Raw genomic sequence first — 48,353 nt, 5'->3', positions numbered from 1 at the left:
TTCTGCTGTAGAAGAAGTAGAAACCATTTCGTCAGGTTCTTTAGGCGTAGACATTGCATTGGGTGTAAATGGATATCCGAAAGGAAGAATTATCGAAATTTACGGACCAGAATCATCTGGTAAAACGACCCTAACCTTACACGCCATAGCAGAAGCACAAAAAGCAGGAGGAATTGCCGCATTTATTGATGCAGAACACGCCTTTGACCGTTTTTATGCGGAAAAATTAGGTATTGATATTGATAATTTAATTATTTCTCAACCTGATAACGGAGAACAAGCATTAGAAATTGCTGAAAGTTTAATTCGTTCAGGTGCTGTAGATATTGTAGTAATTGACTCGGTTGCCGCATTGACGCCAAAAAGTGAAATTGAAGGCGATATGGGTGATAGTAAAATGGGATTACACGCCCGTTTGATGTCGCAAGCGTTAAGAAAATTAACAGGAACCATTCATAAAACAAAATGTACCGTGTTTTTTATCAATCAGTTGAGAGATAAAATTGGGGTAATGTTTGGAAGTCCAGAAACTACAACCGGTGGAAACGCATTGAAGTTTTATGCTTCGATAAGAATTGATATCCGACGTTCTTCGCAAATTAAAGATGGCGACAATGTTATTGGAAACAGAACGAAAGTGAAAATTGTAAAAAACAAAGTAGCGCCGCCTTTTAGAACTGCGGAATTTGACATTATGTATGGCGAAGGGGTTTCTAAAGTTGGTGAAGTTTTAGACTTAGCTGTAGATTTTGAAATTATTAAGAAAAGTGGTTCTTGGTTTAGTTATGGTGAAACCAAATTAGGACAAGGAAGAGATTCTGTAAAACAATTAATAAAAGACAATCCAGAATTAATGGATGAGTTAGAAGTTAAAATTAAAGAATTACTAAAAGAACAAAACGCATAACACAAAAAATCATCCTTTTTAGGATGGTTTTTTGATTAAAACCAAATTGAAGATTCGGAATTTTTAAAAAGTTGTATTATGAAAAAACTAATAGCACTTATCTGTATTTTTGTACTATCTATCTCTTGTACACAAGAACCTGATGGGCCAAGAGTTCGTTTAGAATTAGTACCTGTGGAAACGGTAGTTTTGCCTACAACCTTTACTGCAAATACCGTAAATGAAATAGAAGTTACCTATTCAAGACCTTCTAGTTGTCACGGTTTTGAAGGTTTTTATTACACCCGAGACGGTTTTAATAGAACAATTGCCGTACTAAATTACGTGATAGAAGAACAAGGCTGTTTGCCATTGCTAAATCAATTACAAACGAAAATTTTAAGATTTAAGCCCGCTACAGCTGGTACGTACCTTTTAAAATTTTGGAAAGGTAAAGATGCCAATGGAGTTAATCTTTATGAAGAATTTTCAGTTGTAGTACAATAAAAAAAACGCCTAATTAGGCGTTTTTTTATGCTTATTATTTTTGAAGTTCGGTTAAAATGATGTCTCTAACTTGTTGTTTTAAGTGAAGTTTATCGTCCATCGTTTTTCCAATTGTTTCTATTGGTGGATGAATTTTGGCTCTCATTTTCCCTGGTGAACCGCTAAAAAACGTGTACGAAAATCGTTTTTTGTTATCATAAAAAGTTAACGGAATTATTGTGAGTTGGTGTTCAATTGCAATTCGGAAAGCACCATCTTTAAATTCATCTAAAAGTATACTTTCATCAGGCACACCGCCTTCAGGAAAAATACAAATACTCAAACCTTGTTGAATTCTGTTTTGTGCGCGTTCAAAAACAGCGAAACGACTTTTACTATTTTCTCGGTCAACCAAAATACAAACACGTTTGTAAATAAATCCAAAAATAGGAATGTTAACCAATTCTTTTTTCCCTACAAATACAAACGGATGATTTTTTACAGCTAACAACATCAACATAATATCCGTCATTGAAGTATGATTGGCTACCAACATATAACTTTTACCTGCTTCAAAATTTTCAGTGCCTTTTATAGAATATCTAAATCCCATTCCAATTAAAATAACTCGAGCCCAAAGTCGTGCAATTTTAAAAAACAACGGATATGTTTTTCCGCTTAAAATAGTAATTAATATCAGAGGAAATAACAGTATTATAGGCAGCAATACCAATAGGTAAAACCAGATACGGTATAGCAACCAAAACGGATATTTTAATAATTTCATTTCTCAGATAGTATTCGATTTTCAAAAGTAAACAATTTTAAAAAACTTATTCTTTTTACTTGCACCTTTTTACTTGGCTCTTTTTACTTAAAAACTTACATTTGCAAAAACAAGAATCAAAATGGCAAAAATCTTAACCGGAATTCAAAGCACAGGAACACCACACTTAGGTAATTTATTAGGCGCAATTTTACCTGCTATTCAAATGGCAAAAAATCCTGATAACGAATCTTTTCTTTTTATTGCCGATTTGCATTCGATTACGCAAATCAAAAATGGTGCAGAATTAAGACAAAACACCTATAGTGTAGCTGCTGCTTGGCTTGCTTGTGGTTTAGATACAAATCGTGTAGTTTTTTACCGCCAATCTGATGTGCCTCAAACGGCTGAACTTTCTTGGTATTTGAGCTGTTTTTTTCCGTTTCAGCGTTTAACATTAGCCCATTCGTTTAAAGATAAAGCCGACAGACTAGACGATGTTAATGCGGGATTATTTTCTTATCCGATGTTAATGGCTGCCGATATTTTATTGTATGATGCTAACTTTGTTCCTGTAGGGAAAGACCAATTGCAACATATTGAAATTACTCGTGATGTAGCTTCAAGATTTAATCACCAAATGGGTGAAACCTTTGTATTACCAGAAGCAAAAATAGATGAGCAAATTATGATTATTCCGGGAACAGATGGGCATAAAATGAGTAAATCAAGAAATAATTTCATCAATATTTTTGTAGACGATAAAACGCTTTTAAAACAAATAAAAAGCATTGAAACCGATAGTACACCTTTAGAAGAACCTAAAAATCCAGATACTTGTAATGTGTTTGGCTTATATAAATTATTAGCTTCGCCAGAACAAACTGCAGATTTAAAAGCCAAATATTTAGCTGGAAATTATGGTTTTGGACACGCCAAACAAGCGCTTTTTGATTTAATAACTGAAAAATTTAAAACCGAAAGAGAAAAATATAATTACTTCATAAACCACCCTGAAGAAGTAGATAAATTACTTTTTGAAGGAGCTAGAAAAGCAGGTAAAGTAGCGGATGGCGTATTAAAAAGAGTACGAGAAAAATTAGGGTTTTTATAAAATATGCCACACCGATTTTCACAAATTTCACAAATTAGTTTCGTGCTAATCTGTGAAATTTTTATTTAAACCTACACTGCTTCAAACAACTTCCCTGGCAAAGGTCTAATAACGCCTTTTAACTCCATATTTAATAATAAAGAAGAAATTTTAAAAATAGGGAAATCGCAATCTAATGCTATAATATCCATCAATTCATTTTCTTTATTTACTAAATAGTCATAAATTTTTTGTTCTTCCTCCGTCAAGGAAACAAACAGTTGTTTTTGGATGGGTTTACTTTCTTTTTTCGTATCAATATCCCAATTTAAAATATATACTAAATCGGCTACACTATTCAATAAATGGGCGCGCTGGGTTTTTATTAAATTGTTACATCCTTGGCTAAATTTATCGGTAATTCTTCCTGGAACAGCAAATACATCTCTGTTGTAATCATTCGCTATATTAGCTGTAATTAATGAGCCGCCTTTTTCGGCACTTTCAATTACAATAGTAGCTTCGCACATACCTGCTACAATTCTATTTCGTTTGATAAAGTTTTCTCTATCCGGATTTGAAGTACTCCAAAATTCGGTCATAAAACCGCCATTTTGCTCCATTTGAGAAATATACTTTTTATGTGATTTTGGATATATTTGATTCAAACCGTGAGCCAAAACTCCAATAGTTTGTAAATTATTTTGCATTGCCGCTTGATGTGCCACAATGTCAACTCCATAGGCAAAACCACTAACAATAATTGGGTTCAATGGTGCTAAATCTTCCAAAAGTGTATTGGTAAATGCGACTCCATAAGGGCTAATTTGACGGGTTCCTACGATATTAATTACTCTTTTATTTTGCAAATTAATAGCACCTGATTGAAATAAAACAGTTGGACCATCGGCACAATGTTTTAAGCGTTCTGGGTACGAATCGTCTTCAAATGTAGCATAAGAAATTTGTTCTTTTTCGATGAAACGAAGTTCGTTTTCCGCTAAATTAAAAATCTTTTTTTCTTGTAAATTTTTGTAGAGATAATCACCTATGCCGTCAATGGCAACAAATGCTTTTTTAGAGGTTTGGAATACCGCAGCAGCAGAACCGCATTGTTTAATTAGTTTTTTGGCAACAACATCACCAATTCCTTCCACTTTTAAGAGTGCGAGCGTGTGTAATAATTCGTTATGTAACATGGCGTATAATATATCCTACAAATATATTTATTTTTTTAGTAATTTTATAAAAAACCGCAAAACGAAGAAAATTTATTTTTAAATTGTTAATAAAAATTGTTAATAAAATTTTGTTTTTGGGCTTGAATACTTAATTTTGCATAGATGAAAATAGAAAAATACATTTCAGAATTGTTGTACAGATACCAATGCGTAGGCGTTCCGGGTTTTGGAGCGTTTTTATGCGAATGGCAATCTGCGCAAGTTATTGCGGCTCAAAATTCGTTTGTACCGCCGAAAAAAGTAATTTCTTTTAATTCTCATATAAAAAACAATGATGGTTTATTGGCCAATCATATCGCATTACAAGAAAAAATTAGTTACGAAAACGCAGTAAGTAAAATTCAAACTCAAGTTGTTTTTTGGTTAGAAAAATTAGAAAATAAAGAAAGTTTAGTATTAGAAAATATTGGTGAAATTTTTTCAAATTCAGAACATAATTTTGTTTTCAAGCCGAATACAGCAATTAATTATTTGACAGATTCTTTTGGTTTGGCTGGTTTTAATTCGCCAGAAATAGCAAGAGCAAATCAAATTCAATCAGAAGTTACTTCAGAAGTTGCGCATCAAATTGAAACGCCTGTTTCAGTTGATGCTACCTCGGAAGAAGAAACGCCAGTTATTCCATTAAATGGAAAAAATCGTACAAAAAACTGGATGAAATACGCTGCAGCTGTGGCCATTTTTGCCTCTGCAGGAACGTATGGTTACAAAATGTATTTTGACTACACGATTGAACAACAAACAAGTATCGTAGAAAAAACGGTGCAAGAAAAAATAAATCAAAAACTTCAAGAGGCTACGTTTGTGATTCCAAATCCAATAAACGCTGTTGATTTAACTTTAGAAGCATCACATACCGAAAAATACCACGTAGTTGCAGGTGCATTTAGAAGCAAACAAAATGCGATTAAAGCTATGAATGATTTAATATCAAAAGGTTTTGAAGCGCATTTATTGACGGAAAACAAATACGGTTTAATTCCTGTTGCTTTTGGTAGTTTTTCTAATTTAACTGAAGCTCAAAATTTAAAAATTCAAATAAAAGCAAAAGATAGCGTTGACGCTTGGTTGCTAATAGACTAATCCCAATTTGGGATTTTTTTATACCCTTTTTTTAAATCAGAGTTAGTATCTTTGTAAAAAAAATAATGCAAAACAAATATCCTTCAGATTCCGTTACAACATTAACCGATTTAGTGTTGCCTGGTGAAACCAATCCATTAAACAATTTATTTGGTGGCGAATTATTAGCGCGAATGGATAGAGCCGCAAGTATTACTGCGCGTCGTCATTCGAGAAGAATTTGCGTTACGGCTTCGGTAAATCACGTGGCGTTTAACAGAGCCATTCCGTTAGGAAGCGTGGTTACGGTAGAGTCGAAAGTATCGAGAACCTTCAATACTTCTATGGAAATTTTTATTGATGTTTGGATTGAGGATAGAGAATCTGGTATTAAAAATAAAGCCAACGAAGCCATTTATACGTTTGTAGCCGTTGACGAAACTGGAAGTCCAGTTCCTGTGCCACCCATTGAACCACAAACCGAATTAGAAATACAACGTTACGACGCCGCACTAAGAAGAAAACAGTTAAGCTTGGTACTTGCTGGAAAAATGAAACCCAGTGAAGCAACGGAGTTAAGAGCGTTGTTTATGGAATAATAAAGAAAGCCTACTTTATGAGTAGGCTTTATGTTTAATTACCATTTTCTAAAGCATATTCTGGATAAGTTTCTTTTAGATACGCTTCTGCTTTTTTAGGGATTTCTACAACCATAATGTATTCTATTAATATCAAAGAAACGAGAAGAAAACTAATGCCTAAAACACCAAGAGAATTCTCTAACACTTTTTCTGAATGCAGCATAATTTGAATTGGTAAATAAATCATTCCAACGATAGAAGAACGTCCCAAAATAATTTCTTTTAATAGCCATTTTTTGTGCGTTGCAGCATTTGCTTTTTTGTTTTTATATCCAAAATATATAATAAAAAAATAAAAGCTTAAAATAATAATTACAAAAGCAATAAGTACAACATCTGCTTTATATAATGAGATATTTAAAAAAAAGTAGGTTAACCCAACTAACGTAGTTGTTAAAATAACTTTAGGTATTGTAAAAAATGCCTTAAAATGATTCCAAATGATTCCGTTGTATTTTCTGTTTAAGGCCGCTTGGCGTTTTTCAACCACATCCATAAACCCAAAAACACCAAATTTTTTAAATTCTTTTTGTAAGATTTCTTCAAACGTTAATTTCGGATTCTCTTGCCATTGTTGCTCAATTGCATTGGCTAAGTGATCAACTAATTCCGTTTGTAAATCGTAATATTCCACGTAATGTTGGCGCGTGAATTGATATAAGCGGTCTATTTGTTCGGGGGTTAGTTTCATATCAATTTATATTTTTTAATAAACTGTTGGTGTTTTACGAAATAATAAGCAGAAAAAGGAAAATTAGCTAAGACTAAAAATCCAATAAAGTAAGCATAAGTAAACGAAATTTGGAAAATTATAAAGTAAAAAAACACCAACAAAACTGGGAAATGAAAATAATCAAAATGAAATCGAAAACTAGTTTTAACGCTTTTATTATTCATAATTCGTCGCAACAGAAAATAGAAAATGCCACAAAATCCGACACTATATTTGAATAGCAAAATATTTTCATTTGATTTAGAAAAAGTAAAAAAGAAACTAAAAATTAGCGCCGCTAACAAAACCAAAGCATAATGAAAGGCTACTTTATATTTTATTTTCTGAATTACAAAACTAGGAAATAACCGCTCGTTACTGATTAACCAATATTTTTTAACTTGTAATTCTTTTCTCCATAATTGACTTGCCATCAGAAATGCTTCTTCAAAAGACAATTTGTTTTGTTCCATTATGTCTTCGGTTGCAGTCGCTAAATGGTCTTTTAACTCCAATTTAAAATCTAAAAAATCGAGTTGGTGCTGTTCTAAAAAACGGTCAATATAGTCGAGTTGTGTGTTGGTTAGTTTCATAGTTTAAACTTTGGATAATTTCCTTTCGAATTGAAAATGATTTAACAAAAAATAAAACGAATAAATTGAATAAACAATATACCAAATATTTTGGAAAACATTGAAAAATAATCGATTCATAGTAAACTTTTGATTCATCGCAAAAATATAATACCAATCGAATTCTATACTAATTAATTGGATTGCCAAAATAAGAACTGAACACACACAATGAACATTAAACATATAACTGAAAATTGTTTTGGTTTCAGATTTGTAGACGAAATACCTTCCGATAAATAAAAATACAATTAACACAATTAAAAGTATTTCATATCCTTGTTCTAATTGGACTAAAAACTTATTTGATTTATTTTGCATTATTATCCAAACAGTTGTGAAAGTAATAAATACACTTAATAACAACCAATAGAAAGATTGCTTTTTTGATTCTTTAACCCATTTATCTATAAATAATTTGGGGCCATTTAACCAAAAAGGTGTCCAAAACGCGTTTGAAGCTGGTCGTAGCTGTGCTTCCCATTTATCAAAAGAATTAATTAGTGCTGTTTTAAAATCAACATCTTGGTTTATCATTACTTCTTCTATATCTGAAGCAATATGGTCCGTCAATTCTATTTTTATGTCGTCATAAACAACTCCGTTCAACACTAAAGTTTCATCTATTTTTGCTATTTGTTCTACTGTCAATTTCATCTTAATAACTCAATTTAGGATTTACAATAGTCTGCATATTTTTGATAAATTCTTCCAATTCAGACAAACGATTTACGGTTTCTGTGGTGCCTTTTTCGGTAAGTTTGTAATACTTTCTTAAGCGATTGTCTACTTTTTCTACCTCAACATCTAATAAACCATCGGCTTCTAATTTGTGCAAAGCAGGGTATAAGGCGCCTTCCGTAATGTTTAATTCACCTTTAGTGATTTCCTTTACTTTTTGCGTAATTTCATAACCATACATTCTGCCTTTTTCTTCTAAAAGCTTCATAATAATGGTATTCAAACTGCCTTTATATAATTGTGAGTTTTTCATTTTAGTTAAAATTTCAAATGCAAATATATACATAATTTTCTTATGCATAACATTCTTAAGTATATTTTTTTAGTTTCTTTTTTCTTTTCACTAACTTTTATATTCTTAATAAATAGTATTTTTGTAAAAAAATAAAAATGGATTTTTATAAATTAGCAATAAAAGAAATCAAACGAGAAACAAAAAATGCAGTTTCAATCGTTTTTAATATTCCACAAGAATTAAAATCAGCTTACCAATTTATAGCTGGGCAATATGTAACCTTAAAACTAACTTTAGACGGGAAAGAACTTCGTAGAGCGTATTCTATTTGTTCTTCGCCAAAAAGTGATGAAATGCGAATTGCAGTAAAAGAAGTAAAAAACGGTACTTTTTCGAAATTTGCCAACACAAAATTAGCTGTTGGCGATTTGTTAGAAGTCAGTATTCCTGAAGGAAAATTTACGTTTGAAGCCAAACAAGAACATCAAAGAAGCTATGCCGCTTTTGCAGCTGGTAGCGGAATTACGCCTGTTTTATCGATTGCAAAAAGTGTCTTAGAAGAAGAACCAAATAGTACTTTTGTTTTAATTTATGGCAACAAAGACGAATCAGAAACTATATTTCACGAGGAATTAAAGGCGCTTCAATTAAAAAATTTAGGTCGATTTTTTGTCCATTTTGTGTATAGTCAAGCCAATATTGCTGGCGAATTATCTGGTAGAATTGACAAAAATGTTGTAAATACTGTTTTAAAAACCAAACATTCCGATAAAACCTTTTCTAAGTTTTATTTGTGCGGACCAGAAGCAATGATACAAGTAGTTACGGCGACTTTAAAAGAAAACAATGTAGCTGAAAAAGACATTAAATTTGAATTATTTGGCACTTCAACTGCCTCAGAAAACAAAGTTGTGTCTGGAAATGAAGGTCACACAGCTATTTCAATTACAGTAGATGCTGATGAAGTTTCGTTTGAAATGAGTCAACAACAAACCATTTTAGAAGCAGCTTTAAAACAAGGTTTAGACGTGCCTTATTCTTGCCAAGGCGGTATTTGTAGCAGCTGTATTTGTCGTGTGACAGAAGGAAGCGCTACGATGAAGAAAAACCAAATTTTAACAGATAATGAAGTAGCTGAAGGATTGGTTTTAGCTTGTCAAGCCGTGCCAACAACCTCTGAAATTAAAATTGATTTTGATGATATTTAAATAGTCTAAAGTTTTAATGTCATAAAGTCTAAAGTCTTGTTATAGTAAAAATTTCAAACCCTTGAAAAACTTATACGAAATATTCAAAAAAAATAGCGACTTGTTGGGCGAACCAGAAGTTATCCAGTTGGTTGAATATTGCGAAAAATTACAAGATGAAATTGTTGCTTATAAATTTGATAGACAACAAGACAAACAACTTATTTTGTTAGATATTATTAGGGAAATTATAAAGGGTTGTAATGAAGTTGAAAAAGAGCAAATGGAACACGAACGTTTTGGTTATGAAGCACCAAATTATCAAGCAACTATTTCTAATTTAAAAAGTTATATTTTAGAAATTTGTAAAGACAATCAGGTTTATTTGTGAGTCTTTTAAACCATTAAGGAATTAAGAAAATTAAGCATAAAACTTAATGAACCTTAATTCCTTAATGGTTTAAAACAAAATTAATTTTTCCAACAACATTTTCCACAGAAATACTTCGCATTGCATTTTCATAGCCTGCTACTTTTTTATTTCCATATACCGAAGTAGGTAAAAATGGATATAGTTTTCTATCTGAAGTCAGACAAAAATCTGGTTGATGGAACGGTTGAAATCCTGCAAAAGGATGTGTAGCGCCCCAAAGTGTAATCACTTTTACGCCCAACATAGCGGCAATATGCGCATTTCCAGAATCCATAGATAACATTACATTTAAATTGGAAATTATGGCTAATTCTTCTTTTAAATTGGTTTTTCCGGCTAAAACAAGTACGTTTTCGTGATTGTTTTTTAGCTGATTTAGCTTCTTAATTTCTTCGCTACCTCCACCAAATAACAAAATTTTATTTGAAGCGATTTTTGCTAATTCATCAATTACTTGTTGCATTAAATCTAACGGATAGACTTTGCTTTCGTATTGAGCAAAAGGTGCTATCCCTATCCAATTTTCTTCTTTTTTACCCGTAATCTTTATTATATCGTCAGATAAAATAACTTTTTCTGGAAATGTAGGTGATTCTAAATGTAAAGGAAAACCTAATTTTTCAAACGTTTCGCAATGTCTTTCAAACATTGTTTTTGTTGGAGAAATGGTTTTGATAGCTAATTTTGTAAGGGCTTTTTTGTCTTGTCTGCCTTTATCGGTCGCCGCCACTTTTTTGCCATTCAAAGCAAATAGTGTTCTTATAATTTTTGATCGTAATACATTGTGTAAATCGGCAACGGCGTCAATATTTAATTTTCGTAAATCGGAAAACAAACGCAAAAGTCCTAAAAAACCTTTATGTCTTTCCTTTAAATCAATTGGAAAAAAAGTTGTGTTTTCAATATCATCGAAAAAAGGTTTGAAAAACGGACGAGAAACAACGGTAATTTTTACGTTGGGATATTGCAAAGAAAAAGCTCTCAGTACAGGAACTGTCATAGCAACATCGCCCATAGCTGAAAGCCGAATAACTAAAATGTGTGAAGACATTTATTTTTTATTTTGATACAAAACTGGGTTCAAATCAGCGTCATTGTACATTTTCATTTGTTTGTACACCTTCATAAATTTATCACCATTTTCAATATCTTCCACTAATTGACTAATAGAAATAAACATATCATTTTTTTGGTCTAACAATACATTTAATTTTTCTTGACATTTTGCTCGGTGCTCAGCAGTGGCTTCTTCGCGAGTAGCTTCTTCATTCATGTGGTAAATTTTCAAAGCTAAAATTGATAATCTATCAATTGCCCAAGCTGGACTTTCGGTATTAATTCTTGCATTTGGTTTCACTTGAACGTGTGCGTACTTTTGTAAAAAATAACCATCAATATATTCTACCATATCTGTTCTGACTTGGTTAGAAGCATCAATTTTTCTTTTTAAATCTAACGCTGCAACGGGATCAATATTTGGGTCGCGCACAATATCTTCATAATGCCATTGCACCGTATCTACCCAGTTTTTAGCATACAATAAATGTTCAACCGAACCTTTTTCGTATGGATTAACTACTGGTTGATACACATCATCAATAATATGATACTTTTTTATAGCTTGTTCAAAAATAGGAAAAGCAAATTCTGCAAACATAGTTTCTAATTTAATTTACAAAAATAAGGATTTTTTGTACTTTTAACCATAAATTACAAAATATCTCATATGAACATTCATTATATTTCCGAAGAAAACAGTGTTTTAAATCATTTTTTAGGACAACTTAGAGAAGTAACCATTCAGAAAGACAGTATGCGTTTCAGAAGAAATATGGAACGTATTGGCGAAATCATGGCGTATGAGATTAGTAAAAAACTAATATATAGTGACATCGCTATTACTACTCCGTTAGGTATTAAAAACACTACAAAAATTGCTGAAGAAGTAGTATTGTGTTCCATTTTAAGAGCTGGTTTGATACTTCATCAAGGGTTTTTAAATTATTTTGATGCTGCAGAAAATGGTTTTGTTTCTGCTTACAGAAATCATTATAATTCGGATGAAAATTTCGATATTTTAGTAGAATACCAAGCCTTGCCAAACATAAATGATAAAACGTTAATTTTAGTAGACCCGATGTTAGCAACTGGGCAGTCATTAGTGGCGGTTTTAAACAAAATTTTAACCACGCATCAGCCAAAAGAAATCCATATTGCTGTAGTTATTGCTGCTCCTGAAGGAATTAAATATATAACAGAAAATCTTCCGAAAAACTGCCATTTATGGGTAGCTTCATTAGATGAAAAATTAAATGAAAAAAACTATATTGTTCCTGGTTTAGGTGATGCCGGCGATTTGGCCTATGGAACTAAATTATAATTGAACAAAAAAGAAAAACAAACCTACGCCTAACAACAAATATAAAGAGACTTCTTTATAAATAGAGTTTTCCATTTTTTCAAACATATTTGCCCCTAAAATGGCTAAAGGCGCAAAAGTATAGATTAGTAACTCATTAGATTTATTTGCTGAAAAAACATAAATACCCACAGCTAAAAGAAAAGCAAAATATACTTGTTTGTAAGATGACTGCATATTTAAAGGTTTGTTTTGATAGTCGATTGTTTGAGAAGCAAAAAACAATACGCCAATAGAGACAAATAAAGACAATGCCATATTTTGATACACGGATTTAAAATCAAAAAAATTAAAACTTACCTGAAAAACAGCCTTATTAATAGAATAGTTCCCAAATAAAAATAAGCTAGTAGCTATATATAAAATCCAAACACAGAGGAATGACACGAATGGTAAAATCCAGTTTTTAAACTCTTTTCCAGAGTGAAAAATAATTGAAATAAATACTAAAACAATATACAAAATACTCCAAAAGTGAAAAATAGCAGAAAGGAAAATCCAGAAAGAAGCATCAAATATTTTTTCTTTTGATGAACTTAATGTTTTTAATGAAATCAACCTTCTTAAAGCTAATAGCAAAAACACATTTGATAACACAATTTTGATGTTATTAAGTATCGATGGAAATAATAATATAAAGACGAGAAACAAAAGAATTGCATAATTATCGTTTTGTGTTAAGGTGTTTTTAAGTGAAATGAAATTCACTAAAAAAAATGACAACAAAAGCAATAGAAAAACAATAATTTTGGAAAACAGATCACCTGAAGGGAAATCTTCATTTGAAATCTGAAATTGGTACAAAAAAAAGCAAGAAAACAACATTATTAATACTAATGCGTAATTTATTGGTCGAGTTTTACTAAAAAGACTTGCAATCATAAAGATATTTTATATTTTTGTAGTGTAAATATAATAATAAAAAAATGAAAGCATTTTTCGAAGCAATACAATTTTTATTTGTTGAAGTACTTTTTGTACCAATGGACTTTTTAAGAAGTTTAGAATTAACAAATTGGTGGGGAGCAAATATTATCAATTGGATATTTATTTGTATTTGTTGTTATTGGACATACTATTGGACAAAACAATTGCAGATTTTTAAAAAATCTGGAGAAGATGAACAAGACACCACTGCACATTCTTTCTTAACAAAATAAAAGAAAAAAGTTCGATTATAAATCGAACCCTATATCTTTTCTATAATTCATCTTATCAAACTTTAGTTTTTCTATGGTTTGATAAGATTTTTTTGTGGCCTCTATAAATAAATTCCCGAATGAAGTTACAGCCAATACTCTTCCGCCATTAGATACAATTTTTCCGTTTTCTTCTTTAGTTCCTGCGTGAAAAATTAAAGAATCTGTTTTATCATCTAAACCGAAAATTTCTTTCCCTTTTTCAAATTCTTCAGGATAACCGCCCGAAACAACAACAACAGTCGCCGCCGTTCTTTCATCTAAACTCAAATCAAAATCTGCTAATTTTTCAGTAGCTACTGCTTCAAACAAAGCTACTAAGTCACTTTTAATTCTTGGAATAACGACTTCTGTTTCTGGATCACCCATTCTAACGTTATACTCTATCACAAAAGGATTGTCGCCTACTTTTATCAAACCAATAAACACAAAGCCTTTGTATTCAATATTGTCGTTTTTTAAACCATGAATAGTAGGAATCACAATTTGCGATTCAATTTTTTGCATTAAAGCAGCGTCTGCAAATGGAACTGGAGAAATAGCACCCATTCCGCCTGTGTTCAGTCCGGTGTCTCCTTCACCAATTCTTTTGTAATCTTTTGCGGTAGGTAAAATTTTATAATTTTTTCCGTCAGTTAACACAAAACAACTTAACTCAATTCCGTCTAAAAACTCTTCAATTACCACTTTTGCACTTGCTGAACCAAATTTTGCATCGACAAGCATTGCCTTTAATTCGTTTTTAGCTTCTTGTAAATCATTTAGGATTACTACGCCTTTTCCGGCAGCTAACCCGTCTGCTTTTAAAACATATGGAGGGGATAATGTTTCTAGAAAAGCGTATCCTTTTTCAACTGTTTCAGAAGTAAAACTTTCATACTTTGCCGTTGGAATATTATTTTTAACTAAAAATTCTTTGGCAAATTCTTTACTCCCTTCTAATTGCGCACCTAATTTACTAGGTCCAATTACTGGAATATGTGAAATTTTTGTGTCGGTTTTAAAGAAATCATATATGCCATTTACTAAAGGATCTTCTGGTCCTACTACAACCATTTTTATAGTATTTTCCAAAACAAATTGTTTGATTGTTTCAAAATCGTTTGGATTTACAGCAATATTTGTAGCTATTTTTGCGGTTCCTGCATTTCCGGGCGCAACAAATAGTTGGGTACATAATGCACTTTGCGTCATTTTCCAAGCAAAAGCGTGTTCTCTTCCGCCAGATCCTAAAAGTAAAATATTCATATTTGTATATGTTGTTTTTGTTTGTGCAAAAATAGTCTCTTTTAATTAAAAAACGAGAAGGATTTTAATAAGAAGTATATTATCCAAATAATTTTTATGGAATTGAAATGAAAGTTTTTTTAATAGGCTTTTTCTTCGCCTTTTATGACGTTAACTACTGTCTTGTATATTATTTTTAAATCTAACAAAATAGACCAATTCTCTAAATAAAAAATATCAAATTTAACTCTGTTTACAATATCTTTATCGGATTCTACTTCTCCTCTGCAGCCATTTATTTGTGCTAACCCTGTAATTCCGGGTTTAATAAAGTGTCTAACCATAAACTTATCAACGCTTTTTGCGTACATTTCTGTATGACTAACCATATGTGGTCTTGGTCCCACAACCGACATATCGCCTAATACTACGTTAAAAAATTGTGGCAACTCATCAAGACTAAACTTTCGTAATATTTTTCCGAATTTAGTAACTCTTGGGTCGTTTTTTTGAACTTGCTCTAAATCAGCTTTTGAATTTAATCGCATAGATCTAAATTTATAACAATAAAACTCCTTATAATTTAATCCATTTCTTCTTTGTTTAAAGAAAATTGGTCCTTTTGATTCTATCTTTATTAATACAGCTATTAAAGGGGTTAGCCATAACAATAGCAATAAAATTACAAGTAATGAAAATACAACATCAAATAAACGTTTGATTCTTTTATTAATCACTTTATCTAACGGAATGGTTCTTAAAGAAATAACGGGCAAATAACCGTAATATTCTACAGCTAAGTTGCGTAACATTCTGTTTTTACTATCTGGCAATAATTTTATGGTTTTGAGATTGTTGTCTGCAAAATGTATTAGACTGTCTAAATCTGTAGTGTTGAGCGTATTTAACGAACCATAAATTTCATCCACATTATTTTTGGCTACAAACTCATAACACGCTTTAATTTCTTCTTTTTTATTTATTTTTAAATTAAAAACACGCATTAAATTATAACCATAATTTGGGTTTGTAGTAAAAAATAATTTTAACTCTTCTACGTCTTTACCATATCCTAAAATGATCACATTTCTTAAATTTCCACCATATAATAATCGGTATTTTTTTAGCAGAAAAAATATTGAGAACTTAATAAATCCAACTGAAATGAAACAAAAAATAATATAATTCCATACTTCATCTGGAGTTACATATTTATATTTATAACCAACGTATGCGAACGTAATTAAGCTAATAAAAATAAACTGCTTTAGAAGCTTTCCTAAAATTGTAATTTCTTTAGTGAACCTATATACTTCGTAATACGCTGAATAATATGAGATAACTATCCAAGAAAGCGATAAAATAGTATGATAACCAAAATTACTCATAGCGGAACGAAGACAAACTAAAATTAAAAGATTAATAATTAATAAATCTATAAAAGTAATTAGCGGTCTAATAAATCCTGAATATCTTCCTGTTTTTGGCTTCAAACTAATAAATGTATTTTGAGAAATCTTTGTGTTCTTCTTTTGCTAATTCTTCAGGTGAAAGTGATTTGAAATACTCATAAGTTAATTTCATGCCTTCTTCTCTTTTTACTTTAGCTGTCCATCCTAAAATTTCTTTGGCCTTAATAATATCTGGTTGTCGTTGCATTGGGTCGTTTACAGGTAAGTCTTTATAAATGACCTTTTGTTTGGTTCCTGTTAATTTAATTATTTCTTCAGCAAAATCAGAAATAGTAATTTCATCTGGATTTCCAATGTTTACAGGTAAATGATAATCGGAAAGTAATAATCTATAAATGCCTTCTACTTGATCCGAAACGTAACAAAAAGAACGTGTTTGACTTCCGTCACCAAAAACCGTTAGATCTTCTCCTCTTAGCGCTTGACCTATAAATGCAGGTATAACTCGTCCGTCATTTAATCGCATTCTTGGTCCGTAAGTGTTAAAAATTCGGACAATTCTAGTTTCCACGCCGTGAAACGTGTGATACGCCATTGTAATTGATTCTTGAAACCGTTTGGCTTCATCATATACACCGCGTGGACCAATTGTATTTACGTTTCCGTAATATTCCTCTGTTTGCGGATGTACTAATGGATCACCATATATTTCGGAAGTGGAAGCAATTAATATTCGTGCTTTTTTAACTCTAGCCAAGCCTAATAAATTATGAGTTCCTAAAGAGCCTACTTTTAAGGTTTGAATTGGAATTTTTAAATAATCAATTGGACTTGCTGGAGAAGCGAAGTGCAAAATATAATCTAAATTCCCGGGAACATGCACAAATTTAGTAATATCATGATGATAAAACTCAAAGTTTTTTTCTTTAAATAAATGTTCTATATTTTTTAAATCGCCCGTAATTAAATTATCCATTCCCATAACAAAATAGCCTTCTGCTAAAAAGCGATCGCATAAATGTGAACCTAAAAATCCCGCAGCTCCAGTAATTAATATTCTTTTCATTAAATTTTAGATTTTTAAGGTAGTTTTTGTTTCCTTTATTTGAAACAAACAATATAAAGATATGAAAAACAACACTCCTTTTTGTCTCCATAAGAATGACTCTGTCAAAAATAAGCTTATCATTAGAACTGCAAAAGAAATATGTATAAAATTTTTATGTTTTAGTGCGAATTTTAAATTTAAAAATAAGATAATCACCAACAGCGTAAAACCTATACAACCAAGTTCGGCAAAATTTTGGACATATTGATTATGAAAATTAAACGATCCGTATCCTGGATAAAGCTCATATTTTTTCTCTTTTTCTAAAAGTTTGCCTTGTGAGGCATTTAAACCCAATCCTTTCCAAAACAAAGGTTCTTCACTAAAAATTTCTAAAAACATTCGGAATTGATATACCCTGAAAGCAGTGCCTGGAAAATAATCCTTATGTGAAAATTTCTCATTATTCCATGCTTCATTTATGCTTATATAATTTATGCCTTCATCCGCTTCATTATAAACGCTATGACTTACGCTGGTTTTGGTGTTGGATTGAAATTCGACTAAAAATCTATTTTTTATTTTACTAAAACTTAGTATAGCTACTAAAATTAGAGTTAAAATAGCTAAATTTCTCAAACGCATTTTGCTCGACGATTTTGAAAAATAAAAAAAGTGAATTCCGATTAAGAACACGAATACAATAATTATGTTTTTAGAAGACAGTAAAAAAATAAATCCAAATAGAATTGAAGCGCAAATGACATCAAATTTCTTTTTAATTTCTAGATTTAAAAAGTAAAAAAAAGCGAGAGCCATATAAACAGATACATGTATTGCATTTAATAATTTAGGCACCAAACCAAAATCATTATCATATTCGCCATGATAGAAAAACGACCTTTGATCTCCTGAAATCATATATCTAATCAATGCTCTTAAAAGAAAAAAACCGGCATAAAACACCATAGCATAGCTATAATATTTTATTAATTTATAAATTTGACTTTTATAAAAGGGACGCATAATTAAAAATGCTGCCGGAATTAATAACAAAAAGATTTCTTTAAAAATAGCGGGTATTGTAGCTGCTTTATCAATTGACCAAAAATAGGAACTTGCCATCCAAATAAATAGTACTATTGGAAATAATAATGTGCGATTTAGTGTAATTTTGTTTGTTCTATTAAAAAACAAAACAGAAAAAATAAAAATCGCAGTAGTAACATTATTAATTGCCATTATAGTTGGCAATGTAATTAGGATAAGTAAAAAGGGTAAAAAAGATTTATTTAACTTTTGCTCCTGTAGCATTTCTTGCCAGGCATTTGCTAAAAAACTGTAAATATTCTTCATTTATTTTATTCCAATTAAAGTTGTTTGCAATGGCTTCAGAGTTGTTTTTTACAAACTGCAAGTTATCAATTTTTTTAATTGTTTCAAGTATTTTTTTAACTTCTAATGAGTTTTCAAAATAAAACGCATTTTCTTTCAAAACCCCATAATTGAAATGATTACGATGTGCAGCGATTAATCCTTGTGATGCCATTGCTTCCAATAAAGAAGGATTCGTTCCACCCACTGTGTGGCCATGAAAATATAAATTGGAGAAATATCTTAAATTATTTAGATCCGTAAGGTTGTAAATTGCGCCTAAAAATTTTATTTTTTTGCAAGTTGAAAATTTATTTTTTAAATAATCACCATATTTTGTTTTGTGATTTCCAATGACTAATATTGGTTTTTCATCTTTACTTAACATCACGCCTTCCAAAACCATATTTAAATTATTTTCTGGTTCGAAACGCGCCATAATCATGTTAAAATTATATTTTTCAACTTTATAATTATTTAAAAATTCTTCGTTTGGTGTATCAAAATTATCTGCGCCATAAGCAATGTATTCACTTTCCTTGTTGTGCGTTTTTAAAAGATACTCTTGAATGCCTAAAGAATCTGAAATTAAATAATCGCTTTTTGTAGCGGCCCTTCTTTCGGCAATCTTTAAAAGTTTTTTAATAGGTTTATTATATTTAGTCCGTTTCCATTCTAAGCCATCCATATTTGTAATAACAATGCTATTTTTTGGGTGTAAATCGTACCAAAAAGCGCTACTTGTATAACCTAATTGTAGAATAATATCAAAATTTCTTTTTCGAGAATCAAGAATACAATTTAAATCATAAATAAATTGACCCGCTGTTCCGATTACATATTCTGGATCGTAACATTTGATAAGATTCACTTTTTCAAATGTATTTTCTTTGTAAGTATGATTATGAGGTGTATATACAAAAACAGAGTGTTCAGCTTGTGCGGCATAAATAGAAAAGAATTCGGCAAATTGCTCAAATCCTCCATAATTATTTGGTATGCCTCGGGTACCTAATATTCCTATTTTCATTTTTTTCGTATAACAAAACAAAAATAATAGAATAATATGAATGTTTTGAAATTATTTTAGCTTATTAGACAATTATCCTAAAACTTTTACGTTATTAATTATTACTTTTGCTAATCTTAAAAAAGAAAAGAATGATTGATTTTGATTTTTTAGAAAAAAACAAAGAGTCTTTAAGGATAAAATATTTAACCGCCCAACCTTTTCCGTATTTAATTATTGATAATTTTTGTGAGGAAGAAAAACTAACAAAAGCGTATTATTCAATTCCTGAATTAGAAAATAAAAGTAGAGATTATGCTTTTGCTAATAACAAATTTGAAAAATCAAATTATAAAGTTTTATCTCCGGAATTAGAAGAATTGTATTATGATTTGTCTTCTGATAGATTTAACGAATTATTATCTTTCATTACGGCTAAAAAAATATTTGTAGATCCAAAAAACCATGGCGGCGGCTTACACCAAGGAAAGAAAAATAGTTTTTTAGACATGCATTTGGATTTTAATTATCATCCATTGCAAAAAAACTGGTATCGAGAACTAAACTTGCTGTTATACTTAAATAAAGATTGGAAACCAGAATATAAAGGTGGTTTACGTATTAAAGATTTACGTACAAACGAAGAAACCGAATTGGATGTGCCATTTAATAGAATGATAATTCAGCAATGTGCGCCATATACTTTACACGGATACGATATGACCAATTTCCCAGAAGGTAAATTCAGAACGTCAATTGCAACTTATGCTTACCAGATTCATAATAAAATATTAGAAACGCCTCGGACTACAGATTGGTTTCCGAAAGAAGACGCCTCAATTATGAAAAAAGTGTTAGCAAAAAACTTTAATTTTTTAGTGCTTACCAAAAACAAGTTTTTTGGAAGTGGTACTGCTAAAAATCAGTAATGAGTTTTTTCACTGTTTCTGCAGATTTTTCCCAGCTGTAATTTTCTTTTATTTGATTTGAAATTTCACTAAATTCTTGTGTGAAATCAGTATCTAAAATAGATTTAAGTTTTTCATTAAATTCTATTTCATTGTTTGGATCAAATTCAAATTTTTTCAGAAAAGTAAAATCCATCATTGCTGTTTGATTGGAACAAATTGTTGGAATGCCTGAAGCTATTGCTTCTAATGGCGGAATACCAAAACCCTCTGCAAATGATGGGTAAACAGACGCACTTGCTCCTCTTAGTAGTAGCAGCATGGTTTTAAAATCTGTTTTGTCCATTCTAATAATTTTACTTTTAATTTTTGTGTCTAGTTTGTTATAAATTTCAAAATATTCTTGATTATTTGATGTAGTATCACCAATAAATAACAATTGATAATTATCGTATAACTTTAAATCAGAAAAGGACTTTAATATTAATTGGTGATTTTTTCTTGGCTCCCATCTGCTAATAAAAATAATGTAATTTGAAAGTTTATATTTCTCTAAAACAATTTTTTTAACTTCATTTTTGTCATAAGGTTCAAAAAACACTTTATCAACTGCATTTGGCGTGATGTGATAATTATAAATGTTAAAATGTTGGGCTATTTGATTTTTCGAATATTCTGAGACTGTAAGCCTTATTTTTGAAGTTTTTGCACCTTTTTTATAAAGAAACGTGTTTTTAATTCTGCTTAAAAAAGAAAAATATTTTGGATAATCGATAAACAACACATCGTGAGTTGTTACAATGTATTTGCAAAATTTTATTGGTGGAACAATGTATTGGAAATGCGCAAAGTCAATTTTGTTTTTTATAATCAAATAAGGAATGTTAAGCAATAATCTTAAAAATTTATTTTTAAAAGTGTATTTTAAAAACTTAATGTTTTTTTTTGTGCCAAAAACTGATTCTAAATTCTCAATATCACTTGCTGCAAAATAAAATAGGATGTTTTCATCTTTTACAAGCTCTAGATATAAACCTTGTATGTGAGTTCTAGTCCCTTGAAAACCGATATCGAAAACGTGGCAATCAACAAAAATTTTTATTTTAGTATTGTCCAATTATATATGTTTTTTGTGTAAATATTCTCTATATCCTAATAACAATCCAATTAAAATTGATTTACTGTCTAATTTGAGGAAGAATCCCATAAAAACCCAACTAGACATAAGCAGAAATATTCCAGAACCTAAAAGCAGCTTATTTAAGTTACTAATTTGTATGTTGTTTGTAATTGTTTTTTTAGCTATAAAATAAATTGACAGCAAATAAATAATAATTCCAAGCAAACCAGATTTTAATAATATGGTAGAAAAGGCATTATGCAAAAATGGATAATAACGCACTTTTGTTCCATCATTTGTTACCATAACTCTTCCAATATCTACTGTAGAACCTAAGCCTTTTCCGGAAATAACAGCTTGTGTTCCACCGTAAAATACTTGATTTACTGTTTTAATATTCTCAAATGATCTGAAATTGTCATTAAAATCTTTCCAATCTTCTTTGTTTATCTTTGTTTTAAAGGTCTCAATCGGTATTATTTTTACTTTATATAAAAATTCTTCTGTAAAAGTTCCTTTTCTTTTTGGGTTGGAATTATAAATCAATGTATAACCAACAAGTGTTAGTAAGATAGTAAAGCCAATTACTTTAATTGATTTTACATTTAAATTGAAAAAACCTTTAACCGCTAAAATTAAAATAAGTAATTGAATAAAATTTGTTCTAGATAAGTAGCAGAAAATTGATGCGGCTACAATTCCTAAATAAAGAAACCTCTTTTTTTTAGGGATGTCGATATTAAATTTAGTCGCAAACAAAATAAACACAAAAACATAAGGTTCAAAATCGTTAAAATAACCCGAATAGTGTCTAATTTCTGAAACGGATAATGTTTTATGAGCAAAGATTGAATATAAAATTATTATCAAATGAATAACCGAAAGGAAAACACCACAATTAACTGCATAATTTAACGCATTACTTCCATATTTTTTTGCAAAATTATATCCAAGAACTAAACCAATAATAGGTTTTAACAAATAAGTGACATCTCTAATTTTATTGAATATTGCATTATTGTAAAAAAATAATTCCGTAAAAAAACTAATTAACAATATTGCTAAATAACAACTAATGATATAAATAAAATTCTTTGAAAAACTAGTTCTTAATGTTATTAAAGCTGTAAAAGACCATACTACAAAAGTAAGCTCGTAATTATTAAATAATAATACTACTAAACATAAAATGAATAATAAATAAACTGTTTTAAACTTCATAAATGTCGTTTTTATCAGATAAAATTCTGTGCTTTAAAGTTAAAAAGAGTAATAGTATTAAGGTTAAGAATTCTACAAAAATAAACGAATAAAAAACACCAAACAAACTATAGTTTTTATAAACTAAAGAAATGATCACTAAGTTTAAAATTGACATAAAAATAATAATTCGTGAAAATGTTTTTTCATAATGCAATGCTAATAATAATTGTTTTAAAGCATAAACTATAAAAAACAATACTGGATAAATTAATGCCGTTTGCAATAAATTAGTCAAGTATTCTTTATTAGAGATATTATAATAATCTATTATTTCATAACTAAATACAAATAAAATAAATAGTAAAAACGATACAAATACAAAATTAATTGTGTTAAATAATTTCCAACTACTTATCCCTTCTTTTTTAGCGATGTCAAATTCAAAGCAAATTTTAGGATAGATGAAATTAAAACTTAAAAGTATGTAGGTTTTAAATATCGAGATAATTTGATCTACAATTCTAAATTGACCAACTTGAATACTTGTTCCAAAATAATTTATTAATAGAATTGGGGAATACAATTGCATCCAAATAAATATTTGCGAAAAAACATAAGTTTTGTTTGCATACATATAATTATATAATTCGGAAGGTTGAATTGGTACTAAAACAAATTGATATTGTTTGTATAAAACATAAAAAAAAATAATTCCTGCAATAAAAATACTTAAGCCAAAGGCAAAATTTATGAATATGTAGTCTGATTTTTGATTTAAAAAATAAAATATAAGAATGATGTAAATACTTTTAGAAAGAATACTAAAACAGGAAAACAGATTGAACTTTTCTAATCCTTGAAAAATCCACAACGGATTGACTATTTGCGCCATAAAAATAGAAAAACTAAAATAATATAGTTCTTTGTCTTTATGAAAAAATTCTATTTGATTTATAAGTATATAAAATACTATACTTAGAAATAGGATAAAAAAACTTTTAATGTAAACAACTCTTGAAATAATGTAATTTCTCTTTTCTACATTATCTCTATTTATGGAGATATCTTTTACACCTAAAATATCACAGCCAAAATCAATAAAAACGATAATAAAAAAAGCAATAGACATTCCTATTGCTGATTTTCCAAAGTTTTCCTCTCCACATTTTAATATGATAAACGGAATTACAATAAATGGTGCTATCACATTAAAACCCTGTCCAATGCCATATTGAATTAGTTTTTTAATTTGAGCATTTGCCAATACTGTTTTTAAAATATTCACCTATTGATTATAAAATTAATATTTTGCTTGTTTTTAACATTAAAAAGTTTCTACTAATGTCATTTCCAATAAAAAAAGCCATAAATTATTTACTAACCTATGGCCTTTTAAATTAAAATAAAATATGTCCTATTTTGTTAATTTAACTATTTCGCTTTCTAATAAATCATTTGAAAACACCATAGGGTCATAATATCCAGTTTCAGTTGTAATAGGTAAAATTTTAGACCCCGCAACATCATATTTTGCCAAACCTGCATCTGGAGCAAAATAATTAAAAAATGCTGCACCTTTTGCTTCAAAGTTTTTATTATTGTATGACATCTTAAAATTATTAATAACAATTTCTTTTGTTTCTTTATTGTTTCCTACATCAATTCTTAAATTCGTTGGAAAAACATCTACTGGTAAATTAAAAACCAAATCTTGAGGTTTGTCACTTCCTTTAAATGCTACATTGATGGCGTTTGCCTCTTCAAAAGGTTTTGTGTCATCATTTACTTCTTTGTAAAAAACTTGAAACCCATCATCATTTTTTGCAGTAACATTTAAAGTTACAGTGAAAAATTTTGATTCACTTTTTTCTTTCTCTTCCTTACAAGATACTAATGAAGTTATGATAAGTAATCCCGCTATTATTTTGCTCGATTTCATAAAAAAATTATTTAAAGTTTTTAGCAAATATAAATATATATTTGTGTTTTTTCAAAGTTTTTTCTATAGTTTTTTGAAACTTAAATTATAAATAACCACATTTCTATCCTTGTTGTTTCTGGCTAAATCATTATCAAAAGTAATAGAAAAAACGGATTTTTCTTCTTTGTTCATAAATTTTATAACTTTTTTAGATAGTTCCTTTTTCTCACTAAGAAAAATTTGAGAAATAGGTGTTTCGTTTTGTTTTATAATTATATGCGCATTAACGTTTTTTATTGGCTTTTCTGGAAGACTATTTGCTTCCAAAATCAATTCATATTCGCCTTTTTCTAATGTTACCTCTTTTGATTTAATTGTTTTGTTCTCAAATATGTATAAATTCCCAGATGGATCAAAATTATCTACATCAAAATCGTTTAAATAAATTTTATCTACAGCTTCTTTTGTTTCGCCTTTCAAAGAATAATGTTTCGCCCAACAATCGTATTTATCTATTTGATAGTCGATTACATAGTGCTCATTTAAGAAATCAATATCTTCTTGGTTTAAACTGAATGGTTTAAAATTTCCATCCATATACCAAAACGATTCTTTTTTAATTGCATTCGCTTTTAGCTTACTTATGTAGTCTTCAAATGATATTTCCCATCCTAAATTTGCACTGTTTGAATTGACATAAAGTCCATTTAAAACATATCCAAATGTTCCAATAATTTTTTCTTTTTTATCATTTCGCTTGATGATTTCTTGCGATACTGCACGCCATTCTGATTTTGTTACGGTAGCATAGTATTTTTTGCTAAAAACTAAATTATACAATGAAAACAAAATTATTAGTACAACTAAAAAATAACTTATTTTTTTACTTTTAATTGAACTTAAAACATAAGCTAAAGCTATAATAAAAATTGGCAGTGACCCAATAAAATATCTGCTTTGAATAATGGAAACTTGTAAATATGATTTAGCTATAATTAAACCAATATTCATTGTTATCCAAATGATTATGAATAAATGAAGGTACTTGTTTTTTGGTTTGTTTTTGTCGTCTTTGTTTATAAAGAACAATACGAAAAAGGCAACAACACCTATTATGTATAAGTAAAACAAGAAATTATCTTTTCCAAGAATTTCAAAAAAAGTAAATTTTATACTTTCAAAAGTAGGGTCTGCAACCCAAAAAGAGGAGATTTTACTTACTCTAAAAATTATAGATAATGCAGGAAAAATAACAAATAATGAAGAAACTCCTGAAATTAAATATAGTTTCAATAATTTAATTTTTTCTGTTTTATTAGTGTCTATAAAAAAATAAATCAACATAAAAAGAGCAATTGTAAAAATATTCAATATTCCTAAAGGATGAGCGCTAGGGATTAATCCTATTGTAATACCTAAAATAATTGCGTTTGTTATGTTCCGGTTTTTGATAAATTTTATTAATCTATAGCTAGCTAATAAGATAAAAAATAATAATAATGAATACGATCTTGCTTCTTGTGAATAGTAAATATGAAAAAAATTAACCGCCATTAATATAGTTGCTATATAGGCTGTTTTTTTGTTAATTAATTCCTTTACAAATAAATAAATAAAGTAAACTGATGCCACTCCAAAGAATGCTGAAAAAAACCTCAAGACGTAAATTGAATGGCCAAAAATATATGTCAAGAATTTTAATGGATAGTAATATACTTCTGAAAAAGCGTCTCTTGTTGCGATTAATTCATTGGTTTTTGACAATGGAATTGTCGGGTCAGATAATTGCATTGTAGTAATCTCATCTAACCAAGGGCTTTGAAAATCTAAATTATAAAATCTTAAAATTGCTGCTAAAGTTACTATTCCAATTAAAATTAAATTTAACTTTATTTTTTTAAAATTTTTATTAAAGTTAACATTTACATTGATATTAATATCCATTATTCTAAAATATGATTAATTACTGTTTGTACGTCTAGCTCGTAAAACAAAGGGAGTCTTAATAAAGTATCTGTAAAATTGTCTGTGTTTTGTAAAACTCTTCCATCGTGTTTCTCTAAATAATAAGGACTAGAATGTAAACTGATATAATGAAAAACGGCGAAAATATTGTTTTGTTTTAAAGCATCTAATATTTCTGTTCTTTGTTGTATGTTTTGGCAGGTTAAATAAAACATATGCCCGTTATTGGTCGCGAAATCAGGTATAATTGGTAATTGGATTGAGTTTTTTATCGTCCAATCTTTCAATTTATTGTAATAGTTATTCCAAATTTCTATGCGTTTGGTTTGAATGTCCTCTAAGTTTTCTAATTGTGCCCATAAAAAGGCTGCAATTATCTCTGATGGTAAATACGAACTTCCAATATCAACCCATCCATATTTATCAACTTCTCCTCTAAAAAACGCAGAACGATTGGTTCCTTTTTCCCAAATAATTTCTGCACGTTCAATAAATTGGTCGTCGTTTATGGCTAACATGCCACCTTCTCCAGAAATAATATTTTTCGTTTCATGAAAAGAAAATGCTGCTAAATGTCCAATTGAACCTAAGGCTTTTTTAATTCCATCTTTTCCTGTATAATAACTATCAATGGCTTGTGCGGCGTCTTCCACTACAAATAAATTATACTTTTTTGCCAATTCCATAATCACGTCCATATCACAAGCAATTCCTGCATAATGCACTGGAACAATAGCTTTAGTTTTTGCAGTAATTAACGCTTCCAATGTTCCACAATCCATATTAGGATGATTGGGTAAACTATCTGCAAAAACAATTTTTGCGCCTCGTAAAACAAAGGCATTCGCTGTTGAAACAAACGTGTAAGATGGCATAATTACCTCATCACCTGGTTGAATATTAATTAATATTGCCGCCATTTCTAAAGCGTCTGTACATGATGTGGTTAGCAAACATTTTTTGAAACCATATTTGTTTTCGAAAAAACTATGACACTTTTTTGTAAAAATTCCATTACCTGATAATTTATGAGAGCTTACTGCCTCGTAAATATAGTGTGTTTCTTTACCTGTAAGATAGGGTTTGTTAAACGGAATGTTTATGTTTTTACTCATATCGATAATACTTATTTTAAAATAAGTGGTTGTTTTAAAAATTTCATCGGATTACCAATTACCGAACAATTGTCTGGTATGTCTTTTGTTACAACTGTACCCACACCAATAATAACATTTTCTCCAATTTTTACTCCATTTGATATAATGGAACCTGAACCAATAAAAGTATAATTACCAATATTTACATTTCCAGAAACAATTACACCAGGCGAAATATAACAACATTTACCAATTTTTGTATCATGAGAAATGGTAACACTATTATTAATTAAACTTCCTTTTCCAATTTCAACATTTTTGTCTACATTACACATTGGATAAATAAAAACTGCTGTTTCAACAACTGCGGTGTTATTAACAAATGAGGTTTTATGAATGAAATTTGGTGTTTTTTTATTTAATTCTTGTAATTTATTTAAAATATTTTCTTTTGTTTTCAGATGTTTATATCCTAAAGCGACATAAAAATTATTTGAATTCGATTCTGAATATTGATTAAACAAATTAGCTTTTATGTTTTCTTGATTCGATTGGTAAACATCATCAAAAACATTCAGAACAAGATTTTCTTGGTTTAAAAAAGAATAAAATTGTTCACCTAAATCGCTAAAACCAATTATAGAAATTTCTTTCATTATTTTGTAGCTATAAAACCAATATATTTAAACAAGTTTCTAGAAACCGGTAATGCTTTTGTTAAGTAATCGTGCATAATTTCCGCTTGCTCAAATCTTTTTGCTTTCTCGGTATTTTCGTCATTAATTAATTGAGCTTGGCCAATAAACCAATGGTAAATGAATTCCACTTTTTTAAAACCCGCTTCCATTAATAAGCCTCTTAATTCTTCTTCTACTAAACCGCCTTTAATATGTTTTTGGTGCTCAGCTGTTTGAAAAACATTTTTATCAATACCAAATTGTGCTTCAATTTCAGCATCTTTAGATAAAACTGCATTGATTTCTCTTTGAAGTATTGGGTCGTACTGCTTGGTAGTGTCCACTTTTTTGACATCGTTCCAAAAATAATAATTTGGACTTAAATCGGCATAAAAAACACCACCTTCTTTTAAGGCATTAAAAGTATTTGAAAATGTTGGTCTCATATCATATAAATGATCTAAAAACGTATAAGCTGTTGCTAAATCAAAATGTTTTTGAGGTAATTCTACTGTTCCTGTATCGGAATTAATTAGCGTAATTGAAGCATTTCCAGATTTGTCAACTTTATCCATCATTGCTTGCGTAACATCAACTCCAACAATTTCTGAAGCATATTTTTTTACGATATTAATCATAAAACCTGTACCACATCCTAAGTCTAAAACTTTTGAAAAAGAATTTTCTTTATGTAATTTTTGAATAATATCATCTACTCTTTTTATACTTTCTGGCCTAAAATGAGGTTCAATAGTATTGTAGTCATTTGCCATTGCAGAATGAACTGTAATATTTGCTGAAATTGCGTCTTTAATGTTATTTTCCATTTTTATATTGTTTTTTATTCTTGATTTGATTTGTAAAGTCTTTTATCTTCTGGTTGAAAAAATTCTTCAAGATTACTAGCTAATCTTGTGTCAAAACCAATTATTCGTCTCGCTTGACTATTTAATTGATCTGTTATTTCTGTTGGAATAAATCGTACCCAATCCATTCTTTGTTTCATATATGGTCTGCAAACATTCATTGTAAGTGCGTGCCTAAATTCATTTGTTCTGTTTTCTCCGGCTCTGTGCCATAGGCGTGCATTAAAAATGATAACACTTCCTTTTTTACAAGTTAATCTGGTATGGTTTTTTTCGAAAAGCTCTGGGCTTGGCGTTTTTTCTGTATTGTGCGAGCCTGGTAAAATGTATGTTGCTCCGTTTTCTAAAGTAAAATCATTTAATGCCCAAATTATTCCTAAGTTGGTTGGATAATTTGTTATCCAGCGTGGGCTATCAACATGTATTCTGCTTCCGAAATTATTACCATTTGGTGGTAATGACGAAGAAGTATAAGCATACATAATCCAATTGTCTCCTAATATCGAAGCTATTATTTGTTGTATTCTTGGATCTTCTAATGTTTTTGCGAAGGTAATATCTCTATTTAAAAGATCATGCATTAAGTATCTATCTAAAATACTTCTTTCCGAATTATCGTAAGGAACAAATTCATCAATTGTTTTTTCTAATTTATCTTTTAAATAATCACAGGCTTCTTCATTTAAAAAATCCTCAAAAACATCATATCCTCTGGATTCCATATGAAAAACATGCTCTTGAATTCTTAAATCATCAAAAATTTTATTTTTATTAAATTCCATAAATTATTTAAAATTATAGGTTTCATTTATTATATACAAAGGTCTATTTTGAACTTCTTTTAAAATTCTTCCTATGTACATTGCTGCAAATCCTATCACCATTATTTGAATTCCTCCTAAAAAGGTAATTAACGAAACCGTAGAGGTATAACCTGGTTGATAATCTGTAATAAAAGTTTTAGAAATCAATAAAAAGAACGTCAATCCAAAACCAATTAAAGCTACAAATATTCCTATTCCAACAATCAGTTTTAATGGAAAATCTGAAAAAGAAACAATTGTATCTAATGCCATTAAAATTCTTTTCTTAAAATTGTAAGAAGATTTACCTATTTTTCTTTCGGTATGCAGAATTGGTGTAAAACCATGTTTAAAACCCAACCAGGTTTCTAAACCTGGTAAATATCTCGATTTTTCAGTTAAACTATTATAAGCATTAACAAACTTCCTATTCATTACTCTGGATGTTGTAACATTACTTGGCGTATTGTTTTGAGTAAGATAATTTAGTATTATTGAAAATAGTTTTGATGTTATTTTGTTTAAAAAACTTGTTTTTCTTTCTTCAAATGTTCCAAATACGATATCAAAATTATTTTTAATTAAGTAATCTATTAAAATTGGTAATTGGGATGGTGGTTCTTGTTGATCGACATTTAACATTCCAACAAAATTTCCTGTTGCGTTTTCGTAGCCACAACTTAATGCAATGTGCTGACCAAAATTTTTACTTAAGTCTATTACTTTAACAAACTTAAATATTTTAGCGTTTTCAATTAAAAGATTGATTGAATTATCTTTACTGCCATCATTTACAAAAATTAATTCTACATCATTTTCAATTTCTTCTTTTTCAATATAATTCTGAAAAGCCTTTTCAAACTCTTCACAAAAAGATTGAACTAAATATCCATCATTATATATTGGAACTATGAAAGAAAACTGCATACTTAATAATTGTTTTTACAAATATAAATAAATTTACATGCAAACTTTATTTTTAGCTTGATAAATTAAATAACCCGACCTGTCGTTGCTATTTGTGATGTTTTTTAATGCTGTGTTTTGAATTTCTTTTTGAATATCAAAATTATTTTCTTGGCTAAAATAAGGTAAAATTTGTTCCGTTTCTTTACATAAGAAATAAACTCCAGAAAAATTATTAGTTTTTAAAACTGGAAGCTTATATTTCCCTAAGGCAATATTAATTACGCCTTCTAAAAAATCATATCCTGTAGATAATTCTACTAAATGAGAACCAATAAAATCGCCACCCATTCTGGCTCCAACTTCAATAATATATACTTCTCCAGTTGATGTAATTTTAAATTCAGAATGTCCAGCACCAAAATTAATATCTAATGCATTTAAACATTTAATGGTTTCTGCTTTTATTTTATTCTGAATTTCTTTTGGTAAACCCGATGGCTGATGATGTGCTAATTCTACGAAATGTGGCGCTCCTGTTGTTACTTTGTCAGTAATAGCTAAAATGGTGTGTTCGCCTTTCCAAGAAATAGTTTCTACACTCACTTCATCTCCTTCAATATATTCTTCAACAATTGCTTTTTTAGAAAATGATTCTGTAATAGCATAATTTATAGCTTCGGATAATTCGTTTTCAAACATCACTTTTTTTACACCTCTACTACCTGATCTATCTACTGGTTTTACTATAAGCGGAAAATTGAAGCCTTTAGTATTTACTTTACTATTATCTGCTTCAATAAACTTAGGAATGGAACAATTACCTTTTTTAAAAGCTTTTCTCATATCCCATTTGTTTGTAGAAACTAATGAAGAAACAAAACTATTTGAGATTAAATTCATTTTTTCCGCCACATAACAGATAGTTGGTACGGCCATATCTGTAGCAATTGTGGTAATTCCATCAATATTAATTTGAATGCATTCTTTTAAAATGGCTTCTTTTTCTAAAATTGAAATTGGATAAAAATAATCAGCAATTTCTTTACATACAGCCCCTTCAGGCCAAGCAAAACAATGTGTTTCTATACCCATTTCTTTAGCTTTTTTTACTAAAGGAAGCTGTAAGTAGCTAGCGCCAATAATTGCTAATTTTTTCAAATTCTTTTTAAACTGTCTTGCCAACTCTTAATTTCAACACTAAAAACTTGCTTTATCTTACTTTTATCCAAAACACTATATGCCGGTCTTTTTGCAGGTGTGGGATAAGCGGTTGTTGGAATAGGTTGTAAATTTATAGAAATGTTATGTACTTTAAATATTTCTTTGGCAAAATCGTACCAAGAACATTGTCCTTCGTTACTGAAATTGTAAATTCCATAACAATCGAAAGTCGAAAGTCGAAAGTCGAAAGTGATGATGTTTAATATACATTCTGCTAAATCCACAGCGTTTGTTGGTGTGCCAATTTGGTCTGAAACTACAGATAAACTTTCTCTTTCCGATGCCAATCGCAACATAGTTTTCATAAAATTATTTGCAAATTGCGAATAAACCCAAGATGTTCTAATGATAAAATGCTTCTCCAAAGTGTTTTGTATGGCTTGTTCGCCTTGTAATTTGGTTACTCCATAAACACCTGTTGGATTTGGAATGGCTTCTTCTGAATAAGGTTGAGTTGCTAATCCGTCGAAAACAAAATCGGTTGAAACGTGTAATAAAGTTGTATTATTTAATTTACAAACGGCAGCTAAATTTTGCGCACCTGTAACATTTATAGCGTATGCTTTTTCTTGTTCAGATTCTGCTTTGTCAACAGCCGTATAAGCAGCGGCATTAATACAAAATTGTGGTTTATATTTTTCGAAAATGGTTTCGCAATTATTTTTATCAGTAATGTTTAATTCTGATGAAGAACAAAATACAAAATCGATTGAAGGATAATTTCCAACAACCGACTGAATAGCTTGTCCTAATTGTCCGTTCGCACCTGTTACTAAAACTACCATACTTTTTTTGCGTGGTCTAAAGTGGGCAAAATTTGGTCTTTTTCTGAAATAATCAGTTGTTCAATTGGAAAATTCCAATCGATATTTACTGTGGTGTCGTTAAATAACAAACCTCCTTCTGAGTCTTTGTTGTAGAAATTATCGCATTTGTAAAAAAAAGTCGCAGTTTCGCTTAACACTAAAAATCCATGGGCAAAACCTCTTGGAATAAAGAATTGTTTTTGGTTTTCTGCCGATAAAAAAACCGCTTCATATTTTCCGAAAGTTTCAGAATTAGGTCTTAAATCTACTGCCACATCTAATACTTCACCTTGTAAAACACGAACTAATTTAGCTTGCGAATGGTCTCCGGTTTGATAATGTAATCCTCTTAAAACTCCTTTTGAAGAAAATGACTGATTGTCTTGTACAAAAGTTACTTTTTGACCCACGCCTTCGCTGAATGTTTTCTCATTGAAACTTTCCATAAAGTAACCGCGTTCGTCTTTTATTATATTTGGCTCAAGGACATAACATCCTTTTAATTTGGTTTCTATAAATTTCATTAATTCAATTCGTCAATTTGACAATATGGCAATGTGCCAATTAATTTTATATAATACTCATTAAATGCGTTCCGTAACCACTTTTTAATAAGGGTTCTGCTAATTTTTTCAATTGGTCGGCATTGATAAATCCCATTTTATATGCAGCTTCTTCGATGGCTCCAATTTTTAATCCTTGGCGCTCTTCAATGACTTGAACGAATTGCCCTGCTTGCATCAAGGACTGAAATGTTCCTGTGTCTAACCAAGCAGTTCCTCTATCCAAAATACTAACTTTTAATTTTCCTTGTTCTAAATAGGCTTTGTTGATATCAGTGATTTCTAATTCACCTCGGTGACTTGGCTGAATGTTCGCTGCAATTTCTATTACGGTATTATCGTAAAAATAAATTCCAGGAACAGCATAGTTTGATTTAGGTTCTGTAGGTTTTTCTTCTATAGAAAGTACTTTGCCAGTTGTGTCAAATTCTACTACTCCATAACGTTCAGGATCTTGTACGTGATAGGCGTAAACAATTCCGCCGTCTGGATTGTTATTAGCTTGAAGTAATTCGGCCAATCCAGTTCCGTAAAATATATTGTCGCCTAAAACTAAGGCTACTTTATCGTTACCTACAAATTCTTTTCCAATTATAAATGCTTCTGCTAAACCATTTGGGTGTTCTTGTACAGCATATTCAAAACGACAGCCTAATTGACTTCCGTCTCCTAATAAATGTTGAAATAAAGGCAAATCGTGAGGTGTAGAAATAATTAATATTTCATTGATTCCTGCCCACATCAAAGTTGATAATGGATAGTAAATCATAGGTTTGTCATAAATTGGCATCAATTGTTTACTTACCGCTAATGTTAACGGATGTAAACGCGTTCCTGAGCCTCCTGCTAATATAATTCCTTTCATAAATTTAAAAGTAAAAAGTAAAAAGTAAAAAGTAAAAAGTTGAATGACTCAACTAAATCTTAAAACTTAAAACTTGTTAATATACCATTCAATTGTTTTTTTAATTCCTGTTTCAAAATTTTCATCTGCTTTCCAGCCTAGTTCTGTTTCGATTTTGGTTGCGTCGATAGCATATCGTAAATCGTGACCAGGACGGTCTTTTACAAATGTAATTTGATCTTGATATTTTCCTGTTGCTTTTGGTTTTAATTGGTTTAAAATGTTACAAACGGTATCTACAATTTGTAAATTATTACGTTCATTTCTTCCTCCAATATTATACGTTTCTCCTGATTTACCGGTTTTAAAAGCCAGTTCAATTCCTTTGCAATGGTCTAAAACATATAACCAATCGCGTACGTTTTTTCCGTCTCCGTAAATTGGAATGTTTTCTCCAGCCAATGCTTTACGAATAATTGTAGGAATTAACTTTTCGTTATGTTGTTTTGGACCGTAATTATTGGAACAATTTGAAGTAACCACATTCATTCCATAGGTGTGAAAATAGCTACGAACTATCATATCTGAACCCGCTTTTGAAGCAGAATAAGGGCTATTTGGCGCATAAGGCGTGGTTTCTTCAAACAAGCCTGTTTCGCCTAATGTTCCATATACCTCATCAGTAGAAACGTGGTGAAAACGCGCGTTTACAAAGTCTGGATTGTATTGATTTGGCGCAGACATCCAAAGTTTTCTAGCGGTATCTAACAGGTTAAATGTTCCTAAAACATTGGTTTTAATAAACGCTTCAGGACCAGAAATAGAATTATCTACATGGCTTTCTGCGGCGAAATGAATTACATCATGAAAATGATATTTATCAAATAATTTTTTTATGAATTCTCCATCTACAATATCACCTTTAACAAAGGTATAACGTTCGTGATTTTCAACTTCTGATACGTTTTCTAAATTTCCCGCATAGGTTAATGCGTCTAAATTTACCAAATGATAATCAGGATTATTCTCTATAAAATAAGGGACAAAATTTGCTCCAATAAATCCAGCTCCGCCAGTTACTAAAATGTGTTTCATTATGCTTTAATTCTTTGTTTTTGCTGTTTATATACTTTTGAAAACCAATACCCTAATAAATAAAATAATACAAGTAATAACGGTAAAATAAACTTCATTTTATTGTTTGCGCCGCTTGTATTCATTTGGTTTAATAAAATATCTTGGTCTTTAATGATTTTTTCAAATTCTAATCTATTTGCAGCTAGCCTTTGATTTTCTATAATTAAATCGTCCTTTTTTTTAATTAAATCACTTAAACCCGTGTTTTCAGAAATAGAAACGCCAACGCTGGTTTTATTTTGACTTAAACTTAAAAGAATTTGATCAATCTGAGAAATTATTTTAATGTTAGCTACTAATTTTTCTTCTAAATTTTTTTGGTGAATTTTATGAAGTTTAGCAAAGTATTCCGACTGTTGTAAAAAATTCAATATGGGATCTATTAAGTCTTTTTGCTGAAAAGCAATAGCGGTTTTAATGTTTATACTGTGTAAATAATAGTTTTTACTGGTTGTTTGGTCTTGTATAATTTTATCTACATCACCATCTTCAGCCATTAATTTAACCAATTCAAAATTATTTTTTTGGCTTTCCGAATTTATAAAATTATAGATTCCGTTTATGGGCTGAATTTCAATAGAAATAAAATCTTTTATATTATTTATTCCAATTTTAGTAAAAAAAGCCTCGTCTTTTTCTTTTAATTTTAAAGTAATTAAATCAATTTTATCGTACAAATACTCGTTACTACCAAAATTAGGAATCACCACAATATCATTTGTATAGTTAGGTTCTTTATCTAAATAAAAACCTAAACCGCCCCCAATTACTAATAAAACAAATACAATTAAAAATTTCTTTTGTATAAAAAACAACAAATCGAAACATCTGTTTACCGCTTTTTGAAACCCTTTTGAAATGCTTTTTCCAATTTGGCTTAAATCAATTTCCTGCTCTTGAGAATTTGTACTCATATTTTTAGTTTACGTTAAAAATTTGTTCTAATATTTTAATGGTAATTAAATACGTTGGTTTTACACCAGTGGTTCCTAATCCTCCAGAAGCTAATGTGCTTCCTGTTTCTAAAGGGTTGTCTGAGGCATAATACGCATATCTTACTTTTACATTGGTGTTTATGCTTTTTCTAATTCTTGAAGCAGATTGAATGGCTTTTTGATAATACGAACCTTCCATTTCTAAACCAATGGCTTCCCAGGTTGATTCGTGGAAAAATTTTAGTAAATCTCTATTTTGTAAAGACGTTCCTAAAACCGTTATCATAGGTCCTGAAAAAACAGGTATTCCATTTCCTTCGAACATTTCTTTTGTAAGTTCGTTTTCGAAATGATAATTATCTGCAGTTCCTTCATTCACGTGTGCGTTTGGAATCATAATGTCGCCTTTTCCACCTTCTAAAATTCCGGCTTTACCCATTATAGAAACCGATTCCACATTTAATAACGTCTTGGTTTTATCAACTTTATACGGCTTTAAAAGCTCATCAATGGTTTCGTACGCTTGTTCTCCAAAAGCATAATCCATTACAATAAGTACTGGTTTTTCCTTTATTGTTGCTGATGGAAAAGCTGTTTTTTTCCAATCGAATTTCGCAGTGTCAAAAATCTGCACATCAATATTTGTCCCTGAAGTATCTGGCAGCGAAATCATTCCGTTTTGTAACGCAACATCTTCCACTTTTTTACGTAACTCTTTGTGAGAAGACGAACTTAAGTCTTCATAAATTTGAAACGCTTCTTTTCCTTTATATTTTGTTGCTAAAACCGCAGGTGCAAAAACAGAATTCATTACACTGTGCATATTCGCACTAATTATATGAATCGGTCTTTCTAATAAATTGTTTTTGCTAAGTGTTTCTTTAATGTTGTTTGCCCAAATTTCTCCGTAAATATGATGCCCTAATCGTTCTCTTAAAATCGGACTAAAAGTAATCGTGCGTTTGTTATTGTCTACAATTTCTTCAATTGCAATTTTCCCTAACCAATATACAATTTGTAAAAAACGTTCAGGCGCTTCAGTTGTGGCAAACCCATCATAAATATCTTGCACTTCCGCAAAGGTTCTTCCTAAAACATTAGACAAGTGCGACATCGCAATTTCTCTATCTATAGGTGTTAGTTTTTTAGTTTGAAGGGCGAATTGTTCCAGTTTTTGCCAATCGCGAGATACCAAACCTTCGTCGTCAATTAAAACTCTATCTTTAATTTTATGCGATTCGATAAAAATAAACGTCAAATGCGTTAAAATATCATAAATATCCGAACGACCACGTGTAATTTCAATGTTCATTTGTTCCTCGTCAATACGATAACAATTTCTTCTTCTTTTTGGTGGAACAATGGCTTTAAAGTGCGAATTCGCATACCCTTCGTCCGACGTTAAATTGATATAACGACATTGCTCGATACCTACTGGCAAACGCTCAATCACGTATAATAATCCATTTAACTCTACTTTTTCTTCTGCAATGGAACCATAAATTTCTGGTCGTAAGGATAATAAAGCTTCACGTAAGGTTTCTCCTGAAACACCCATTGGTTTGTAAAAACCTCTGTTAAATAAGTGTCGCATAGTAATGTACAATCGTTCGATAGCTGCCGACGATTCTTGCGCCCGAGAACGCGAAATGTTTTTAATGTCTCTCATTAATTTCTATTTTATAACCAACAAAGGTAATAAATTTATTCTTTAGTCCGTTTTCGTTCGCTTTTTGTGTATAGAAAGTTAATAATTTCTTCATTTACAACGTTAAAAAATCAGCAATTTTTCTGTCGTTGCTTAATCTTGGTAATTTATTTTGTCCGCCTAATTTTCCGATGGATTTCATATAGTTTTGAAAACCATTTTTTGCCACTTTCGTAATCACAAGTGTTCGCAACACATTACCTTTTATTAAATCGTCGTAATACACATTTTGTTGGCGCATTTCTGCATCAATTTTTAATGCAAAAGTTTCCAAATCTTCTGGTTCCGAATCAAATTCTATTAACCATTCGTGATACGGTAAACCGCTTTTCGGATTAATTTGTGGCGCAACTGTAAACTCATTTACGCTTATATTTGTTCCCGAAATGGCGTTTTGCAAAGCGGTTTCCACTTCTTTGCCAATCACGTGTTCGCCAAAAGCAGAAATGTAATGTTTAATTCTTCCGGTAACAATAATTCGATAGGGTTTTGTAGAAGTAAACGCAACAGTATCGCCAATATTGTATGCCCAAAGTCCGGCGTTGGTAGAAATAATTAAAACATAATTTACGCCAATTTCTACTTCGCTTATTGTGAGACGTTTAGGGTTTTCGGTAAAAAATTCATCATCTTTAATAAATTCATAGAAAATTCCCGAATTCAGAAGTAATAACATTCCTTTTTCGGTTTGCGAATCTTGATAGGCAAAAAAGCCTTCAGATGCAGGAAATAATTCAATTGAATCTACTTTTCTGCCTATTAATTGTTGAAATTTAGCACGATACGGTTCATAATTCACCCCGCCATAAATGAATAAATTAAAATTTTTAAACAACTCGCCAACAGGTAAATTCGATTTTGTTTTTAATTTTTCGAAATACATTTGTACCCAACTTGGAATACCAGAAATAACCGTCATATTTTGATGAATGGTTTCTTCTACAATCGCATCTACTTTAGTTTCCCAATCTTCAATACAATTGGTTTTCCAACTTGGTAATCGGTTTTTTTGTAAATATTTTGGGACGAAATGCGCTACAATACCTGAAAGTCTACCTAATTTAATTCCGTTTTTTTCATCCATTTCTGGACTTCCTTGTAAAAAAATCATTTTTCCGTCAACAAAATCGGCTTTTCCGGTTTCGTGAATGTAACTTAAAATCGCATTTTTTGCCGCTTTAATATGAAATGGCATTGATTCTTTTGTTAGTGGAATGTATTTCGCACCTGAAGTTGTTCCTGAAGTTTTGGCAAAATACAACGGTTTTCCTTTCCATAAAACATTCGATTCACCAGCAACAACTTTATCAACGTATGATTTCAATTGTTCATAATCTCGAACAGGAACTTGTTTCGCAAAATCTTCAAATGATTTAATGGTTAAAAAGTTATGCTCTTTTCCAAATTGCGTGTTTTTCGCTTCACGCAATAAGGATTGAAATACCTTTTCTTGTGATGCAACAGGTTCGTTCGCCCATTTTTGCGTTTGAAAATGAGAATATTTAGCGAGTATTTTAGCTGCAAATGCTTTTATTGACATACTTGTCGGTTTTGTTTTTTAGTCTTTTTTTGAGACAAATCAACTGATTTTATACAAATATAATACAATTAGCGAATGTGCCAATTAGTAAATCTTGAGATTCGGGACAAGTTGTGCCAATAAAAAAGAATAATTTTATTTGTGTTTTATTTTTTTATGTACCTTTGTGGTATAAATTTAAAATTTAAACAAAATGAATTCTTTATATATAACTTTAGGAGCCATTGGTGGAACAGAGTGGATTATTATTATTGCTGTTGTTGTCTTATTTTTTGGAGGTAAAAAAATTCCAGAATTAATGAAAGGACTTGGTGGCGGTATCAAGGAATTTAAAAAAGCGGCTAAAGGTGAAGATGAAACTCCAGTAGTTAAAAAAGAAGAAGAAACAAAAGAATAAATTTTTAAAAATTCCAATATAAAAATTCCAAATTCCAAATTTAAAAACTTGGGATTTGGAATTTTTTATTTTAGGTTATTTCTTGAATTATAGTAAAAAGTTTACGCTTTAGTAAAATATTTTTTAATAAAACTCGTTTAATTAATTGTTAAACCCATTGAAATTACAACTGTTTCCTTATTTTTGTTGGAAAGAACCGTGGTTTTTTTGTATGCCCTAAAAAAATATTATGTTAAAATGTAATTGTTTACGTGTTGCTTTCCTATTTTTTTCTATTTCTTCCTTTTCTCAAAAAGGAACCCTTTCTGGGCGAGTAAATGATTTAGAAAAAAATCCTGTTGAAAATGCAGTAATTGCTTTAATAACGCCAAAAGATTCTATTTTGTATCGATTTACAAGGTCTGATAAAGAAGGTAAGTTTTTAATTAAAAACATCAAATCAGGAAAATATATTTTAAGCATTTCAAACAGTCTATTTGCTGATTATGTAGATGAAGTAGAAATAAAAGAAAATGAAAATAACCTAGAAACAATTGGGTTATTTAGCAAAAGTAAATTAATAGAAGAAGTAATTATTAAAGGCGGTTCAATACGAATTAAAGGTGACACAACTAGCTATAGAGCAAGTGATTATAAAGTTGATGTAAACGCAAATGTGGAAGAATTACTAAAAAAACTTCCTGGCATTCAAGTTGATAAAAATGGAGAAATCAAAGCAATGGGCGAATCGGTTAAAAAAGTTCTAGTGGATGGTGAAGAATTTTTTGGTGACGACCCAGGAATGGCAACAAAAAATCTTCGTGCCGATGCGGTTAAAACAGTACAAGTATTTGATAAAAAAAGTGATCAAGCAGAATTTACAGGAATAGACGATGGGAAAAGTCAAAAAACAATAAATCTGAAACTTAAAGAAGATAAAAAGAAAGGCCGTTTTGGAAAAATAGACAACTCTGCTGGACCATTAGAAGACCAAGACCCAAGGTATAACAGTAATTTGATGTTAAGTGCGTTTAAAGGAAAAAGGAAAATTTCGGCTTTTTTATTAAATGGAAATACGGGTCAGGACGGTTTAGATTGGGAGGATAGCGATAAATTTGGTGGTGAAAACAGCGATGTTACGATGAATATGGATGATGATGGAAATGTAAGTTACCAATGGATTGGAGGCAATAATGATGACGAACCTCAAGTGGATACACAAAATGGTTTTATAAAAAACACGAATGCTGGATTGCATTACAACAACAAATGGAACGACAAACAAACCTTAAATTTATCGCCAAAATTTAATAATCAAAACTACACTAATAACAATAAAAGATATAATAAATCACAAATTGGTGTAACACAACTAAATGAAAACACTTCGACCGCTACAAACGTCACAAGAAACAATTATAAATTCAATGCGTCTTATGATATAAAATTAGATTCGTTAAATACGATTAAAATAAATACAAAAACAAATTTTTATGCTACTACAAGTAATGAATTTACCGATGGCACAACTACTGATGAAATTGGCGTTTTAAAAAATAAAAGTCAGAAAAATCTAGATACAAAATCGGATAAACAATCATTAATGGCTTCCGTTTTATTCAAACATAAATTTGCTAAATTACGTCGTACTTTTTCAATGAACTTGTCTTGGAGTAGTTTAAATAATGAGTCTGATAATTATTTAAAATCTGATAATGAAAGTTTTATTTCGGGTATTTCTTCCTCTATTATAAGTCTTAATCAAAATAAAATTGGCAAAAAAACAACTCAAAACACGAATGTAAATCTTGTTTATACTGAGCCGATTGCTAAAAATTGGGCGTTACAACTTGGTTATCAAATTGCTTACAACACGGGAAAAAACAATCAATTAACGTATGATTTTTCAACTTTATCGAACCAATATGATTTACTGAATAGTGGACTGTCAAATCAATTTGAACAAACTATTGTAGTTAACAAACCCAATTTAATAATGAGTTATAACTCCAAAAAAATAAATTATAGTTTTGGTAGTGGATTTGGATTTACCTTTTTTGATTTGATTGACCAAACCTTCAATAAAGAGTACAAGCGAAACTATACCAATCTTTTTCCATCGGCAAGTTTTTCTTACAAATATAAAAACAATGGTAATTTAAGAATAAATTATAATGGCTCAACATCGCAACCAACGATTGACCAATTACAACCCTTGCGAAACAATCAAGATTTTTTTAATCAAATTATTGGAAATCCTGACTTGAAGCAATCTTTTACAAATAGTATAAATATTTCTCATAATAATTATAATATCTTGAGCGAATCTCATATGTATCAAGGCGTTAATTTTAGAACTACGTCGAATTTAATTACTTATAACAGAGATATTGATATTGACAACGCAAAAACTACCTCTAAAGCAATCAATACCAACGGTAATTTTTCTGGTAATTTTTATATGGGATATGGTTTCAAAATAAAAAAGTTTGATTTGGATGCCGGAATTAATCCTTCAATTAGTTATAATAAATCGATGATAAGTATTAATAATGTTCTGAACAATTCAAAGAATATAAATTCAAATTTTTCGTTTTATTTTTCTAAATCAGAAGAAAAAAGTTATGAATTTTACATCAATAATCAATTTTCAAATAATAGAAATAGTACGTCACTTAACAACGAAGTAAACTCATTTAATACCTATAATTTAAGTATAGATGCAAGCTATTATTTAAGTAAAAATTGGAAAATTAGCACAGATTATAACTTATATACTCGACAAAAAACGGATGATTTTCAGAGTAATCTTACAAATCAAATTTGGAACGCAAGAGTACAACGCACTTTTAAAAACGATGAATTTACTGCCTACTTTTTGGTTAGAGATATTCTTAATCAAAACATTGGAATTGAACGATATAACTATGGCAATGTAATTGGAGAAGAACAGAATGATAGACTTAAACGCTATGCTATGATTGGTTTTATCTGGAATTTTAAAAATAAACAATAATTAAAACATAAAAGCGATGAAATCAGTATATTTAGTAGCAACAATGTTGTTTTTTAGCTTTTGCTCAACAGCACAGCAATTTGTTGACAAAGCCGAAATTGAGTTTGAGGTAAATACTAATGTCAAGAAAAATATGAGTAATAATAGTTGGGATGAAATGATGAAAGAAAGTCTTTCAGAACTTAAAACATCTTATTGGACATACAGTTTTACAGACAATAAAAGTTTATTCAAATTTAATCGCTGGAGCGAAAAAACAAGAATTCCAAAAAATGAAAAAGACCAAGACGAAGAAAAAAGTTGGTATTATGATTTTAATACAAACTCTATGAGTTCACAAAAACAAGTGGTTGGTTCAACTATTGTAATTTCAGATAGTATTGCGCCTATTGAATGGAGAATTACTAACGAAAACCGTGAAATTGCAGGTTATAATTGCCGTAAAGCGGTTGGAAAAATTTTTGGTGATGTGTATATTTTTGCGTTTTATACCGATGATATCACCATTAGTGGCGGACCTTGTTCAATAAATGGATTACCTGGAATGATTTTAGGTCTTACAATACCAAGATTATATACTTCTTACATAGCAACCAAAGTAAACTTAACCGTTACAAATCCAACTGAAATAAAACCTATAACCGCTAAAAAAATGTTTTCTAATTTAGAATTTAGGACACTTATTGAAGACAAAACAAAAGATTGGTGGAGCTACGGGAACGATGAAGAAGAGAAAAAAAGAGAAAAAAATGTTTTCCTTTGGAATGCATTTCTCTAATACTTACAATACCATCGTCAACTGAATGCGCTTTCTTGCATCATCTACCTCAACCACTTTTACTTGCACGTGTTGGTGTAATTTTACCACTTCGTTTACATCGGATACAAATCCTGCTTTTAATTGCGAAATATGCACCAAACCACTTTCTTTGGTTCCGATATCCACAAAACAACCAAAAGCGGTAATATTATTTACTATTCCTGGTAAAATCATTCCTTTTTTTAAATCTTTTATCGTGCGAACATTCGGGTCAAACTCGAAAACTTTAGCGGCTTTTCTTGGGTCTAATCCAGGTTTTTCCAACTCTTTTAAAGCGTCTTTTAGTGTTAAAATTCCAATTTCAGATGTAATATAATTTTCTGGTTGGATTTGTGCTATTTTTTCTTTGTTGGCAATCAAGTCTGTTGTTTTAACACCTAAATCCTTAGCCATTTTTTCAACAATTGCATACGCTTCTGGGTGCACTGCCGAATTATCTAATGGATTTTTTCCGTCTTTAATACGAATAAATGCTGCGGCTTGTTGGTACGCTTTTTCGCCCAAACGGGGTACTTTTTTTAGTTGCTTTCTGTCTTCAAAAGGGCCGTTTTCTGTGCGAAATGCCACAATGTTTTCAGCCATTTTTTCGCCAATTCCAGAAACATAACTCAACAACGATTTACTAGCTGTATTTACGTTAATGCCTACCGAGTTTACACAACTCATTACTACAGTATCTAATTGCTCTTTTAATTTATTTTGATCTACATCGTGCTGGTATTGTCCAACTCCAATAGATTTTGGATCGATTTTTACCAATTCCGCCAACGGATCTGAAAGTCGTCTTCCAATAGAAACCGAACCACGCACCGTTACATCATAATTTGGAAATTCATCGCGCGCAATTTTACTAGCCGAGTACACTGATGCACCTGCTTCTGAAACCACAAAAACCTGAATGGGTTTATCAAAAGCAATTTTTTTAATGAAAAACTCCGTTTCTCGAGATGCGGTTCCGTTTCCAATAGAAATCGCTTCAATATTGTATGCATTAACCATCGAACGGATTTTTTTCATCGCCATAGCGCTATCGTTTTGTGGTGCGTGCGGATATACCGTTTCGTTGTTTAATAAATCGCCTTTTTCATCCAAACAAACTAATTTGCAGCCACTTCTGTAACCCGGGTCAATAGCTAAAATGCGTTTTTCACCTAATGGTGGCGCCAACAACAACTGACGTAAATTTTCTGCAAAAACATCAATAGCTTTTATATCGGCTTTGGTTTTTGCTTCTTGCAACGTTTCGTTTGAAATAGCGGGTTCTAACAATCTTTTATAACTGTCTTTTATCGCTTTTTCAATTTGTTCGCCGCTTTCGTTATTGGTTTTGATTAAATTATCTTCCATAAAACGAATCACTTCGCTTTTATCGTCATCATTTAAACCTACGTTCAACTTGATAAAACCTTCTGCTTCAGCACGTAACATCGCTAATAATCGGTGCGATGGCGCTTTGCTTACGTTTTCAGACCAATCAAAATATTGATTAAATTTTTGAGCGGCTTCGTCGTCTTTTTTGGTTTTAACTACTTTAGTGGTAATTTCGGCTTTACGCTGAAAGGTTCTTCGTAGCGATTTTCGAATGAAAATATTTTCGTTTATCCATTCGGCAATAATATCTCGAGCGCCTTGAAGGGCTTCGTCTTCATTGGCAACTTTTTCATTTAAATATTTCGATGCCAAAAACTCAATGTCATCATTTCGTTGAGACATTATTATTTTTGCTAATGGCTCCAATCCGTTTTCACGCGCGGTATCTGCTTTGGTTTTTTTCTTCTTTTTATATGGCAAATAGAAATCTTCCAATTCTTGTAAATCAAAACTGTTTTCGATTTTTGATTTCAATTCTGCCGAAAGTGCGTTTTGCTCCTCAATCGATTTTAAAATGCTTTCTTTTCGTTTTACAATTTCAATAAATTGCTTGTTTAATTTAGCAATTTGCTCAATTTGTACCTCATCTAAATTTCCTGTTTGATCTTTTCGATAACGAGAAATAAAGGGAATCGTGCAATCTTCCGAAAGTAATTGAATCGTAGCTTCAATGCTTTTTACAGCAATATTGGTTTGGTTTTGTATGAATTGGATTGTGGTCATTATTTTCCAAAAAATTAATTTTATTTAAATTTTATTTTGATTTACTTCACAAAAACAATTGGATTTATGTAATATTCTTTGATTTTATTTTGTTTTATTTTTATTGACGCATAGACAGAATAACTCGTATTTAAGGCAATCAACATAAGGGAAGTGTATAATAAAATTTCAGTGTTAAAAGTATGAGATATTTTGAAATAAGCAGTGACAAAAAATAATAAATTACTCACTATAGAAAATAAAATTTGAAAATTTAATATATTTTTTCCTTGTTTGTCTACGTTTATAATGCTTTCTCTTTTGTTTAGCCACAAAATCAATGGAAAAATAATATTTCCTAAAGGAATAATTACATTTGAAATTATAGATAAATGAAGAAACATAAGATAACTATTGTCTTCTATTTTACCATAATTAATAATTTCTTCAATATTAATTTGTAACGTTTCACAAATTAATCTTAATGTGTTGCCGCTTGGTTGGTTTTCGTCTTTTTCAATTCTTTGTAACGTTCTTAAATTAATTTTTGATAAGTCAGAAAGTTCTTCTTGAGACATTCCTTTTTGTTTTCTAATTTTAGAAATCTTTGATCCGATTGTTTCCATTTTAATGTTTTTAAAAATTTCATCAAAATTAAAATGAAATTGATATTTGGTCTTATGGTTTTTTTACGACATTTCTACGACATTTTTGTCCAATGGCTGTGTTTAAACGTTTTTTAAATAATCATATTAAACTTTTAATACTTTTTACAGCAATGTTGGTTTGATTTAATGAATTAAATAATGTTAATTGTGGAAAGTATTAAAAATATTAATTCCGTCAGTTGGTTGACGGAATTAACACAAAATATTATTTACAAGCAATTTTATTCACTCTATTTGCGTGTCTTCCGCCTTCAAAATCGGTATTTAAAAATGTAGCTACCATTTCCACTGCTTGTTGGATAGAGGTATAACGTGCCGGAATAGAAATTATATTCGCATCATTATGCTGACGCGCTAATTCCGCAATTTCTTTCGTCCAACATAAAGCGGCACGAATATCTTGGTGTTTGTTTGCCGACATCGCAATTCCGTTTCCAGAGCCACAAATTACAATTCCAAAATCTGCTTTTTTACTTACAACATCATTCGCTACAGCGTGACCAAAATCTGGATAATCTACGCTTTCAAAAGTATCTGTTCCGTGGTTAATAACTTGATAATTGTTGCTTTCTAAATAGTTAACTATTGCTTTTTTGTAGTCTGGACCCGCGTGGTCGTTACCAATTGATACTGTCATAATAGTGAGTAGTGTTGTTAATATTGTTTTACAAAAATAATCAATATGTAGCGTATCATAAAGTAAATTTGTAAATATTATTGGTTTCTTATTTTAATGTTTTTACAAAAACCAATCGAAAAAAGAGGGTTGTTAATACTTTTTGATAATGAGTTGATAATCAGTTAATGTTAATTTAACATTACGTGTTGATAACTTAAGATAGAAAATAATAAGTTTTTTGCTGGTGTGAAATTAAAATTTGTAATGCAAATCTTAAATTTAAAATCAAAATTTAGTTATTACATTTTATTGTTTTTTTATGAATACTTTTTACGTGGTTATTAACAAAATTTATAAATTGAGTTATATACAAAACAATCTCGGATTAAGATTTTAACAGGTGTTAATAAGATTTGTTTTAAAAATAAAATTTCCTTGGAAAAGAAGTAATTAGCAAAATTTTTGAGTGTTTATTAATTTGTATAACTTACTATAAGTTTGTAAAACAACATTTGAAAATAAATTTATACCACATATTAACACGCTATAATAACCATCAATAATTTAAATTTAATTAAAATCTTTTTTTGTTGTTTTTAATATATGTTGAAAACTTTTAAAAAGAGAATAGAATTAAGAAAATAGATTTTAGACTTTTAAAAATAATTTAATAAGTCAATTTTTTATAAAAACAGCTATGTTTATACTAATGTAAAGTGAAACGTCTTTAATATTTCAAAAAACTATGTTTCTAT

The 48,353-nt window shown here is 30.1% G+C and carries 48 protein-coding genes; 13 read left to right on the top strand and 35 right to left on the bottom strand.

The annotated features are described in order from the left end of the window. The coding region (gene recA / locus ACIQ11_RS00240; protein ID WP_396151712.1) for a recombinase RecA at nt 1-907 on the top strand (907 nt) is incomplete at its 5' end. Nucleotides 908-985: 78 nt separating this feature from the next. Beyond that, nucleotides 986-1,393: a hypothetical protein gene (locus ACIQ11_RS00235; RefSeq protein ID WP_396151710.1), complete on the top strand. Its 408-nt coding sequence runs from the start codon at nt 986-988 to the stop codon at nt 1,391-1,393. Nucleotides 1,394-1,427: 34 nt separating this feature from the next. On the opposite strand, the gene ACIQ11_RS00230 is transcribed toward ACIQ11_RS00235, so the two are convergent. Next, on the bottom strand, nt 1,428-2,159 hold the full coding sequence (locus tag ACIQ11_RS00230; protein WP_396151708.1) for a lysophospholipid acyltransferase family protein: 732 nt from the start codon (nt 2,157-2,159) through the stop codon (nt 1,428-1,430). A gap of 121 nt (nt 2,160-2,280) precedes the next feature. Between ACIQ11_RS00230 and trpS the strand changes: the two genes are divergently transcribed. Next, nucleotides 2,281-3,252, top strand: coding sequence for a tryptophan--tRNA ligase (trpS, locus tag ACIQ11_RS00225; RefSeq protein WP_396151706.1), 972 nt, complete (start codon nt 2,281-2,283; stop codon nt 3,250-3,252). 71 nt (nt 3,253-3,323) lie between these two features. Here the strand turns inward: trpS and dprA are convergent, their stop codons facing one another. Beyond that, nucleotides 3,324-4,430 (bottom strand): DNA-processing protein DprA, encoded by a 1,107-nt coding sequence (gene dprA / locus ACIQ11_RS00220; RefSeq protein ID WP_396151704.1) that lies wholly within the window; start codon nt 4,428-4,430, stop codon nt 3,324-3,326. A gap of 144 nt (nt 4,431-4,574) precedes the next feature. Between dprA and ACIQ11_RS00215 the strand changes: the two genes are divergently transcribed. Both ACIQ11_RS00215 and ACIQ11_RS00210 read left to right on the top strand, forming a co-directional pair. Further along, complete coding sequence (locus ACIQ11_RS00215; protein WP_396151702.1) at nt 4,575-5,555, top strand: SPOR domain-containing protein; 981 nt, start codon at nt 4,575-4,577, stop codon at nt 5,553-5,555. Between the two features lie 65 nt (nt 5,556-5,620). Then, a complete protein-coding gene (locus ACIQ11_RS00210; protein ID WP_396151700.1) occupies nt 5,621-6,133 on the top strand; it encodes an acyl-CoA thioesterase in 513 nt (170 codons plus the stop codon). A gap of 34 nt (nt 6,134-6,167) precedes the next feature. Here the strand turns inward: ACIQ11_RS00210 and ACIQ11_RS00205 are convergent, their stop codons facing one another. The 4 genes from ACIQ11_RS00205 to ACIQ11_RS00190 are packed head-to-tail and all read right to left on the bottom strand — an operon-like array spanning nt 6,168 to nt 8,513. Then, nucleotides 6,168-6,866 carry a hypothetical protein gene (locus ACIQ11_RS00205; RefSeq protein WP_396151698.1) on the bottom strand — a complete coding sequence of 233 codons (699 nt, stop codon included), beginning with the start codon at nt 6,864-6,866 and terminating at the stop codon, nt 6,168-6,170. Further along, entirely contained in the window at nt 6,863-7,480 is a 618-nt protein-coding gene (locus ACIQ11_RS00200) for a hypothetical protein (RefSeq protein ID WP_396151696.1), read from the bottom strand. Before ACIQ11_RS00200 ends, ACIQ11_RS00205 begins: the two co-directional genes overlap by 4 nt. Nucleotides 7,481-7,483: 3 nt before the next feature. Beyond that, nucleotides 7,484-8,176 (bottom strand): hypothetical protein, encoded by a 693-nt coding sequence (locus tag ACIQ11_RS00195; RefSeq protein WP_396151694.1) that lies wholly within the window; start codon nt 8,174-8,176, stop codon nt 7,484-7,486. A gap of 1 nt (nt 8,177) precedes the next feature. Further along, nucleotides 8,178-8,513 (bottom strand): PadR family transcriptional regulator, encoded by a 336-nt coding sequence (locus ACIQ11_RS00190; RefSeq protein WP_396151692.1) that lies wholly within the window; start codon nt 8,511-8,513, stop codon nt 8,178-8,180. 137 nt (nt 8,514-8,650) lie between these two features. Here ACIQ11_RS00190 and ACIQ11_RS00185 point away from each other — a divergent pair, with 137 nt between their 5' ends. Both ACIQ11_RS00185 and ACIQ11_RS00180 read left to right on the top strand, forming a co-directional pair. Continuing rightward, nucleotides 8,651-9,703 carry a 2Fe-2S iron-sulfur cluster-binding protein gene (locus ACIQ11_RS00185; protein ID WP_396151690.1) on the top strand — a complete coding sequence of 351 codons (1,053 nt, stop codon included), beginning with the start codon at nt 8,651-8,653 and terminating at the stop codon, nt 9,701-9,703. Nucleotides 9,704-9,764: 61 nt separating this feature from the next. Then, nucleotides 9,765-10,073 carry a hypothetical protein gene (locus ACIQ11_RS00180; protein ID WP_396151688.1) on the top strand — a complete coding sequence of 103 codons (309 nt, stop codon included), beginning with the start codon at nt 9,765-9,767 and terminating at the stop codon, nt 10,071-10,073. A gap of 61 nt (nt 10,074-10,134) precedes the next feature. Here the strand turns inward: ACIQ11_RS00180 and ACIQ11_RS00175 are convergent, their stop codons facing one another. Further along, nucleotides 10,135-11,166, bottom strand: a complete 1,032-nt coding sequence (locus ACIQ11_RS00175) for a glycosyltransferase family 9 protein (RefSeq protein WP_396151686.1) — start codon at nt 11,164-11,166, stop codon at nt 10,135-10,137. After that, nucleotides 11,167-11,772, bottom strand: coding sequence for a DUF4254 domain-containing protein (locus tag ACIQ11_RS00170; RefSeq protein WP_396151684.1), 606 nt, complete (start codon nt 11,770-11,772; stop codon nt 11,167-11,169). A 69-nt stretch (nt 11,773-11,841) separates the two neighbouring features. On the opposite strand from ACIQ11_RS00170, the gene upp reads away from it, so the two are divergent. Then, nucleotides 11,842-12,495: a uracil phosphoribosyltransferase gene (gene upp / locus ACIQ11_RS00165; RefSeq protein ID WP_396151682.1), complete on the top strand. Its 654-nt coding sequence runs from the start codon at nt 11,842-11,844 to the stop codon at nt 12,493-12,495. Here the strand turns inward: upp and ACIQ11_RS00160 are convergent. After that, nucleotides 12,490-13,416 (bottom strand): DUF6427 family protein, encoded by a 927-nt coding sequence (locus ACIQ11_RS00160; protein WP_396151680.1) that lies wholly within the window; start codon nt 13,414-13,416, stop codon nt 12,490-12,492. The genes upp and ACIQ11_RS00160 overlap by 6 nt on opposite strands. A gap of 44 nt (nt 13,417-13,460) precedes the next feature. Between ACIQ11_RS00160 and ACIQ11_RS00155 the strand changes: the two genes are divergently transcribed. Continuing rightward, nucleotides 13,461-13,694 carry a uracil phosphoribosyltransferase gene (locus tag ACIQ11_RS00155; RefSeq protein WP_396151678.1) on the top strand — a complete coding sequence of 78 codons (234 nt, stop codon included), beginning with the start codon at nt 13,461-13,463 and terminating at the stop codon, nt 13,692-13,694. Between the two features lie 15 nt (nt 13,695-13,709). Here ACIQ11_RS00155 and purD read toward each other — a convergent pair whose 3' ends face one another. The 5 genes from purD to ACIQ11_RS00130 form a co-directional block, all read right to left on the bottom strand. Beyond that, entirely contained in the window at nt 13,710-14,981 is a 1,272-nt protein-coding gene (gene purD, locus ACIQ11_RS00150) for a phosphoribosylamine--glycine ligase (protein WP_396151676.1), read from the bottom strand. A gap of 119 nt (nt 14,982-15,100) precedes the next feature. Then, nucleotides 15,101-16,453 (bottom strand): exopolysaccharide biosynthesis polyprenyl glycosylphosphotransferase, encoded by a 1,353-nt coding sequence (locus tag ACIQ11_RS00145; RefSeq protein WP_396151674.1) that lies wholly within the window; start codon nt 16,451-16,453, stop codon nt 15,101-15,103. 1 nt (nt 16,454) lies between these two features. Beyond that, complete coding sequence (locus tag ACIQ11_RS00140; protein ID WP_396151672.1) at nt 16,455-17,438, bottom strand: UDP-glucuronic acid decarboxylase family protein; 984 nt, start codon at nt 17,436-17,438, stop codon at nt 16,455-16,457. Nucleotides 17,439-17,444: 6 nt separating this feature from the next. Continuing rightward, entirely contained in the window at nt 17,445-18,776 is a 1,332-nt protein-coding gene (locus tag ACIQ11_RS00135; RefSeq protein ID WP_396151670.1) for an O-antigen ligase family protein, read from the bottom strand. Further along, nucleotides 18,709-19,824 carry a DUF1972 domain-containing protein gene (locus ACIQ11_RS00130; RefSeq protein ID WP_396151668.1) on the bottom strand — a complete coding sequence of 372 codons (1,116 nt, stop codon included), beginning with the start codon at nt 19,822-19,824 and terminating at the stop codon, nt 18,709-18,711. Before ACIQ11_RS00130 ends, ACIQ11_RS00135 begins: the two co-directional genes overlap by 68 nt. 131 nt (nt 19,825-19,955) lie before the next feature. On the opposite strand from ACIQ11_RS00130, the gene ACIQ11_RS00125 reads away from it, so the two are divergent. Further along, nucleotides 19,956-20,732 (top strand): 2OG-Fe(II) oxygenase, encoded by a 777-nt coding sequence (locus ACIQ11_RS00125; RefSeq protein ID WP_396151666.1) that lies wholly within the window; start codon nt 19,956-19,958, stop codon nt 20,730-20,732. Here ACIQ11_RS00125 and ACIQ11_RS00120 read toward each other — a convergent pair. From ACIQ11_RS00120 to ACIQ11_RS00035, 18 genes are all read right to left on the bottom strand, one after another. Then, nucleotides 20,719-21,828, bottom strand: coding sequence for a glycosyltransferase family 4 protein (locus tag ACIQ11_RS00120; RefSeq protein ID WP_396151664.1), 1,110 nt, complete (start codon nt 21,826-21,828; stop codon nt 20,719-20,721). The two genes, ACIQ11_RS00125 and ACIQ11_RS00120, sit on opposite strands and share 14 nt — an antisense overlap. Continuing rightward, nucleotides 21,829-23,052 (bottom strand): hypothetical protein, encoded by a 1,224-nt coding sequence (locus ACIQ11_RS00115; RefSeq protein ID WP_396151662.1) that lies wholly within the window; start codon nt 23,050-23,052, stop codon nt 21,829-21,831. After that, entirely contained in the window at nt 23,042-24,319 is a 1,278-nt protein-coding gene (locus ACIQ11_RS00110; protein WP_396151660.1) for an oligosaccharide flippase family protein, read from the bottom strand. The genes ACIQ11_RS00115 and ACIQ11_RS00110 overlap by 11 nt, the downstream gene beginning before the upstream one ends. A 129-nt stretch (nt 24,320-24,448) precedes the next feature. Further along, on the bottom strand, nt 24,449-24,973 hold the full coding sequence (locus tag ACIQ11_RS00105; RefSeq protein WP_396151658.1) for a hypothetical protein: 525 nt from the start codon (nt 24,971-24,973) through the stop codon (nt 24,449-24,451). A 63-nt stretch (nt 24,974-25,036) separates the two neighbouring features. Further along, nucleotides 25,037-26,899 carry a glycosyltransferase family 39 protein gene (locus ACIQ11_RS00100; protein ID WP_396151656.1) on the bottom strand — a complete coding sequence of 621 codons (1,863 nt, stop codon included), beginning with the start codon at nt 26,897-26,899 and terminating at the stop codon, nt 25,037-25,039. Further along, nucleotides 26,899-28,035, bottom strand: a complete 1,137-nt coding sequence (rffA, locus tag ACIQ11_RS00095; protein WP_396151654.1) for a dTDP-4-amino-4,6-dideoxygalactose transaminase — start codon at nt 28,033-28,035, stop codon at nt 26,899-26,901. The genes ACIQ11_RS00100 and rffA overlap by 1 nt, the downstream gene beginning before the upstream one ends. Nucleotides 28,036-28,046: 11 nt before the next feature. Continuing rightward, the gene (locus ACIQ11_RS00090; RefSeq protein ID WP_396151652.1) at nt 28,047-28,673 is read right to left on the bottom strand and encodes an acetyltransferase; all 627 of its coding nucleotides are present in this window, start codon (nt 28,671-28,673) and stop codon (nt 28,047-28,049) included. Further along, nucleotides 28,673-29,521 carry a class I SAM-dependent DNA methyltransferase gene (locus ACIQ11_RS00085; RefSeq protein ID WP_396151650.1) on the bottom strand — a complete coding sequence of 283 codons (849 nt, stop codon included), beginning with the start codon at nt 29,519-29,521 and terminating at the stop codon, nt 28,673-28,675. Before ACIQ11_RS00085 ends, ACIQ11_RS00090 begins: the two co-directional genes overlap by 1 nt. 14 nt (nt 29,522-29,535) lie before the next feature. Further along, complete coding sequence (locus tag ACIQ11_RS00080; RefSeq protein ID WP_396151648.1) at nt 29,536-30,342, bottom strand: phytanoyl-CoA dioxygenase family protein; 807 nt, start codon at nt 30,340-30,342, stop codon at nt 29,536-29,538. Nucleotides 30,343-30,345: 3 nt separating this feature from the next. Next, the gene (locus tag ACIQ11_RS00075) at nt 30,346-31,290 is read right to left on the bottom strand and encodes a glycosyltransferase family 2 protein (protein WP_396151646.1); all 945 of its coding nucleotides are present in this window, start codon (nt 31,288-31,290) and stop codon (nt 30,346-30,348) included. A gap of 33 nt (nt 31,291-31,323) precedes the next feature. Further along, entirely contained in the window at nt 31,324-32,430 is a 1,107-nt protein-coding gene (locus ACIQ11_RS00070; RefSeq protein ID WP_396151644.1) for an acetyl-CoA carboxylase biotin carboxylase subunit family protein, read from the bottom strand. After that, the gene (gene rfbD / locus ACIQ11_RS00065) at nt 32,427-33,278 is read right to left on the bottom strand and encodes a dTDP-4-dehydrorhamnose reductase (RefSeq protein ID WP_396151642.1); all 852 of its coding nucleotides are present in this window, start codon (nt 33,276-33,278) and stop codon (nt 32,427-32,429) included. Before rfbD ends, ACIQ11_RS00070 begins: the two co-directional genes overlap by 4 nt. Next, nucleotides 33,272-33,823 carry a dTDP-4-dehydrorhamnose 3,5-epimerase gene (gene rfbC, locus ACIQ11_RS00060; protein ID WP_396151640.1) on the bottom strand — a complete coding sequence of 184 codons (552 nt, stop codon included), beginning with the start codon at nt 33,821-33,823 and terminating at the stop codon, nt 33,272-33,274. The genes rfbD and rfbC overlap by 7 nt, the downstream gene beginning before the upstream one ends. A gap of 46 nt (nt 33,824-33,869) precedes the next feature. Beyond that, entirely contained in the window at nt 33,870-34,727 is an 858-nt protein-coding gene (rfbA, locus tag ACIQ11_RS00055) for a glucose-1-phosphate thymidylyltransferase RfbA (protein WP_396151638.1), read from the bottom strand. Nucleotides 34,728-34,793: 66 nt separating this feature from the next. Beyond that, nucleotides 34,794-35,801 carry a dTDP-glucose 4,6-dehydratase gene (gene rfbB / locus ACIQ11_RS00050; RefSeq protein WP_396151636.1) on the bottom strand — a complete coding sequence of 336 codons (1,008 nt, stop codon included), beginning with the start codon at nt 35,799-35,801 and terminating at the stop codon, nt 34,794-34,796. Beyond that, nucleotides 35,801-36,757: a hypothetical protein gene (locus tag ACIQ11_RS00045; RefSeq protein WP_396151634.1), complete on the bottom strand. Its 957-nt coding sequence runs from the start codon at nt 36,755-36,757 to the stop codon at nt 35,801-35,803. Before ACIQ11_RS00045 ends, rfbB begins: the two co-directional genes overlap by 1 nt. Nucleotides 36,758-36,761: 4 nt before the next feature. Beyond that, on the bottom strand, nt 36,762-38,447 hold the full coding sequence (locus ACIQ11_RS00040; protein ID WP_396151632.1) for a DUF6909 family protein: 1,686 nt from the start codon (nt 38,445-38,447) through the stop codon (nt 36,762-36,764). Between the two features lie 94 nt (nt 38,448-38,541). Further along, complete coding sequence (locus ACIQ11_RS00035; protein ID WP_396151630.1) at nt 38,542-40,026, bottom strand: GH3 auxin-responsive promoter family protein; 1,485 nt, start codon at nt 40,024-40,026, stop codon at nt 38,542-38,544. Nucleotides 40,027-40,219: 193 nt separating this feature from the next. Here ACIQ11_RS00035 and ACIQ11_RS00030 point away from each other — a divergent pair, with 193 nt between their 5' ends. The 3 genes from ACIQ11_RS00030 to ACIQ11_RS00020 all read left to right on the top strand — a co-directional run bounded on the left by ACIQ11_RS00030 (nt 40,220) and on the right by ACIQ11_RS00020 (nt 44,196). Beyond that, a complete protein-coding gene (locus tag ACIQ11_RS00030) occupies nt 40,220-40,423 on the top strand; it encodes a twin-arginine translocase TatA/TatE family subunit (RefSeq protein WP_291242553.1) in 204 nt (67 codons plus the stop codon). A gap of 229 nt (nt 40,424-40,652) precedes the next feature. Beyond that, entirely contained in the window at nt 40,653-43,418 is a 2,766-nt protein-coding gene (locus ACIQ11_RS00025) for an outer membrane beta-barrel protein (RefSeq protein ID WP_396151628.1), read from the top strand. Nucleotides 43,419-43,434: 16 nt separating this feature from the next. Beyond that, complete coding sequence (locus ACIQ11_RS00020; RefSeq protein ID WP_396151626.1) at nt 43,435-44,196, top strand: GLPGLI family protein; 762 nt, start codon at nt 43,435-43,437, stop codon at nt 44,194-44,196. 3 nt (nt 44,197-44,199) lie between these two features. On the opposite strand, the gene ACIQ11_RS00015 is transcribed toward ACIQ11_RS00020, so the two are convergent. From ACIQ11_RS00015 to rpiB, 3 genes are all read right to left on the bottom strand, one after another. Continuing rightward, complete coding sequence (locus tag ACIQ11_RS00015) at nt 44,200-46,332, bottom strand: Tex family protein (RefSeq protein ID WP_396151624.1); 2,133 nt, start codon at nt 46,330-46,332, stop codon at nt 44,200-44,202. A gap of 41 nt (nt 46,333-46,373) precedes the next feature. Then, nucleotides 46,374-46,937 (bottom strand): DUF4870 domain-containing protein, encoded by a 564-nt coding sequence (locus ACIQ11_RS00010; RefSeq protein WP_396151622.1) that lies wholly within the window; start codon nt 46,935-46,937, stop codon nt 46,374-46,376. Between the two features lie 247 nt (nt 46,938-47,184). After that, nucleotides 47,185-47,616 carry a ribose 5-phosphate isomerase B gene (gene rpiB, locus ACIQ11_RS00005; RefSeq protein ID WP_396151620.1) on the bottom strand — a complete coding sequence of 144 codons (432 nt, stop codon included), beginning with the start codon at nt 47,614-47,616 and terminating at the stop codon, nt 47,185-47,187. Nucleotides 47,617-48,353: the final 737 nt, after the last annotated feature.

It is taken from the genome of Flavobacterium sp. (assembly GCF_044361065.1).
Lineage (GTDB): Bacteria > Bacteroidota > Bacteroidia > Flavobacteriales > Flavobacteriaceae > Flavobacterium.
Note: the sequence above shows the minus strand (reverse complement) of the source record. Positions and strands in the feature narration are given on the sequence as shown.

Coding starts and splice junctions, on each gene's coding strand:
- ACIQ11_RS00235 (WP_396151710.1), top strand. CDS start 986: ATGAAAAAACTAATAGCACTTATCTGTATTTTTGTACTATCTATCTCT.
- ACIQ11_RS00230 (WP_396151708.1), bottom strand. CDS start 2,159: ATGAAATTATTAAAATATCCGTTTTGGTTGCTATACCGTATCTGGTTT.
- trpS (WP_396151706.1), top strand. CDS start 2,281: ATGGCAAAAATCTTAACCGGAATTCAAAGCACAGGAACACCACACTTA.
- dprA (WP_396151704.1), bottom strand. CDS start 4,430: ATGTTACATAACGAATTATTACACACGCTCGCACTCTTAAAAGTGGAA.
- ACIQ11_RS00215 (WP_396151702.1), top strand. CDS start 4,575: ATGAAAATAGAAAAATACATTTCAGAATTGTTGTACAGATACCAATGC.
- ACIQ11_RS00210 (WP_396151700.1), top strand. CDS start 5,621: ATGCAAAACAAATATCCTTCAGATTCCGTTACAACATTAACCGATTTA.
- ACIQ11_RS00205 (WP_396151698.1), bottom strand. CDS start 6,866: ATGAAACTAACCCCCGAACAAATAGACCGCTTATATCAATTCACGCGC.
- ACIQ11_RS00200 (WP_396151696.1), bottom strand. CDS start 7,480: ATGAAACTAACCAACACACAACTCGACTATATTGACCGTTTTTTAGAA.
- ACIQ11_RS00195 (WP_396151694.1), bottom strand. CDS start 8,176: ATGAAATTGACAGTAGAACAAATAGCAAAAATAGATGAAACTTTAGTG.
- ACIQ11_RS00190 (WP_396151692.1), bottom strand. CDS start 8,513: ATGAAAAACTCACAATTATATAAAGGCAGTTTGAATACCATTATTATG.
- ACIQ11_RS00185 (WP_396151690.1), top strand. CDS start 8,651: ATGGATTTTTATAAATTAGCAATAAAAGAAATCAAACGAGAAACAAAA.
- ACIQ11_RS00175 (WP_396151686.1), bottom strand. CDS start 11,166: ATGTCTTCACACATTTTAGTTATTCGGCTTTCAGCTATGGGCGATGTT.
- ACIQ11_RS00170 (WP_396151684.1), bottom strand. CDS start 11,772: ATGTTTGCAGAATTTGCTTTTCCTATTTTTGAACAAGCTATAAAAAAG.
- upp (WP_396151682.1), top strand. CDS start 11,842: ATGAACATTCATTATATTTCCGAAGAAAACAGTGTTTTAAATCATTTT.
- ACIQ11_RS00160 (WP_396151680.1), bottom strand. CDS start 13,416: ATGATTGCAAGTCTTTTTAGTAAAACTCGACCAATAAATTACGCATTA.
- ACIQ11_RS00155 (WP_396151678.1), top strand. CDS start 13,461: ATGAAAGCATTTTTCGAAGCAATACAATTTTTATTTGTTGAAGTACTT.
- purD (WP_396151676.1), bottom strand. CDS start 14,981: ATGAATATTTTACTTTTAGGATCTGGCGGAAGAGAACACGCTTTTGCT.
- ACIQ11_RS00140 (WP_396151672.1), bottom strand. CDS start 17,438: ATGAAAAGAATATTAATTACTGGAGCTGCGGGATTTTTAGGTTCACAT.
- ACIQ11_RS00135 (WP_396151670.1), bottom strand. CDS start 18,776: ATGAAGAATATTTACAGTTTTTTAGCAAATGCCTGGCAAGAAATGCTA.
- ACIQ11_RS00130 (WP_396151668.1), bottom strand. CDS start 19,824: ATGAAAATAGGAATATTAGGTACCCGAGGCATACCAAATAATTATGGA.
- ACIQ11_RS00125 (WP_396151666.1), top strand. CDS start 19,956: ATGATTGATTTTGATTTTTTAGAAAAAAACAAAGAGTCTTTAAGGATA.
- ACIQ11_RS00115 (WP_396151662.1), bottom strand. CDS start 23,052: ATGAAGTTTAAAACAGTTTATTTATTATTCATTTTATGTTTAGTAGTA.
- ACIQ11_RS00105 (WP_396151658.1), bottom strand. CDS start 24,973: ATGAAATCGAGCAAAATAATAGCGGGATTACTTATCATAACTTCATTA.
- ACIQ11_RS00100 (WP_396151656.1), bottom strand. CDS start 26,899: ATGGATATTAATATCAATGTAAATGTTAACTTTAATAAAAATTTTAAA.
- rffA (WP_396151654.1), bottom strand. CDS start 28,035: ATGAGTAAAAACATAAACATTCCGTTTAACAAACCCTATCTTACAGGT.
- ACIQ11_RS00090 (WP_396151652.1), bottom strand. CDS start 28,673: ATGAAAGAAATTTCTATAATTGGTTTTAGCGATTTAGGTGAACAATTT.
- ACIQ11_RS00085 (WP_396151650.1), bottom strand. CDS start 29,521: ATGGAAAATAACATTAAAGACGCAATTTCAGCAAATATTACAGTTCAT.
- ACIQ11_RS00080 (WP_396151648.1), bottom strand. CDS start 30,342: ATGGAATTTAATAAAAATAAAATTTTTGATGATTTAAGAATTCAAGAG.
- ACIQ11_RS00075 (WP_396151646.1), bottom strand. CDS start 31,290: ATGCAGTTTTCTTTCATAGTTCCAATATATAATGATGGATATTTAGTT.
- rfbD (WP_396151642.1), bottom strand. CDS start 33,278: ATGGTAGTTTTAGTAACAGGTGCGAACGGACAATTAGGACAAGCTATT.
- rfbC (WP_396151640.1), bottom strand. CDS start 33,823: ATGAAATTTATAGAAACCAAATTAAAAGGATGTTATGTCCTTGAGCCA.
- rfbA (WP_396151638.1), bottom strand. CDS start 34,727: ATGAAAGGAATTATATTAGCAGGAGGCTCAGGAACGCGTTTACATCCG.
- rfbB (WP_396151636.1), bottom strand. CDS start 35,801: ATGAAACACATTTTAGTAACTGGCGGAGCTGGATTTATTGGAGCAAAT.
- ACIQ11_RS00045 (WP_396151634.1), bottom strand. CDS start 36,757: ATGAGTACAAATTCTCAAGAGCAGGAAATTGATTTAAGCCAAATTGGA.
- ACIQ11_RS00040 (WP_396151632.1), bottom strand. CDS start 38,447: ATGAGAGACATTAAAAACATTTCGCGTTCTCGGGCGCAAGAATCGTCG.
- ACIQ11_RS00035 (WP_396151630.1), bottom strand. CDS start 40,026: ATGTCAATAAAAGCATTTGCAGCTAAAATACTCGCTAAATATTCTCAT.
- ACIQ11_RS00030 (WP_291242553.1), top strand. CDS start 40,220: ATGAATTCTTTATATATAACTTTAGGAGCCATTGGTGGAACAGAGTGG.
- ACIQ11_RS00025 (WP_396151628.1), top strand. CDS start 40,653: ATGTTAAAATGTAATTGTTTACGTGTTGCTTTCCTATTTTTTTCTATT.
- ACIQ11_RS00020 (WP_396151626.1), top strand. CDS start 43,435: ATGAAATCAGTATATTTAGTAGCAACAATGTTGTTTTTTAGCTTTTGC.
- ACIQ11_RS00015 (WP_396151624.1), bottom strand. CDS start 46,332: ATGACCACAATCCAATTCATACAAAACCAAACCAATATTGCTGTAAAA.
- ACIQ11_RS00010 (WP_396151622.1), bottom strand. CDS start 46,937: ATGGAAACAATCGGATCAAAGATTTCTAAAATTAGAAAACAAAAAGGA.
- rpiB (WP_396151620.1), bottom strand. CDS start 47,616: ATGACAGTATCAATTGGTAACGACCACGCGGGTCCAGACTACAAAAAA.